Genomic DNA, 47321 nt, shown 5'->3' with positions numbered 1-47321 from the left:
CGGCCCGTTGGTGCGTGTCCCTCCGGACGCTGGCCCGCCGGACCCGAGGGGCCGGTGGGGGAGGGTGCCCTGCGTCGCCTGGGCGCGGAGCGTGTTGTCTGTCGCCGGGTGGGTCCGGTCTTGGACCGGTCCGGGCGGGTCCTGGTGGTCGGGGTGATCACGGCGCGGGTTTCGAGTGTGTCCACCACTGTGCGGATGGCCATGGTGCCGGTGGCGTGGTCGGTCACGGTCTTGGTCTGGTGGGTGAGGCCGCGTGCGGCGATGCGTTTCCAGGCGCCCTGGTCGCGGTCGCCCTGGTAGCCGCACGAGCGGCAGATGGCCCATTTCCAGCCGGGCGTGGTGGGCCGGTCGGGGGCTTTGCGGTGCCGCAGCGGGGCCAGGCACTGCGGGCAGTGCTTCGAGGTGTTCCGCGCTGGGACGGTGACCACGGCGATGCCTGCCTCGGCGGCGAGGTGCCGCATCCGGCCAAAGATCTGCCCGCGCACCTGCTCGGAGAGGCGGGTGTTCATGGTGCGGCCCATGCCCTTGGCCTCCAACGAGCGGAGGTCTTCGACATAGATCACCGTGGCTTCGGCGGCGACAGCCTGGTCCACGGCCCACCTGGCGGCGGCCCGGGCCAGGGCATCGTTGAGGTTCGACCGCTTGTCGCAGATGCGCCGGACTTCGTCGGTCAGCACCCCGTGCTTGGCCGCCAGCGGGTGTGCGGTGTCGCCGCCGGTGAGCCGCTGGTACTGGTCGGCCTTGGTGTGCAGGTGCTCGGACAGGCGGCGCAGGCGGTGTTGTTTCGCCAGGACGCCGGCGGCGCGGAACATGCCCCCGGCCCCGAGTGCGGTGATGCTGCCGTCGGCTTGCAGCCGGACAGCGCCCGCGCTGAGGAGGGTATTGAGGCCCCAGTCCACGCCGAGCGCGACCGTATGACCGCTGCGGGCAGTCTTGGGGACCCGGTGGGTGAAGGCAAGATCGACGCGTACCCGGCCCTGGTGGATGCGCAGGGTGGGCAGGTGCAACACCGCTTTCGCGGGGATCGTCGGCGGCAGGCTGATGGGGCAGGCCACCCACGTCCAGTCGGCGTAGGAGGCCGGGTCGGGGCGGGCAGGGAGCTGCAACCGCAGCAGCGCCCGGCCCGGATCGCTCTCGTTCCGTTCGATGGTGACCTGTTGCCCGTCGCAGGCGGACAGCAGCAACATCCGGGCAGTCCGGGGCGCGGACTCCAGCTCGAACACATCGGCCGGCAGCCGTCCACGCTTGCGCGCGAAAGCAGCGATCTGCCGGGTACGGGACCGGATCACGCCGGACGGCAGAAACTGCCCGCCCGGAACCGCATCACGCACCGCGTCCCACTCACCGGCGGTCCGATGCGCCGGATCAGCGGGCCAGGTCTTGACGACACCTGCGGTCAGGTCGGCACGCCACTTCGCCGACCGCAGCCCGCGCCCGGCCTGTTCCTGGGCCATGCGCACGATCCGGTCGTTGACCTTCACGCCCCTTGGTGGTGCGACGGTCCAGCCCAGACGCCGCAAAGCCATCCACGCAGCGGGGGAACCTCAACCCGAGGCAAGCAAGTCCACATCCGTGGCATTCCGGCGCTCGAGAGTCAGCGCGCCGACCATGCCGGACACCAGATGCACGCACCAATCGACACGCCTCGCCAGCACAGACGCGGACAGGATTTCGCCCGTCTCCTCGTCCACGCCTGCACGCAGCAGCGCACGGGCACACGCGGGGGGAACTTCACCCCCTCGGCGAGCGGCAGCTTCCGGCTCACGCAGCCCGCTCCCCGCCGGTGCATTGCCCGGTCTCGGCGAGCAGCCGCTTGCGGGCCTTGGCCGACCGCATCCCATACACGCGACCGGCGAAGGTGGTGACCAGAGAAACAAAGTCTTCGAGGAGTTCATCCCGGCCACCGGACTTCATCGGATGCAGCACCTCAAGCGTGACGCCGTACACAGCGAACAGGCGCTTGAGCCAGCCGACACCGAACCGGGCCAGCCGGTCCTCATGCGTCACCCGCACCACCGTCACCGACCCGTCGGACACCATCGTCAACACCCGGTTGAGCCCGGGCCGGTTCTCCCGCAGACCGGAACCACGGTCCTTGACGACCTTGACCACCGTGCCGGTCGCAGTACCCCGCAACTCCTCCTCCTGTGCCGCAAGCGAGGATTCCTGCCCGGGCGAGCCGGAGACTCGCACATACAGAACCTCCAGCCGGGGCCGGGATGTTGCCAAGTCGCTACCGCACTTCATGTTCTCCACATCGACCGAGGAGAACCGGCGCTCACGACCCACCCACGAGAACGGAATCTTGCCGTCAATAGCCCACTGGCGAAGTGTCATCGGGTGGATACCCAAACGCTTCGCCGCCTTGGACATCCGCAGCAACTCCATGAACACAGGCACAACACTAGGGATCGCTACGGGAGTTGGTGAGCCTGGCCGACGGCGGGGACCCCACGCCGACGACGGTGCCGCGATCGCAGCAGCGCCTGGCGCATCGGAAGGACGCCGAGTTCGAGCGTCGCACTCTGCGGAACCCCGGTCCCGCGTGCGAGGCGCCGGCGCATCGCCGGCCCTGACAGCGCCCTCCTTCGGTCGGTGCCGGAGAGAGTGAACGTCCGATGCCGCTGCCCGCGCCTTGGCGACTCCCGAACAATTGTCGAGCCCAGTCCACCCAGCGTTCTGGGGCAACTTCCGCGCAGCGCTTACGCTGACTGACACGTTGGGGTCTCAAACTCCGCCGGTCAGGCTCCGGAGCACGAGTGAGCCGGTGTTGGTGATCGGGTTGGCAAATGCGGCTCTCGCTGCCGCAATCCGGCGACTTCGTGGCTTCCTGATTTACTCGTCGACACGAATTGAGGAGATGCGCGCCGGCGAGTACGCCCTCCACGTTCAGGCGGAGGGTCTCGGCATCACGAACACCGGTGGAGTCGAAGGACACCGGCCATTCCTGGTTTCCCTCATGGGACCTCGTATCGGCGACGAGTCGGTCTTCGACGCCGAACACTCCGTCTCCGGCGACCATAAATCTCTGAGCGGCTACACCCCGACCCATGCGGTCGACGTCATTGCTTTCCGCAACAGACCGGTCGACCACGTGGTCACAACCTTGCTCACCGCCGCGATCATCGATGAGATCGGAGGCATCGCGAATGCCGAGCTGCGGGAGGACCAACTGCCCATCGTGGCGGGCCTCCCAGGACTGGTCATCACGACGACCGATCCATGGCCCGCCGCTCGTGGCTCGGCGACATTCCTCAGAGCACGGGCTGAGCAGCCTGGCTTCCGGATCCTCAAGTAACTGGCCTGCTCACTCCACCCGCAACCAGGTCTGCGCCTTTGCCCGCGACGCAACTCCGCGATCGACGGCCCAGTCAGTCCGGGAGGCCGTCGGCGACCCACTCGGCGACGGGAGGCGCGGCGGCGGATGCCGGCTCGTCGCCGGCTCCTGCCCACCAGCCCTGCACCTGCGGCAGACACAGACCTCACGGACGGGAACGATAGCCTCGGCCGTGTGAGGGATGAAGCAGCCCGGTGGCGTCGGTTCGGCGCGCTCCTGCCCCCCGGCGAAGCCCGGGAGTTCATGGACTGCTGGGAGATCGGTGAGCAGGAGGCCGGACTCGACCGGCTCATCGCCCGCCTCCTGGAGCACCAGGTGCCGATCAGCGAGACCATGCGGGCCGAGATCGCCGTGGCCGCCGAGGTGTGGGGCATGTGGACGGCGCTCGCTCCCGGGATCGGTCGGTGCCTCGGCAGCCACCGGGACCAGGGCGATACCGCGCTGAGGCTCGTCGAGCACGCCGGCACCATCCCCCTGCCCGGATCCTCCGTGGGCACCGACACCGCACTGGCTGATCTTCTCGTCGTGCCGTGGATCGCGTGCACGGGGTGTGACCAGGTGCTCGCACGCGCGCACCACCGGGAACCCTGGGGCGACCTCTCGTACCTCGCACGGCACTACGTGCTCTTCACCCCGGGTCACGGCACGCCGACGCGACTCTTCGAACCTGACGCGGCATGGGACGCCCTGACCGCACTACGTGCGACCTGCGACCGGCCCTGGCCCCGCACCCCCATGACCACACAGCCATGAGAAACGACGTCGTCGTCCCGCCGGTGACAGCCAGGAGGTCGTGATCCTCGCCAAGGCCGTCGTCCGGATCCGGCAGCCGGATGGATTCGTCATACCTCCACCGCCGCACCCCTCACCGCGCACGCCTCCGAGGCCGCACCGGACCAGTGCGCGAAAGACGAGTCAACCCACCATGGCACCGGGCGAGTACAGCCAAGTCCCAGCCGTCAGCCGCCCAAGAACTCAGGTGGGCGCGCCATGGGCGACGCGTTCGTCCCCGGGTGCTTGCCGAGTGGTGTCCAAGGCTGCGGGGTCAGGTGGCTCGGCAGGTAGAGGGGGTGTTGCGGCTGTCCGGCCCGGGTGAGCGCGAGTGCGGTCAGCTGCCGCATGCCGGGGAGCTCCAGTACCGCGGATACGCGGTCGGGCCGGGCACGGCGGCCCCAACCGCCGACGATCACCCCGCCGGTCTCGTGGGCGAGGTCCGCAGCAGCGACCAGGTACGCATCGTTCTGCGGACCTACAGGATCCCGGGCGTCCCGCAGTTCACCGGGGTCCGTGGCCCGCCAGGCGTACAGGTTGACGACGACGAGTGCGCTGCAGTCCCAGCGGCCGGCGAAATCGATGCAGCGCCTGCTCGTGGCGTCGTCCGTCCTCGCATCGGCAGTGCTGGGGTTGAGCAGTACGAACACTGCGGTCCTGCCGTCCCGCCGCCACGTGCGGGTCAGCAGGTAGCGGTACCGCTCGCAGCCGGAGAGGACCGCGGAGCGCAGAACGCGGGGCGCTTCCGCGGGCCGGCGAGCGTGGGCCATGAGGGCTGTTCCTCCGACCGGGAGGTGGGCGAGGCGGCTCGGCGGGACGGGCTGCTCGGTGGGTTCCGGTTCTCGTCTTCAGTGTGCTGTCGGCCCTGTCGGTGAGGCCAGGCCCGATCGATCTCGGCGGGCAGGCACCGTGTACCGGTCCGCGCGGCATGGCGGTGGGGGCGGTGCGCGGCGCATGGCGGGGCGGCAGATGCGCGGCGCCTGGTGCTGGACGCGGCCGCTCAGCCCGGGCGGCACGTTGGGTGTCGGCCGGCGCAGCGTGCCCGGGGGGTGGGGACTGTTCCCGCACCAGGAAGTGCCGCCCGCACGGCCGTGGGCCGATCAGAACCGTCTGTGGCGGCAATCACAGAATTGAGGCTTGCTCACGCCACATATCCCTCGGATGCTGGGGAAGCGGAAATTCCCCGTTTCCCCAGATGAACCGTGAATACACCGGATCATCATCCGCAGAAGCATGTGAAAGGGCGGCATCATGCGGCTTTCTCTTCTCCCCGGCAAAGCATCGTCAAAGGTCCTTCGGCACCTGACCGGCGCCGCCGCCGCGGCCGCCGTCCTGCTCGCGGCAAGCACCGCAATCGCCCCCACTCCGGCTGCAGCAACTCCCGCGAGCAGTGCACGCGTTGACGGCTGGATCAAGCACGCGTTGCAAGTGATGGAGGCAAAGGGAATTCCCGGAACTTACGACGGGATCCACCGCAACCTCATGCGCGAATCGAGCGGTGACCCCCTTGCCATCAATCTCTGGGACTCCAACGCAAAAGCAGGTATTCCGTCAAAGGGGCTCATGCAGGTCATTGACCCCACATTTCGGACATATCATGTCGATGGCACCGCATGGGACATTTACAACCCAATCTCAAATATCGTGGCCGCGTGCAACTACGCCGCCCACCGCTACGGCTCCATCGACAACGTGAACGGCCCGTACTGACACCCGGCCCAGATCACGTGCACGCCGGCGGCCGGCACCGCCCGGTCTCTCCGATCTGCTCGGTCTCGGCCCGCCCCGATCACGGGAAGGGCGCGGAGACCGTGACGGAGCGCGGCGTGACAGAGCGCAGCACCATCAGTGGCCCCTCCCACCTCGCCACCATGGCGAGCGGGAACCTGTCGGTCGCCGGGCAGAGTTCCGCATCGCTGTGATCCACTCCCCGCCCCACTCGTCGGTTCGCTCGTCGGTTCGCTCGTCGGCAGAGGTGGGTTACTGGACCGCGGCCCCTGCCCGAGGACGAGGCGTGGCCCCTCGCGCGCTGGAAGCCCTCAACGCGTGGGCCTTCGGCGCTTTCGCCGCCGAAGGTCTGGTGCGTCTCGAGCTGCTCCACCAAATGGACAATCCCGCCTCGTGCCGCGTCGCGGAGAAGGCCGGTTATCCCTTCCAGCAGGTCCTTCGCGCCCGTCCGCCCCTTCCCGAAGACGGTCACCTGCACGTACGACACGACGCTCACACCCCCTCCTGACTGCCGGGCCGGGGCGCGTCCGGACCCCACAGTCCGGTCAGCGACCGCCGGTGAGGGCTGCGCGGGCCGCCGAGTGGGCCGCCTCGCGCTCGTCGGGGACCAGGCCGATGCGGGTGCGGCGGTCGAGGAGATCGGATTCGTCGAGGGCTCCCTCGTGGCGTACGGACCACAGGAGTTCGGCTCCGGTGACGGGATGGCCGGGGACGATCGGGTGGGACAGGGCCGGGTCGGTCCGGGCGAGGGCGTGGACGGCCGGGGCCTCGGTGCCGTAGCGGGCGATCAGACGGCGCGGTGCGTCCAGGGTGGCGAGTGTGCCCGGGTGGGCGGCGCCGACGAGGGGAAGGGTGGCGGTGCGGCACGGTGCCGCGGTCAGGGCGCGGGCGGTGACGGCGGCGTCGACGGCGTCCTGGGCCATGCGGCGGTAGGTGGTGAGTTTTCCGCCGACGACGGTGACGACGCCGTCGCGCGAGGTCAGCACGGCGTGCTTGCGGGAGATGTCGGCGGTGCGGCCGGGCTCTGCCGTGGACGCGGTGTGCAGGAGGGGGCGCAGGCCGGCGAAGGCCCCGACCACGTCGTCGCGGGTGAGGTCGACGTCGAGGGCTGAGCCGAGTACGTCGAGGAGGAAGCCGATGTCGCTCTCGGGTACGTCCGGCACATCCGGGACATCACCGTCGACCGGTTCGTCGGTCAGTCCGACGTACACCCGCCCGTCGCTCTGGGGCAGGACGAGGACGAAGCGGTTGGACTCCCCCGGGATCGGGATGTGCAGTCCGGCCGAGAGGTTGCCGAGGTCTTCCGAGCGCAGTACGAGGTGCGTGCCGCGGGAGGGGCGGAGCCGGACGTCGTCGACGAGGCCGCCCGCCCAGACGCCGGTCGCGTTGATGACGCTGGTCGCCCGTATGTCGAACTCCTCGCCGGTGAGTTCGTCGCGCACACTGGCGCCGGAGCCGTTCAGGGCGAGTGCGCGGACGCGGGTGAGGATGCGCGCGTCGTGAGCGGCGGCGGTGCGGGCAATGGCAGTGACCAGGCGGGCGTCGTCGGTGAGCTGGCCGTCGAAGGACAGCAGCCCGCCGCGCAGCCCGGTCTGCCGCAGGGCGGGGGCGAGATGCCGGGTCTCCACGGTGGACAGGGTGCGGGGCGCGGGCAGGGTGGCGCGGGAGGTGCGGGCGGAGGCGCGCAGCAGGTCGCCGGCTCGGAAGCCCGCCCAGGCGAGTGCGGCCTGGGCGCGGGAGACCAGCGGGGTGAGGGGCAGGACGAACGGCTGGGCGTGCACCAGATGGGGGGCGGTGCGTTGCATGAGGATGCCGCGTTCGACGGCGCTTTCGTGGGCGACGTCGAGCTGGCCGGTGGCGAGGTAGCGCAGGCCGCCGTGGATGAGCTTGGAGCTCCAGCGGGAGGTGCCGAAGGCGAGGTCGTGAGCGTCGATCGCAGCGACGCTCAGGCCGCGGGAGGCGGCGTCGAGGGCGGCTCCGGCCCCGGTCGCGCCGAGGCCGACGACGAGGACGTCGACCTGGGTGCCGTCGGCGAGTTGGGCGATCTCGCGGGTGCGGCGTGCCGCGTTCAGTGACGACGCGGTGGGAGGGGGTGCGGGCGAGGGGCTGCTCGGGCGGCTCATGGCGTGAGGGTCCTCTCGAGAAGGGTCCGCAGCTCTTCCAGGAAGGCCGCGTCGGTGAGCTCGGGGGCGGCCTCGTCCGTCATCGTGCGCAGCGAGAGCGTGAACGACTGCACGACGAGCAGCAGGGAGCGGGCCTGGAGGTCGGGGTGGGCGATGCGGACGGATGCGTCGGCGTGACCCTCCGCCAGGGCGCCGGTGATGAGGCCTAGCAGGGCGTCCTGGCTGGCGCCGCGGCGGTCGAGCACGTACGGCAGGAGCAGTTCGGGGTCGACGTCGAGGATCTTGTGGAAGAGCGGGTGGGAGCGGAAGGCGGCAACTCCGGCGACCAGTCCGTCGACGAGGCGGGTCCGGGCCGGGGCGGCCGGCTCGGGGGCGGGCATGGCGCTCACGGCGAGCCCGACCCACTCCCGGGTCATGAGGTCGCCGACCAGGGTCCGTACGTCGGGCCAGCGGCGGTAGAGCGTCATCCGGGACACGCCGGCGCGCCGGGCCACGTCGGTGAGGGTGGTCCGGCGTACGCCGACGGCGAGGACGCAGTCGCGCGCCGCGTCGAGCACGGCGTCTGTGTCCGAGTGGTTGTGACGAATGGGCGTCATCTGTCACAGTGTAATGCCAGGGCAGGCCGCCCGGCCACGGCGCCCAGGAAAACCGACGGTGAAGGACAACCCACGTGGACATGTTGTGGAGCGGCTGGGGAGACCCGGCCAAGGCGGCCCCGCTGCCCGACACGGTGATCGGCCTGCTGCGCGACCTGCTCGGCGTCACACCGCTCGAGTCCGGTCCGGCCTCTCTCGACGGCATCGCCGTCCCCGAGTCCCCGCTCGCCGACGACACGTGGAAGGCCCTCGTGGACTGCGTCGGCGACCGCGTGCACGTGCGCATCGACGGCGAGACCCGCATCCGGCACACCCGCGGCAAGTCCACGCCCGACCTGCTGCGCATCCGCGCCGGGGAGGTCGACGACATCCCGGCGGCCGTCGTGCTCCCCGGCAGCCACGACGAGGTGCTCGCCGTCCTGCGGGCCTGCGCGGAGCACGGTCTGGCCGCCGTGCCCTTCGGCGGCGGAACTTCCGTCGTCGGCGGCCTCACCCCCGAGGCGCCCCGCCACGGCCACTTCATCGCCCTGGACCTGCGCCGCCTGGACGCCCTGATCGCGCTCGACGAGGTCTCGCGCACCGCCACCCTCCAGCCCGGACTGCGTGCGCCGCGGGCCGAGGCCCTGCTCAACGAGCGGGGCTTCACCCTGGGCCACTTCCCGCAGTCGTACGAGTGGGCCTCCATCGGCGGCTTCGCCGCGGCCCGCTCCAGCGGCCAGGCGTCGGCGGGCTACGGCCGCTTCGACGACATGGTCCTCGGTCTCGGCGTCGCGACGCCCGAGGGCACGCTGGAGATCGGCCGGGCGCCGCGTTCGGCGGCGGGTCCCGATCTGCGCCAGCTGATCCTCGGCTCCGAGGGTGCGCTCGGGGTGATCACGTCGGTGACCGTACGGGTGCGGCCGCTACCGAAGACCCGGATCTACGAGGGCTGGCGCTTCGCCTCCTTCGAGGCGGGAGCGGCGGCTCTGCGCAAGCTCGCCCAGGACGGCCCGCTGCCCACCGTGCTGCGACTGTCGGACGAGACGGAGACCTTCATCGGTCTGGCGCAGCCGGACAGGATCGGAAGCACCGACGCCGCCCCTCAGGCGGCCGGCTGCATGGCGATCGCCGGATACGAGGGCACCGCCGAGGACACCTCGGACCGGCGCGCCCGCGCCCGGGAAGTGCTGCTGGCTTGCGGCGGCGAGTTCGTCGGCGAGGAGCCGGGCGAGCGCTGGGCCCACGGCCGCTACAACGCGCCGTATCTGCGTGATGCGCTGCTGGATGCCGGTGCGTTCGCGGAGACGCTGGAGACCGCCGCCTTCTGGTCCGCGCTTCCCGGCCTGTACGACGCCGTGCGTCAGGCGCTCACGTCGACGCTGACCGAGGCGGGCACCCCGCCCCTGGTCATGTGCCACATCTCCCATGTGTACGAGAACGGCGCGTCGCTGTATTTCACGGTCGTCTCGGCCCAGGGCGAGGAACCGGTGGCCCATTGGGCGCCGGTCAAGCGAGCCGCCAATGACGCGATCCTGGCGGCCGGCGGGACCATCAGTCATCATCACGGCGTCGGGACCGATCACCGGGAATGGTTCACCCAGGAGATCGGCCCCGTCGGGGTCCGTGTCCTCCAGGCCGTCAAGGCCGAACTCGACCCGGCCGGGATCCTCAACCCCGGCGTCCTCATCCCCGTCCGCTGACCGGCCCCCTGCCTTCCGGAGGCGCATTCCATGCGACAGTTCACCGCGGTCGTCAACCCCGCCGCAGGCGGGTCCAGCGGTACGGCGGGCCTGCTTCCGCTGGCTCGGCTGCTGAGGGAGGCCGGGGCTCAGCTCGACACGCAGTACAGCCGCAGCCTGGAGCACGCCCGCCAGGTGGCGCGGCAGGCCGGCGAGCAGGGGCACGTCGTGCTCGCCGTCGGCGGGGACGGCATAGCCGGCTGTGTCGGCGGGGCCCTCAGCGGCACGGACACCGTCTTCGGCCTCGTCCCGGCGGGCCGGGGCAACGACTTCGCCCGGGCGCTGGGGCTTCCCGCCGACCCGTCGGCTCTGGCGGATCTGCTGCTGAACGGCACGCCGCGGCCGGTCGACACCATCCAGGTCGAATCCGCGGTGCACGCCGGAGTGTCCGTCCTGGGCAGCGTCTACGCGGGTGTCGACGCCGTGGCCAACCGGCACGCCAACACCTCGAAGCTGCTGCGCGGCGCCGCCTCCTACTACGCGGGCGGCCTGCGGGCCGTGGTGGGCTGGCGGCCCGCGGAATACCGCATCACGGTGGACGGGGTGGAGCACGAGCGACGCGGATACACGGTGGTGGCGGCCAACTCCGGCTTCTACGGCTTCGGCCGCAACATCGCCCCCGGTGCCCGCCTCGACGACGGACTGCTCGACGTCGTCGTCATCCAGCACGCGCCGAAGCGGCTGTTCTTCGCCATGATGAACGAGCTCAAGACGGGTGCGCACCTGCAGCGCCCCGAGGTGGAGATCCTGCACGGCAAGGAGATCCGCATCGAGGCCGACCGGGCCATCCCCTACGGCGCGGACGGCGAGGTCGACGCCGCGCTGCCCGTCACCGCGCGGGTGCAGCCCGGTGCTCTCCGCGTCCTCTGCTGACCGGACAGCCGTGCCCACCCGAGCACGCGAACACCCGAAGGGGGCTTCTTCATCCCCGTAAGGAATCGAACCCGTACCGCGCCGGACAGTTGACAGGACGAGCGCACAAGGAGACCCCGTGACTTCCATCGTCCGGCACATCACCTTCGACTGTGCAGAGCCGCACGAGCCGTACGAACTGGCCGAGTTCTGGAGCCGGGTCCTCGGTCATCCGGTTCATCCGCAGGACGAACCGGGCGACGACGAGGTGGCGTTGGACGTACCCGCCGGTCACCCGAGCCTGCTGTTCTTGCGCGTACCCGAGAAGAAGACGCTCAAGAACCGCGTACACCTCGATCTCCAGCCGGACCGGCCCCGGGACGAAGAGGTCGAACGAGTGGCAGCGCTCGGCGCGACCGTCGTCGACGACCGGCGCAAGCCCAACGGCAGGGGGTGGGTGGTCCTCGCGGATCCGGCCGGGAACGAATTCTGCATCGAGGTCAGCGCGGCGGAACGCGCGGCCGCCGAAGCAGCGGTGAACAGCTGATCGTCCGAGTGCGAGCCCGGACGGTCGCACGGCGACCGGCGGTGGATCCGCCAAGGGTGCCGAAACGGCGACGACCGGCTCCGGAACGTTCCTGAGTCGGTCGTCGCCGCTGCGGCCCACCGGCCTTCGGTTCACATCGCGGAGTCGAGCGTCGTCCGCTGCTCCGCGGTCAGTTCGAGGTCCACCGCGGCCAGGCTCTCCTCCAGCTGCGCGACCGAGGAGGCGCCGACGAGCGGGAGGACCGGGATGTCGCCGCCCATCAGCCACGACAGGACCACCTGGTTGACGGTCGCGCCGGTCTCCTCGGCCACCTCCCGGACGGCCTCCAGGCGGGCGGGCGTCCCCGCGTGCTCGAAACCCGGGCCCAGTGGCTTGTCGTCTCGCACGTAGGCACCGGAGAGCAGCGGGGAGTAGGCGACCTGGGCGAGTGACGGGTTGGCCCGTACGTAGCTCAGCAGATCGGCGCTCACCAGGCCCTGGTTGCCGTCGGGCGAGCGCAGGCTCGGGAGATCGGCGCGTTGGCGCAGGTAGCTGTGGTGGTGCTGCAGAACCTCGTAGCCGGGCAGGCCTGCCGCTGCGGCCAGGGCCCGGGCGCGCTCGATGCGCCACGCCCAGTGGTTGCTCGCGCCGAGCAGCCCGGCGATGCCGTCGTTGACGACTTCGCCGAAGGCCTCGACGGTCTCCTCCAGCGGTGTCCGCTCGTCCATGATGTGCGCGTACAGGAGGTGGATGCGCTCGACACCGAGCCGCTCGCGGCTGCGCTCGGCGGACTCGCGGATCGCCTTGGCCGAAAGGCCCTCGACATCGCGACTGAATCCGCTGGTGGGGGCGTTCGGGCGGGCGCCGAGTTTGGTGGCCACGGTGATGTCGTCGCCGATGTCGCGGCTGCGGATCCAGCGGCCGAGGAGCTCTTCGCTTTCGACAATGGCGCCCTGGAACCAACCAGTCGGGTCATCGTCGCCTTGGATTTCGACAACCGCTGAGCGGCTGGGGAGATCGTCGACCGGCTGGGGGACGAGCGCCGTTTCTGCAAAGTCGGCAGGGTCGAAGAGGATCTGCGAGTCACCCACGTCCACGATGGCCGCTCCGTCTCCGGTGAGACTCAGCCGGCACCGGAAAGCGAGCTGGTCGCCGACCTCCCACAGCCCAGCAGAACCACCGTAGCTGCACCCCAACGGACGGGCTCCGGCACATCATTTGTGCCGGAGCCCTGCATGACGACCGTCTGAATCGGGTCAGTAGGCGACGAGCCCTTTGCCGTTGCCGCTACCGAAGACCAGATAGAACTTGGTGCCGTCCTTGACGTCGGTGGCCGCCAGTGCCCAGGTGTTGGCATAGATCGGGCGTAAGCCGTTGCACGAGGTGCCGCCGCTCGAGGGCAGAAAGCAGGTTTGCACCATGTCCTGTTTGGTGGACTTGACGTTGATGTCGTTGCAGTTGGACGTGGCGTAGGCGTAGCCGGTCACGGGCCACCGGCCGTTGGGATCCGTGGCGCTGATGGTCCTGGCGCTGCCGTAGCACGATGTGGCTGCTGCGGTCGCCGTCGCGCTGGTTGCGGCGGTCAGGGCACCAGCCACCAATGTGGCCGCGGCCAGAACCCTGATGGTGCGGGACCGGATGCGCATGCTTCCCCCTTGCTCGTAGAAAATCCCTCATTGAACGAGCCGTGCGTGCGCGTAGACCGTACTTGGTGGAAGCAGGCTGCGTGGCCGAAACGACCGAAGCTCGCCCGACGGCCGGCTCCTTCGCTCGCACCCCCGCCGCCGGGCGTCGTCGACGCCACGGGTTCGTTCACTTTCAGCAGCAGCGTGTGTGTTCACCGGTTTGGGAGGCGATGGTGGGTCCGGGCCTGCGCAGATGTTCACGAGAAATGAAGGCACTCCTGGCCGCACCTGTCGGGCATTGGTCAGCTGATAATGCGTTGTCTGCCTCAGCTGGGCCGCGAGAGCATCCGGTGCATGGAAGAGCCTGCCGAGATTCTCAGTTCTGACCAGGTTGAACTGCGCCGGTGGCGCATGAGCGATCTCGACGCCTTGGATCGCGCGATCTACGAGTCTGTGGACCATCTGGTGCCGTGGATGCCCTGGGCAGCCGACCACGAGAGGCAGCAAACCTCCGATTTCCTCGCCCGGAACCAGGAAGAGTGGGCGACCAGGCAAGCCTTCGGCTATGCCATCACGTCAGATGCTGTGGTGATCGGCAGCTGTGGCCTCTATCGCCGCATCGGTGACGGCGGCCTCGACATCGGTTACTGGCTTCACCCGCATTGGACCGGCCGGGGCCTCGCCACGATGGCCGCGGCAGCTCTTGTCAGCCAAGGCTTCCAGTTGGCGGGCATCGACCGCGTGGAGATCCATCACGATGCCGCCAATCCCGCCAGCGGAGCTGTGGCCCTCCGTTTGGGCTTCACTGAGGTCGAACGCACGCGACCACCTGAGGGGCCCGTCGCTCCTGGCGAAGTCGGGATCGATGTCGTCTGGCGGATGACCGCGGGACAATGGCAGGCAAGAACGGCTGAGCAGGTTGACGAGCGAGCTGAGTAGGGGGTATGCGGGTGTCTCCTCTTGGTGCCCGTCCCCGTGAAGGCTCGTGAGGGCGGGGCTCACAAAGACGTGCGGACGGTCGTACGTCCTCGTCAGCTTCGCCCGCACCCGCTCGATCTCCGCTTTCGCGCCCATACGGGCCCGACAAGCCGCCCGAGTGAAGCCCGGCCGGTGGCTTCGCGTGCGCGTGCTCCCCGTCAGGCGTCGAAGCGGTGGCGGGAGGCCTCGATGTGACCGAGGTACCGATGGGTCCAGTCGCACAGTCCGTCGACCGTCTTTCGCAGGCCTTGTCCCGGCTCGGTGAGGGTGCACTCGCCCCGCGGCGGCACGACGGGGTGCACCGTCCGCTCGACCAGGCCGTTGCGCTCCAGCATGCGCAGGTTCTGGGTGAGCATCTTGTGGCTGACGCCCTCGATCTCGTTCCGCAACTCGCGGAAGCGCAGGGTGCGTTCACCGAGGGACTCGATGATCAGGAGCGCCCACTTGTTGGCGACGTCCGAGAAGATCTCCCGCGCCAAAGAATCCGCACGCGTCAGGTCCGCATCCTCGGGCGAGCCGCTGAACTGCTTGGTCACCATCAGGTTCCCCAGTCACCGAAAAGTGCGTTCTTCCATGTCAGCGGGCACTCTCCTACGGTTTCCGAGTAACCACAAGAGAGCGACTCTCCTAGCAATGGAGGCAGGCGGCATGGCCATCACTCTGGTGAACCCCAATGGATTGCCGGAGATCGACGCCTACCGGCAGGTGGCGATCGCGACCGGCTCGAAGCTGGTCTTCATCGCCGGGCAGGTCGCCTGGGATGCCGATGGGGTCACGGTCGGCGAAGGCGACCTCGCCGCTCAGGTCGAGCAGTGCTACCTCAACATCGGCACCGCCCTGGCCGAGGTCGGCGGTTCCTTCGACGACGTGGCGAAACTGACCGTCTACGTCGTCGACTGGACCCCCGACAAGATGCCCCTGTTCCTGGAGGGGGTCACCCGGGCGGCCGCGAAGCTGGGGGTCACCCCGGTACCGCCGGGCACGCTGCTGGGCGTGGCAGCACTGGACGTACCCGACCATCTGGTCGAGGTCGAAGCCACCGCGATCATCGACTGAACAGGTGTTCTTCGCCCTGAACTCGCTCTTGACCTCGGGCGTCGGACGGTGTCTCGAACCGGTTTGCCGACCTGGGCATGCGTCGGACGTCGAGGCAGCCTTCGTCTGGTCATGTGCGCCGACCAAGGTGCACGTGACCACGACGAAGGCCGTGAGGGTGAATCTGCTGCCCGAAGCTGTTCGGGGGAAGCGTTCGCGGAAGCGTCACGCTCCCGTACGTGGTTCCGACCCGCCTCGCCGGGGTCCGGCGCAACCTCCGGATGGTGCGTCGGCGGGTGTGTCCGGTGAGGCAGGCTGCCGTCAGCCGGATCATTGCGATCTTGATGAGGTCCTCCGCGTGCGCGGTGCTGCGTTCGTACTCCCGACTCGGCCGTCGGCAGCCCGTTCCCGGCCGGCCAGTGCGTCACCCACCGACGTGGCTCCGGATGCGCTGGTTCCCAGGCCCACCAGCACCGTCACAGCACCCGCCACGAACAGCTGTGCCCTCATCGACGCCCGCCCCTCCCCTCGCGTCGCCGTGCTCTCGAGCCGCAGTGGATCACGGCGCCCGGCCCGGGTCGAGCCTTCTTGAGACAACTCAGAGGTTGCCGCACGTGAAGGTCTCCGTCATGGGCCGCCGCGGTACGTGCCGCCGACCGGACCGGCCAATGAAAGCGGCACAAACCAGGCGTACGCTGATCAGAACGCCGTAATGCACCGCGAGTGGGTGATGGAGGCGGCGCATGACCAACCCGTACGGCTTCCTCAGGATCCCCCGCCGGCCCGTTCCGGCGCGTCCCGTCGAGGAACGGCTCGACGACTGGCACGAGGTGTACGCCGGGCAGGCGCTGCTTCCCCTCGTGTCGGAGCAGGCTGGGCGTTGTATGGACTGCGGCATCCCGTTCTGTCACAGCGGGTGTCCGCTGGGGAATCTGATCCCGGAGTGGAACGTGTACGCCGCGCACGACGACTGGCGGGCCGCCTCCGAGCGGCTGCACGCGACGAACAACTTCCCCGAGTTCACCGGCCGGCTGTGCCCGGCTCCGTGCGAGGACGCCTGTGTGCTGGCCATCAACGCCGATCCGGTGACGATCAAGAACGTCGAGCAGGCGATCGCCGACGAGGCGTGGGAGCGCGGGTACACGCCACCGCAGCCGCCGGGTCGGCTCAGTGGGAAGACCGTCGCCGTCATCGGCTCGGGGCCTGCGGGACTGGCGGCCGCGCAACAGCTGACGCGTGTCGGCCACACCGTCGCCGTCTACGAGCGTGCCGACCGCATCGGCGGGCTGCTGCGCTACGGGATCCCCGAGTTCAAGATGGAGAAGCAGTATCTGGACCGCCGCATCGAGCAGATGCGGGCGGAGGGCACGAAGTTCCGCACGGGTGCGGACGTCGGGGGCGAGCTCGACGCGGCCGAGGTCAGGAGGCGTTACGACGCGGTCGTCGTCGCCGTCGGGGCCATGGAGCGGCGGGAGCTGCCCGTTCCGGGGCGGGAGCTGTCCGGGATCCATCAGGCCATGGACTACCTGACCCTCGCGAACCGCGTCAGGGAGGGCGACTACGCCGCACCGCCGGTGACCGCCGAAGGCAAGCACGTGGTGATCATCGGAGGCGGGGACACCGCCTCGGACTGTCTGGGCACCGCACTGCGCCAGGGCGCGGCCTCCGTGGTGCAGCTGGACATCAACCCGGAGCCCGGTGACGACCGGCCGGACACCCAGCCCTGGCCCGTCACGCATCCGAAGGTCTACCGGATCTCCCACGCCCATGAGGAGGCCCGGGGACGGGAGGGGACGGATCCGAGGCTCTTCTCCTCCGCCACGCTCCGCTTCGAAGGGGACGAGGCCGGACGCGTGCGCGAGCTGCACCTGACGGAGGTGGAGCCCACGGCCAGGAAGCCCCGGCCTGGCACGGAGCAGATGATCCCGGCGGAGCTGGTCCTGGTCGCGCTCGGCTTCTCCGGTCCCGAACGGGGCAGCGGTCTGATGGAGCAGCTCGGGCTCACGCTGGACGGCCGGGGGAACTTCGCGCGGGACGGTGCCTTCGCGGCCGAAGCGGCGCAAGCGGACGCGCCGGAGGCCGCCTACGCGACGGAGGCGACGGAAGCGGCACCTCAGGCTCGGCGGACGGGGCGTCCCCGGACGGACGGTGTGTTCATCGCGGGCGACGCGGGACGCGGCCAGTCCCTCGTGGTGTGGGCCATAGCGGAGGGCCGCGCCGCCGCGGCGGCCACGGACCGCTATCTGACCGGCTCCACCGCCCTCCCCGCCCCCATCACCCCGACGGACCGGCCCCTCGTGGCGTGACGCATCCGTCACCCGCGACCGGTGTCGATCACACAGAAGCGGTTGCCGTCGGGATCGGCGAGCACGATGAAGTCGGCGTCGTCCGGACAGTGGTCCCAGTCGACGCGCCCGGCACCCAGGGACACCAGCCGCTCGACCTCGGCTGCCTGGTCGGCCGCGTCCCCCGCGTACAGGTTCAGATGGACCCGCGGACGCTCCTGGACCGGCGTCTCGCTCAGGCCGAGCGACAGCTGGGGCCCGCTCCCTTCAGCAGGCACCAGCACCACCCAGTCGTCCTCCGCGTCGTCGCGCGGCACGTACCCGAGGGCCTCCATCCAGAACGCGGCCGCTCGCGGCACGTCCGAGACACCCAGTACGACGGATCCGATGCGCAGCATGCCCCGATTCCGGCGGACTCGAGGGACGAACGAGAGCGGCCCACCCCCAACGGCAGCGCGATCCCTGCCCGATGCGGCACCGGCCGGCCCGCTCGTGTCCCCGTGGATCAAAGAGACATCCAGCAGTAGAGGCCGTGGCTCTGCGACCGCGCCGGTCGCGCGACGGCTGCGAGTCGTTCGAGGAAGTCGGCCGGCATCCCGGGGTCGGCCGAGCCGTCGAACTCCTCGGTCAGGGACCAGGGCACGGCGACCTCGGCGAGCCGCTCGGCCGAGGCTTCGGCCAGAGCGTCACGGAGCTGGTCCGTCAGGGTGACGACCCAGGTGCCGTCGGCCTCGGGATCGCTGAGGAGACTGTTGAAACGAGGCTGGGCGGCCACCTCCTCGAAGCTCCTGTCGACGAGCAGCGCTTCGGCAGCCCCCACCAGCAGGTAAGGGTCCATCCCGTTGACGTCGAGCGGCTGGAAGCCGGCACCCTTCGGCCCCGCCTCGAAGGCCGTCAGGGCCGAGGCGTCGTCCGGTGCGCTGAAGTACTGGTACAGGTTTCCCATCCCCGCATGGTCCCATCGGCTCGGGCCCGCACCGGCGCCTCCCTCAGACCGCGCTCCGGGCGTCGGCGAGCCTGATCACGCGGGCGGTCGCGGTGGCCGTGGCGACGCGGGTGCCGAGGTCGTGGTGAGGTCGGCGGCGAGGTGTGCCAGGTCGCCATCGCGATCGGCGACACGGCCGTGTCCGAGGAGACGGCCAGGGCGGACCGGCAGCAGGAAGGTCAGCTTGAACTCGGGCGTGAACCGGAACTGATCGGGCCCAGGGCCGGCTGTGCCGCCTCTGCCACGCCAACCGCGAGCGCCACGGCCCGCTCGTGGCGGAACCGCGTGAGGGACACCCGCGTCCGTCCCGTCGTAGGCAAGATCGTGAACGCCGACGGAGGACCGCGAAGATGACCGCAACAGCTCCCCGCTACCTCTACCTCGCGCGACACGGTGAGGCGTCACCGGACGAAAGCACACTGACGGAGAACGGGCGTCGGCAGGCCGTGCTCCTCGGTGAGCGGCTTCGTGACCACTGCGCGGCGGGCAGCCCCCTCGCGGCGATCCATCACGGTCCGCTCCCCAGGGCGGAACAGACCGCCCGGCTGATCTGCGAGCAACTCGACGGCGTTCCCCTGCTGTCGTCGGAGCAGGCCGGTGACTACGTCCCCTATCTGCCGCAGCGCGACGAACTGCCGGCGGAGTCAGCCGACGGGATGCTCGGTCGCCTGAGCCAGTTCCCGGCCGAAGAGCGCGAACGCGGCCCGCAGTTGGCGCACGAGGCCCTCGCCCGGTTCACGGGGCCGGTCGACGGTGATGAGCCGCGCCACGAACTGGTCGTCACCCACAACTTCCTCATCGGCTGGCTCGTACGGGCCGCCCTCGACGCCCCGAAGTGGCGCTGGATGGGTCTCAACCACGCAAACGCCGCCCTGACCGTCATCCGGTACGCACCGGGCCGGCCCGCAGCCGTGCTCTTCTGCAACGACATGGGCCACCTGCCCTCCGAGCTCCGCTGGACGGGCTTTCCGCCCGAGCTCCGCCTGTGAGGGCTGCGACCCACCGCTCGCCGGAACGTGCCGGAGCGGAGAGAGTGGGGGTCGTGCGCTTCACACTCCTGCCGGCAACCGCCGCCTGGCAGCACCGCGATGCCCGGTCGGGCTTCGAGGTCGCGTTCTTCCACGCCCCGGATGCCGACGGCCGACTCGTCGAGGGGTACACGACCGCGGTCGAGAGCGGGGAAGCCTTCGCCGTCGAGTACCGCATCCGGCTCGATGCCGCCGGGAGGACCCGGACCGCCCACGTCCGCGGCAGGTCGTCGGCCGGGGCCCGGACGACCCTGCTCGAAGCCGGCGGCGAAGGGCACTGGCTGGTCGACGGCGCGCGGGCGCCATGGCTCGACGGCTGCCTCGATGTGGATCTGGAGTCCTCGGCCATGACCAACGCGCTGCCCGTGCGCCGCATGGAGCTGCCCGTCGGCGCGCGGGCGGAGGCGCCGGCGTCGTACGTGCGTGCGCTCGGGCTCGGCGTGGAGCGGCTGGACCAGACCTATGTGCGCCGGAGCGACGACGGCTCGCGCGAGTGCTACGACTACTCGGCCCCTGCCTTCACCTTCGGGTGCCGGCTGGGCCACGACGAGCCCGGGCTGCCGGTCGACTACCCGGGGATCGCTGTCCGTGTCGGGTGAGCTCCGACGCCGGCGGCGTCGCGGTCGGTGACCGGACCGCCACTGCGAGGTCCCGGGACCCTCGGTCACGCCGGGCCCGAGGGCCCGGCGTGACCGGCGCCGATCGAGGTCGTGGCACCGGCGTCCTACCGGCTGGTCCGGGCGGCCGGTGAGTGGGACGCTGGAGGCTGAGGGTGCCGCCGAGGAGGCTGCGGGAGGGCCGATGGGTCGAGATGTCCCTGCGCTGGTGTTCACCCGAGAAGACCGCCGCCGCTACCGGGCCAAGGTGCAGCGGTGCCTCGACGCGTTCGCGCAGATGCTGCGGGGGGAAGGCTTCGAGTCCGATCGGCCGCAGGTCGGGCTCGAGATCGAGCTGAACCTCGTGGACGGGGCCGCGGAGCCGACGATGCGGAGCACCGAGGTGCTCGAGGCGATCGCGGATCCGGCCTGGGCCAGTGAGCTGGGACGGTTCAACCTCGAGATCAACGTACCTCCGCGGCAGCTGACGGCCGGCGGGCCCGACTCCTGGGAGAAGGAGATCAGGGACGCGCTCAACCACGCCGATGAGCGGGCTGCCGCGGTCGGGGCACACCTGGTGATGATCGGGATACTGCCGACGCTGCGGCAGCAGGACGTGGGCGAGGCGGCGCTGTCGGAGAACCCGCGGTACCACCTCCTGAACGAGCAGGTGTTCGCCGCCAGGGGTGAGGACCTGAGGATCGCGGTGGACGGGGTCGACCGGCTGAGGACGTACTCGGACACCATCACGCCCGAGGCCGCGTGCACCAGCACGCAGTTCCATCTCCAGGTGGCACCCGAGGAGTTCGCGGACTACTGGAACGCGGCCCAGGCGATCGCGGGCGTGCAGGTGGCGCTGGCGGCAAATTCTCCGTTCCTGTTCGGCAAGGAGCTGTGGCGTGAGACGCGGATCCCCCTGTTCGAGCAGGCCACCGACACCCGGCCCGAGGAGATCAAGGTGCAGGGCGTGCGTCCACGGGTGTGGTTCGGGGAACGGTGGATCACCAGCGTCTTCGACCTCTTCGAGGAGAACGTGCGCTACTTCCCGGCGCTGCTGCCGCTGTGCGACGAGGAGGACCCGCTGGACACGCTGGACGGTGGCGACATCCCCCAGCTCGCCGAACTCACGCTGCACAACGGCACGGTCTACCGCTGGAACCGCCCGGTGTACGCGGTCGCCCACGGCAGGCCGCACCTGCGCATCGAGAACCGGGTCCTGCCCGCCGGCCCGACGGTGTCCGACGTGCTGGCGAACGGCGCCCTCTACTACGGGCTGACACGGGCCCTGGTCGAGGAGGACCGGCCGGTGTGGTCGCGGATGTCGTTCTCGGTGGCGGAGGACAACCTCCACGCTGCGGCACGGCACGGCATCGACGCGCGCCTGTACTGGCCCGGGATGGGCGAGGTGCCGGTGGCCGAGCTCGTCCTGCGGCGGCTGCTGCCGCTGGCGCACCGGGGTCTTGAGCTGTCCGGCATGGACGCGGCCTGGCGGGAGCCGCTGCTGGGCGTCATCGAGCAGCGGTGCGTGACCGGCCGCAACGGTGCGCTGTGGCAGGCGGAGATGTTCCATCACATCGCCGACACGGCCCATGTCGACAACCATGAGGCGCTGCGGCGGATGACGCGGCAGTACATCGACTACATGCATCTCAACGCCCCGGCACACACATGGCCCGTCGACTGACCGCCGACAGCGGCCCGGCGGGCGGCCCGCCGGGCAGCGGCTGACACGACGAGGCCGCGGATCCGTCGATGTGCTCGCGGAGCAGGTCGGCATGGCCGTTGTGCCGGGCACTCCTCGATCGTGTGCGTGACGACGCAGCGCACGGAGTAGGTCTTGTCGCGAAGAGGCACCGTGCGCGCCGCCGTTTCGCCTCGGCGAGCCCTCGTCCCGGCTCGGTGCGTCGAGATCGCCGTCCAGTTCCGAGCGGCCACGGTGGGCAGACCGGGGGCTCGCGGCGGATGACCTGCTCCGTACATGCCGCGCCGGCGCCGGTCACTCGTACGGCGATAGCGGAGCCGGCTCAGCCGGGGAACAGGGACGTGCCCATCCAGATCACTGCGAGCCAGCCGCCGACGACGACCATGGCCATGACGAGTCCGGCCACGATGGCCCCCGTCGACAGGGTTTCGGGAGCCGCGGGGGCCTCGGGTTCGACCGGGCAGCATTTCGAGCAATGCGGGTCACTCATGGGCAGAGGATGCAGAGCCTTTGCGGGTGCCGGGAACGCCCTTACCGGACAACCTGCGAAGAGCCGCGACGTCGCCCGTCCGGTGGCATACGATCATGGCCCAGCGGTCCGTCCGCGTGCCGCCGCCCAGCGCCGATGGAGGTCAACCATGTTCAGGACATCCGGCGGCCGGCGTGGCCGACGCATCCGTACCTTCACCACGGCCGGCGCCGCGGTGGCCGGGCTGCTGCTCGCGGTGGGCTGCTCCTCCGGTGACGACGGGCCCGGGGAGGCGGCGGGCGGGGTACCCGTCGTGGAGAAGGGCAAGCTCACCACCTGCACACATCTGCCCTATCCGCCGTTCCAGTTCGAGCAGGACGGCAAGGTCGTCGGGTTCGACGTGGCGCTGATCGATCTGGTGGCCAAGAATCTCAAGGTCGAGCAGAAGATCCTCGACACGCCGTTCGAGAACTTCAAGACCGGTGCCTTCCTGAACTCCGGCGAGTGCGACCTCGGCGCCGCAGGCATGACGATCACCGACGAGCGCAAGAAGAACGTCGACTTCTCTGTCCCGTACTTCGATGCCACGCAGGCGCTGCTCGCGACCAAGAAGAGCGGTGTGACCTCGCTCGCCGACGTCAAGGCGAAGAACGCGAAGCTCGGCGCGCAGGCGGAGACGACCGGCGAGAGCTACGCGAAGTCCCAGGGCTTCGACCCGGTGGCGTTCGAGAGCTCGGATGCCGTGCTGAACGGACTGCGGACCGGTCAGGTCGATGCCGTCGTGATCGACTACCCCGTGGTGCAGGGCTGGCTGAAGGACAAGGCCAACGCCGACCCGTTCGCCCTCGTCGAGAACATCGAGACGGGTGAGCAGTACGGCTTCACCGTGAAGAAGGGGAACGCGAAGCTGCTGGCGGCGATCGACAAGGCGATCACGGACGCCAAGGCGGACGGCACCTACAACAAGCTGTACGAGCAGTGGATCGGTCCGCTGCCCCAGGGCCGGTCGTGACCTCTCGGCTGACCAGGCGGCAGCGCCGCCGCGTCTCGCAGGGCATCCAGTACGCGGTCTTCGTCGCCGTGGTGGTCACGGTCGCCGTGCTGGCCGACTGGGACCGGCTGCAGAACCAGTTCGCGCAGAAGGATCTCGCGATCCAGATGTTCCCGGAGATCATCACGATCGCCCTGCGCAACACGGTGATCTACACGGTCTCCGGGTTCCTCTTCGGCCTGGTGCTCGGGCTGGTCGTCGCTCTGATGCGACTGTCGTCGGTGGCGCCCTACCGCTGGGTCGCGAGTGTCTACATCGAGCTCTTCCGCGGTCTGCCCGCCCTGCTGATCCTCATCTTCGTGGGTGTGGCGGTGCCGCTGGCGTTCCCGGGGACGGAGATTCCCGGCGGGGTGTACGGGAAGGTGGCGCTCGGTCTGGGCCTGGTGGCCGCCGCGTACATGGCGGAGACCATCAGGGCCGGGATCCAGGCCGTGCCGAAGGGGCAGATGGAGGCGGCGCGCTCGCTGGGCTTCTCGCATGCGCGCGCCATGGTGTCGCTGATCATTCCGCAGGCGTTCCGGATCGTCATTCCGCCGCTGACCAACGAACTGGTGCTGCTTTTCAAGGACTCGTCGCTGGTGCTGTTCCTCGGTGTCACGCTGAACGAGCGGGAACTGACCAAGTTCGGCCGGGACCTGGCCAGTCAGACCGCGAACTCCACGCCGATCCTGGTCGCCGGGCTGTGCTACCTACTGGTGACGATTCCGCTGAGTTTCGTCGTACGCCGGCTGGAAGCCCGCACGGAGAAGGCGAGGTGAGGGCGTGATGGCGCGGAGCACGGAGGCGGTGGGAGACGTGGGTGACGACGGCGGTCCGGAGATCCGGATCCGGGGCCTGCACAAGTCGTTCGGCGACAACGAGGTGCTGCGCGGCATCGACCTGGACATCGCCCGGGGCGAGGTGGTGTGTGTCATCGGACCGTCCGGTTCGGGCAAGTCGACGCTGCTGCGGTGCGTGAATCTGCTGGAGGAGCCCTCCAAGGGCCAGGTGTTCGTGGGCGGTACGGAGGTCACCGATCTCGACGTCGACATCGATGCCGTGCGCCGCCGGATCGGCATGGTCTTCCAGCAGTTCAACCTCTTCCCGCATGTGACGGTGACCGAGAACCTCACGCTGCCGCAGCGGCGCGTCCTGAAGCGGGACAAGGCGCGGGCGGCGGCGGTGGCCCGGGAGAACCTGGAACGGGTCGGGCTGGCCGACAAGGCCGACGCGTATCCGGCGCAGTTGTCGGGCGGGCAGCAGCAGCGCGTCGCCATCGCACGGGCGCTGGTGATGGATCCCGAGGTGATGCTGTTCGACGAGCCGACCTCGGCGCTCGACCCGGAGCTGGTCGGCGACGTGCTGGCCGTGATGCGGGTGCTGGCCGCGGAGGGCATGACGATGATGGTCGTCACCCATGAGATGAGTTTCGCCCGGGAGGTCGCCGACCGGGTGGTGTTCATGGACGGCGGGGTGATCGTCGAAGAGGGGCCCGCAGAGCAGGTGGTGGGCGATCCGCAGCACGAGCGGACGCGGAACTTCCTCATGCGGATCCTCGACCCGGCGGCCGCGGAGGAACCGGGCGCGGGATCCGGTCAGGGCGAGGGCCTGGGGAAGTAGGGGCGGGGGCCTGGGGAAGTAGGGGCGGGGGCCTGGGCAGTCCTGAGCAGGGCTCAGGCCTCGCCCCGGGCCCGTGACTCGGGGTGCAGCGGCCCCTCTCGCCCGCTGTCCCGGCTGCCCCGGCGTCCCCGGATCCAGGCGAGGAGCACGACGGACGCCACCGCGGCGAATGCGCACCAGGTGGAGATGAACTCCAGCTGCCACAGCATCGCGCACAGGGCGGCGCCGCCCGCGACGACGGCGCCGAGCACCCGCAGGACGCGGTCGGATGCCAGGAGGAGCGAGCCGACCGTGGCCAGGAGGTAGCCCGCCACGAGGACGGGCGGGGACGGCAGGCCGATGACGTAGCCCAGGGTGTGGCCGCGGACTTCGGCCGTGACGGGGCTGGTCGCCAGGCAGTACGCGAGGACGCCGGCCGTGGCGAGTCCCGCGGCGAGCGGCGCCGCCTGCCGGAGCCTGGCGCCGGCCGGCGCGGCGAGGAGTACGCCGGCAGGCACCCAGAGCGGCAGCAGCGGCAGGGCGATGACGGTCCAGGCGAGGGTGGCCGGTCCGGTACCGCCGCCGGAGTTCCAGACCGCGGACTCGATGATCTGATGGGCGCCCAGGAGCAAGGGCAGGGCCGCGAGCGGCAGATCGTGCAGGCGGCGCACGTGCGCCACGCCGACCGCGGTGATGGCGGTGCCCGCCACGAGGTCGGCCGTCGCGCTCCAGCACATGGCGCCATCCAGGGTCAGGGAGGGAGAACGAGCGGTATTTTGCTGGTTTTCGGCAACCGTTCGGCAACCATAGGGTTTCTTCCGGTGTCTACCTGAGTGACACCACTGTCCCCATATCGGAAGGAATGGGGGGACGCCATGCTCAACCGTCCACGGCTCGCGGCTCTTGCCGCGGGTGTTCTTCTCACCGCCGGGATCGGCGCGACGGTTCCGGCTTCAGCGGCTCCGCCGCAGTCCGCTCCGCCGCAGTCCGCTGCCCCCGCCATCCCTCTCGTCACGAACGCCCGCTGGGGCGGACATGGCTCCTTCGACCGGATCGTCATCGATGTCCGCGGCACGCTGCCGCCGGTCACCGTGACGCCGGTGAAGGTACTCCGGTACGACGGCTCGGGGCAGAAGGTCCCGCTCGCCGGGAAGTACTTCCTGGAGATCAAGCTCTCTCCCGCCGCCGCCCACGACGACGCCGGCAAGTCCGTCTACAACGGGCCACGTCTGACCAAGGTCTGGCTGCCCACGCTCAAAGGGCTGGCCCTGACGGGCGACTACGAGGCCGCGGTCACGTTCGGAGCGGCCTTCGACACCAAGCCGGCCTACAAGATCCTGAGGCTGCACGCGCCGGAGCGGATCGTGGTCGACGTCCGGCCCAGCGCGGTGGGGTGCGGCGTCTGACGGCCGACGCCTGAGGCCCGGACCAGTGGGCCGTGTCCGTGCCCGGCACCGAGGAGGCCGTCCGCGGGGTCGCAGCCGCTCGTCGAGAGCTGCGACCCCGCACGGCTGTCACTGGGCGAACACCGCGTCCAGCCGCGTGCGCCAGGCGGCCTCGGTCGTGTCGGCGTCGGCGCCGGGGGCGAAGTCGTGGACGCTGACACCGACCGGGGCGCCGAAGTGGTTGCGGCCGAAGAGCCGGTACATCGCGTCGTCGGTGCGCAGGCCGACGAAGTACCGGTTGCGGTAGTCGACAACCGCGTCGACCGGGCCGGCGCCGGGCAGGTCGACCCGTACCGTCGCCCCTTCCGCCGCGTCGTCCGGCACACCGAGGGCGCGGCTCACGGCGTCGAGCGCGTCGGGGGCGACGGACGCGGCAGGGGCGTCGGCGGACGCGAACACGGCGGGGCGGCCGGTGAAGTGCGTGAGGTACTGGCGCAGGGTGTGCAGATAGAAGTCTGTGTGCTTGGTGGCGCCGTCGTACTGGTTGTCCCAGTCCTCGACGAGGATCCCGCTGTGCACGTAGCGCACCCGGCAGCCGCCGCCCTCGCGGGGCTCGATGACGTGGTCGAGCTGGTTGAAGGTCTGCTGGGAGATGCCTTCGACGTTCTCCGTACGGCCGGTCAGGCGGTGCGGCGGGTCCCAGGCGGTGACGGTGCCGCCATAAGGGGCTGCGCCGCCTTCCTTCGGCTCGTACTCGAGGGGCCAGAGCCAGCCGCCGGTGCCGGTCGTGATGGCTTCCCAGACCTCCTCGGGGCTTGCGTCGACGTCGAACTCGCGAACGATCTCGAATTCCTTGGACATGGTGGTGACTCCTTGGGCGCGCCCGGGCGCGCAGGCGGGGTTACGGGACTTGAGGGACTCACGGCGTCTCGGGGGTCTCCGGGGCCTGCGGGATCGCCGGGGTCTCGGAGGCTTGCGGGACGGGCTTGACGGTGGGGTGGAGCGCGACGACGACGCGGTGCTCACGGCCGCCTTCCGCATCCTCGTCGTGGTACTTGGCGATGAGCGCGCTGACTCCGCGCGTCAGCTCCTCCACGAACGCGGCGCGGGCGGCGGCGGACGCGAAGCGCACCTCGCCGTCGAGTGCGTACGTCGCGAGGCCCTTGCGGGCCTTCGCGGCGCCGGTGATGAGCGTGCCGACGTCGCGCACGAGGCGCGCGGCGACGGCGAGCAGCCAGCGTGCCGAGAGCTGGTCGCGGAAGCGGCCGGGGTCGGGCTGCACGGCGGCCAGGGCCAGTGGTGAGATCACGTACGAGGAGGCGGTGGCCCGTATGAGCCGCTCGGTGACATTGCCCTTGCGACGCTCGCCGGCCAGCTCGACCAGGCCGTGCCGCTCCAGGGCCTTCAGGTGGTAGTTCACCTTCTGCCGGGGCAGCCCGACGCGGGCGGCCAGCATGGCCGCCGACGCGGGTCCTGAGGCCAGCTCGGCGAGCAGCCGGGCCCGCATCGGGTCCAGTGACACCGCTGCCGCCGACGGGTCCTCGATCACGGTCACGTCCAACATGGCTCCACCCTCTCACCGACAAATATTTTTGTCCAGACCCATTTGATTGTCGGTGCGGCGGGTGCCCCCGGGGTGCGCCGCCCGGCAGGCGGGATGAGGAGAGCGGGCACCGTTCGGGCGACGGGTCACACCAATCGGGCAGCGCATTGCCTGCCGCACCGTGCGGACAGCGGAGTCACCTGGGAATACGCCTGCTGCGAAACGGATACGAACGGGCGCAGCACGTGCAGCGAAGAGCCTGGTCAGACCGGTGAGCTGCTTGTACAAACGACGCATGAGCCCGAACGGGCGCAGAGCAGCATCGTCAGTGAGCAGCAAGGAAGTGTGCCGTGGACACCGAGCAGCGTCGCCGGGGCATTCTCGAGACCGCCCGCGAGGAAGGGGCGGTCGAGGTCAACGGGCTGGCAGGTCGCTTCCGGGTGGCCAAGGAGACCATCCGCCGGGATCTGCACGCGCTCGAGGAGCACGGTCTGGTCCGGCGCACGCACGGTGGGGCGTACCCGGTGGAGAGCGCCGGGTTCGAGACCACGCTGGCCTTCCGGACGACGCGGCACGTGCCGCAGAAGGCGCGGATCGCTGCCGCGGCCGCCGAGTCGGTGGGTGACGCGGAGACGGTCTTCGTCGACGAGGGCTTCACACCGCAGCTGGTGGCCGAGGCGCTGCCGCGCGACCGACCGCTGACGGTGGTGACCGCCTCCCTCGCGGTGGCGTCGGGGCTGGCCGGCACTGAGCAGACGTCGGTCCTGCTGCTCGGCGGCCGGGTGCGCGGCGGCACGATGGCGACCGTCGACCACTGGGCCACGCGCATGCTGGCGGGCTTCGTCATCGATCTCGCCTTCGTGGGCGCGAACGGCATCTCCCGGGAGCACGGCCTGACGACGCCCGACCCCGCGGTCGGTGAGGTGAAGGCGCAGGCGATGCGCAGCGCCCGGAGACGGGTGTTCCTCGGGATCCACACCAAGTTCGGGGCGGTCAGCTTCTGCAGGTTCGCCGACGTCGGCGACTTCGAGGCGATCATCACCGACACCGGGCTGCCCGCGGCAGAGGCGCAGCGCTACTCGCTGCTCGGCCCGCAGGTCATCCGCGTCTGAGCCACTCGTTCCCACGGTCCGCTCCCCCGGCGGACCCGACCGACGGCCGTACGGGCCACACGGCCGTTCCGACGCACGACCGGCATGCCTGCGGCATGCCCGAATCCTGTCCGGAACCTGTCCGAATCAAGGAGAGACTCATGCCTTCGAAACGACGACCATCAGGGATACCCGCGCGGCTCGGCGCGGTCGCGACCGCCGCGGCGCTCCTCGCGGGGTGCGCCGGCGCCGGAGGCGGCGGCAGCGCGTCGGACGGCGGTGACACCCTCAACGTACTGATGGTGAACAACCCGCCGATGGTGCAGTTGCAGAAGCTGACGGCGGATCACTTCACGAAGGAGACCGGTATCAAGGTCAACTTCACCGTCCTGCCCGAGAACGACGTCCGCGACAAGATCAGCCAGGACTTCTCCAACCAGGCAGGGCAGTACGACATCGCGACCATCAGCAACTACGAGGTGCCGATCTACTCCAGGAACGGCTGGCTGCACGCCCTGGACTCGTACGTCGCCGAGGACAAGGCCTTCGACCAGGCCGACATCCTGGGGCCCCTCTCGGATTCGCTCAAGGGCGCCGACGGCAAGCTCTACGCCGAACCGTTCTACGGCGAGTCGTCGTTCCTCATGTACCGCAAGGACGTGTTCGCCGCGAAGGGCCTGACGATGCCCGCGAAACCGACCTGGCAGCAGGTCGCGGATCTCGCGGCGAAGGCCGACGGCGCCGAGCAGGGCATGAAGGGCATCTGCCTGCGCGGGCTGCCGGGCTGGGGCGAGGTCATGGCCCCGCTGACGACTGTCGTCAACACCATGGGCGGCACCTGGTTCACCAAGGACTGGAAGGCCCGGTTGAACTCTCCCGAGTTCACCAGGGCCACCGAGTTCTACGTCAAGCTCGTGCGCGAGCACGGCGAGGCGGGCGCGGCGCAGGCCGGGTACGCCGAGTGCCTGAACAACATGACGCAGGGCAAGACGGCCATGTGGTATGACGCCACGGCCGGCGCCGGATCGCTGGAGGCCAAGGGCTCCCCGGTCAAGGGGAAGATCGGGTACGTACCTGCACCGGTGGACAGGACCGAGAGCTCGGGCTGGCTCTACACCTGGGCCTTCGGCATGCAGAAGGCGTCCAAGAAGGCCGACAGCGCCTGGAGGTTCATCTCCTGGGCGTCCGGCAAGGAGTACGAGGAGCTGGTCGGCGAGCAGGTCGGCTGGGCGGACGTGCCGGCCGGGAAGCGGGCCTCGACGTACGCCAACCCGGAGTACAGGAAGGAGGCCGCGGCCTTCGCCGAGGTCACCCGGGAGGCGATAGGCGCCGCCGATCCCGTGAACCCCGGCGTGCAGCCGCGCCCGGCCCCCGGCATCCAGTTCGTCGGCATCCCCGAGTTCACCGATCTCGGGACCAAGGTGTCGCAGCAGATCAGCGCGGCGATCGCCGGCCGCACGTCGGTGCCCGACGCGCTGGCCGCCTCGCAGAAGCTCGCCGAGAAGGTCGCCGAGGAGTACCGGTGACCACGTCCGTCGGGACAGCGCCCCTGACGCCGTCCGCCCGCTCAGCGGTCCCCGTACGTCCGCGAGGTGGCCCGCGCGCCTGGGCCACCCGCGCCCCGCTGCTGCCCGCGCTGGTCTTCCTCGTCACGGTCACACAGCTGCCGTTCGTGGCGACTCTGGTGATCTCACTGTTCGACTGGAACTCGCTCGATCCGGACGCGCGCCGCTTCACCGGGCTCTCCAACTACACGTCCGTGGCCACCGATGCCGCGCTGCGGGAATCCGTGCTGACGACCGTGCTGCTCACCGCGACCGTCGTGATCGCGAGTGTGCTGCTCGGGCTGGCGCTGGCGCTGCTGCTCGACCGCGCGTTCTTCGGCCGCGGATTCGTCCGTACGCTGCTGATCACACCGTTTCTGCTGGTGCCGGTCTCGGCCGCGCTGCTGTGGAAGCACGTGCTGTACAACCCGGAGTACGGGCTGCTCAACGGCGGATGGGCGTGGTTCGCGGGGCTCTTCGGCGACACGGAGCCCGCACAGCCCGACTGGATCTCGGACATGCCGCTCGTCGCGGTCGAGGCGGCGCTGGTGTGGCAGTGGACGCCGTTCATGATGCTCATCCTGCTCGCCGGGCTGCAGAGCCGGCCCGGCGAAGTGATCGAGGCGGCGCGGCTGGACGGCGCGAGCGCCTGGCAGATCTTCCGCCATCTGACGCTGCCGCATCTGCGGCGGTATCTCGAACTCGGTGTGCTGCTCGGCTCGATCTACATCGTGCAGCACTTCGATGCGGTGTTCACGATCACCTCCGGGGGTCTCGGCACCGCCAACCTCCCGTACACGATCTACCAGACCTTCTATCAGGCTCACGAGTACGGACTGGCGTCCGCGGCGGGCGTGGTCGTCGTGATCGGCACGATGGTGCTCGCGACGTTCGCACTGCGGGTGGTCTCGTCCCTCTTCCGTGAGGAGGTGAACCGCGCATGACCACCACTGTTGTTGCGAGGGCACGGACTTCCGACCCGATCGCGCGGCGCGCACGGCGGCGGTCCGCCGCGCTCGGGGCGCTGGCCTGGGCGGCGGGCATCGGGTTCTGTCTGCCGGCCGGGTGGATGCTGCTCACGTCGTTCCACTCCGAGGAGGACGCGGCGACCAGTCCGCCCTCCCTCGGCGCCGCGCTGACCCTGGACGGTTACCGGGAGTTCTTCGGCGCGGGCGGGGCGGCCGGACCGTGGCCGCCGCTCATCAACTCGGCCACGGCGTCGGTGGTCTCCACGCTGCTGGTCCTGGTGCTGGCGCTGCCGGCCGCGTACGCGCTGTCGATCCGGCGGGTGCCCAAGTGGACGAACGTGATGTTCTTCTTCCTGTCCACGAAGATGCTGCCGGTCGTCGCCGGACTGCTGCCCCTCTATCTCTTCGCGAAGAACGCGGGGCTGCTGGACAACATCTGGCTGCTCATCCTGCTCTACACGTCCATGAACCTGCCGATCGCGGTGTGGATGATGCAGTCGTTCCTCGCGGACGTCCCGGTGTCGATCATCGAGGCGGCGCAGGTGGACGGGGCGCGGCTGCCGACCGTGCTGGCCCGGGTGGTGGCCCCGGTGGCCGGTCCGGGCATCGCCGCGACCGCACTGATCTGCTTCATCTTCAGCTGGAACGAGCTGCTGTTCGCACGGGTGCTCACCGGCGTCGTCGCACAGACCGCGCCCGTGTTCCTGACCGGATTCGTCACCAGTCAGGGGCTGTTCCTGGCGCAGCTGTGCGCCGCCTCCGTCGTTGTGTCCCTGCCGGTGCTGGCCGCCGGTTACGCCGCCCAGGACAAGCTCGTCCAGGGCCTCTCGCTCGGAGCTGTCAAATGAGGGCCGCGATCGTCGAAGCCCCCGGCAAGGTGTCCGTCACGTCCGTACCCGATCCGGCGCCCGGGCCGCGGGAGGTGGTGGTGAAGGTGGCGGCGTGCGGGCTGTGCGGCACCGATCTGCACATCCTGCAGGGCGAGTTCGCGCCGACGCTGCCGCTCGTACCGGGCCATGAGTTCGCCGGGACGGTCGTGGCGGCCGGCAAGGCGGTGACGGAGCTGGCGGTGGGCGACCGGGTGGCCGTCGACCCGTCCCTGCCCTGCCACGAGTGCCGCTACTGCCGTGCCGGGCGCGGAAACCTGTGCGACCGGTGGGCGGCGATCGGGGTCACGGTGCCCGGCGGCGCCGCCGAGTTCGCGCTCGCGCCGGTGGCGAACTGCGTACGGCTGCCCGAGCACATCGACGTACGGGACGCGGCGCTCATCGAGCCGCTGTCGTGCGCGGTCCGCGGGTACGACGTGCTCAACGGCACGCTCGGCGCGCGTGTGCTGATCTACGGGTCCGGGACGATGGGCCTGATGATGCTGGAGCTCGCCAAGCGCACCGGGGCCGCCGGGGTCGACGTCCTGGACATCAACGCGGAGCGGCTCGCCACGGCGAAGCTGCTGGGCTGCTCGGGGGCGGCCGCGTCGGCCGATGCCCTGGAGCGGGCGGGCGACGGCTGGGACGTGGTGATCGACGCGACGGGGAACGCCGGTGCCATCCAGGACGGACTCGGGCGCGTCGCGAAGGGCGGTACGTTCCTCCAGTTCGGGGTGAGCGACTACGCCACGACGGCGGTGATCGAGCCGTACCGCATCTACAACCAGGAGATCACCATCACCGGTTCGATGGCGGTGCTGCACAGCTACGAGCGGGCCGCCGCGCTCTTCGCCTCGGGAGTGCTCGATCCGCAGGTGTTCATCAGCGACCGGCTGCCGCTGGAGCAGTATCCGCAGGCGATCGAACGGTTCCGGGCCGGCCGGGGGCGCAAGATCGTGGTGGAGCCGTGAGCGGGGACCGCGCCGCGGGGCAGGACGCGGTCCTGGTGCTGGGCGAGGCGCTGATCGATCTCGTACCGGTGACGCGGTCCGCCCAGCGCGCGCCGGCGGGTGAGCCGGAGCTGTGGCGCGCGCAGCCCGGAGGCGCTCCGGCGAACGTCGCCGTGGATCTGGCGCGCCTGGGCACGCCCGCGGCGTTCGCGGGCGGTCTGGGCGGGGACGGTTTCGCGCGGACGGTGGACGACTGGCTGCGTTCCGCGGGAGTCGACACCGGGCTGTGCGCCCGCTCGTCGCTGCCCACGGCGCTGGCCGTCGCCGATCCGGGGCCGGAGGGCAACAGCTACCACTTCCACCTGCGGGACACCGCCACCTTCTCGCTGCCGGCTGTGACGAAGGCCGAAATGTCGCGCTTCGGGGCCGTCTACGCGGGCGGTCTGGCCGCTGTCGTACAGCCGGCGGCGGGTACGGTCGCGCAGGCGGCCCGCGCAGCCGCAGAGCACGGACTGCTGGTCGTGGACCCGAATGTGCGCGCGGAGGACGACGGCGCCCGCAGGCTCCTCGCGGAACTGTGCGCGTCGGCGCATGTGGTGAAGGCCAGCGACGAGGACCTGGCGCGGCTGTGGCCCGGAACCGGTCCGGAGGTGTCGGCGCGCCGGCTGGCGGACGAAGGACGGCTCGTCGTCATGACGCTCGGCGCGCGGGGCAGTACGGCCTTCGTGCCGTCGGGCGAGGTGGCGTCCGTGCCGGCCGTGCCCGTCGACGTGGTGAACACGATCGGTGCCGGGGACGCCTTCATGGCCGGGATGCTCGCTTGGCTGGGCGCCGCCGGCCTGCTGCGGCGCGGTGCCCCGGCCGGGATCGGCGTGGACCGGGCCGGGCAGATGCTGGCGGCCGCGGCCGAGGTGGCCGCGACGGTGTGCGCGCTGAGCGACGGATGCGTGCCCCCGTACACGCACCCGCCGCTCGGTCTGCCGTCCCGTGTCCCCCGGGACGATGGGTACGCGCCTAGTACCAGGGGGTGTTGACGAGCTCGTGCCCGTCGCAGACCAGTACCGCGCGGGAGACCTAGCCGCTCAGGTTGTTGGCGATCCTGGTGTATGCGTAGTTGATGCCGGGGTCGACGGTTTCGGAGACCCAGCCGTCGACACGCGCCACGCTGCCGCTGGAACGCTGGGCGACGGCCGCGCAGTTGGTGCGCGCGTTCTCGATCCGGGCGAAGGAGCCGCACGTGCCCGAGTAGAAGTACTTGAGGGTGATGCCCTCGAAGGACGTCTGGAACTTCAGCGAGAACGTTCCGGCGCAGGCGCTGATGGTCGGGTACGAGCCCTCATGGGCTCCTTCCGTGAATGAACGGCTTCGAGCGTCGCCAGCGGGAAGGACCGCTCGCCAACATTTCGAAGGTGGTCGAAAGCTCGCGTCGCCCATGGTGCAGAGTGGTCGTGCACATGCCGTGTGACGCGGTTGAATGCCGACGGGCGTACGGCAGTTGACACTTCGGGAGGCACGGGGATGACCACAGGAGCCACGGTTCCCGGACGGGACGCGACCGAGCCGGGGCCGCCCACCGTCGTGCCCGGGCCGCGGCGGCTGCCGGGCCTGGGGAATCTGCCGGCGTTCGCCCGCGATCCGCTCGGGTTCTTCGAGCGGCTCCGCGGCTGCGGCGATGTCGTGGAGTGGCGGCTCGGCCCCCAGCGCGCGCTGTTCGTCTCGCGGCCCGAGCACATCGGCGAACTGCTGACCGGCGTCGAGACCGTCTTCCGCCATCCTGAGCTCGGATGGGCGTTCAAGCTGGTGCTCGGGGACGGCGTGGTGACGTCGGAAGGCCCGGCGTGGCGGCGCAAGCGGGCTCTCGTCCAGCCCGCCGTGCGGCCGCGGCAGGTGCGGTCGTACGCGCGGACAATGGCGGAGTGCGCCGATGCGCTGGCGCGGACGTGGCAGCCGGGACAGGACATCGACGTACGGCGGGAGATGCTGGCGCTCACCCAGCGGATAGCCGTGCGGACGCTGTTCGGGGCCGACACCGCGGGGCGCGAGGAGGTGATCGGGTCGGCCATGGACGTGGCGCAGCGGGCCATCGGCGACGAGTTCCGGGGCGTCACGCTGTTCCTTCCGTCGTGGGTGCCCACACCCGGCCGCCGGAGGCTGCGCAGGGCCGTCGAGGTGATCGACGCCGAGGTGGGACGGGTGACCGGGGAGCGGCGGCGCAGCGGCGAGGAGCGGGACGATCTGCTGAGCCGGCTGCTGGCGGCGCGGGACGAGGAGGGGCTGCCGCTGTCCGACAAGGAGGTCCGCGACGAGGCGGTGACCCTGTACATCGGCGGGCACGAGACGACGGGCACGACCCTCACATGGGCCTGGTACCTGCTGTCGGGGAACCCGCAGGCCCGTGCGCGGCTGGGCGAGGAGCTGGAGTCGGTCCTCGGGGGCCGTACACCGGACTTCGACGACCTGCGGCTGCTTCCCTACACCGAGCAGGTGGTGAAGGAGACCCTCCGGCTGTTCCCTCCGGTGTGGCTGATGACGGGAATCGCGAAGGAGGGATCGACCCTGGGCGGTCTGCCGGTTCCCGAGGGGACGGTGGTGTGGTCCAGCCAGTGGAGCGCCCACCGCGATCCGCGCTGGTTCCCCGACCCCGAGGCGTTCCGGCCGGAGCGGTGGGATGCGGGCGCGCAGCCGGCGGCGCCGGAACACGCCTGGTTCCCGTTCGGCGGCGGCGCGCGGGCCTGCCTGGGCGCGCGGTTCGCGATGGTGGAGGCGGTGCTGGTGCTGGCAACGCTGGCGCAGCGCTTCCATGTGGACACGGGATCCGGCGAGGTGCCGCCGAGGACGGGGCTGACCCTGCAGCCCGGTACTCCGGTGCGCGCCACTCTCCGGGCCGCGGGGCCCCGCGAAGCCACGGTGGCGCCATGACGGAACGCGACGCAGGGCAGGCTGCCGGGCAGGGTCCGGACGCGGTGGAGATCAGCCCCTCGGGCTGGGTGGCCAAGCAGGCCCGGCTGTACGAGGAGTCGGGCGGTACGAAGGGGACGACGATACAGGGCGCCCCCTGCCTGCTGCTCGACTACAGGGGGCGGCGGTCGGGCACCTGGCGCCGTACCGTCCTCATCTACGGCCGCGACGGCGACGACTACCTGATCGTGGGCTCGAACGGGGGCTCCGACCGTCACCCGTTGTGGTATTTGAACCTGCGCGACGAGCCGGATGTGTGGCTCCGCGTCGGTGCCGAACGGTTCGCGGCGCGCGCGCAGACGCTGTCCCCGGAGGAGAAGGCACGGGTCTGGCCGCACCTGGTGGAGCTCTTCGCCCCGTACGCCGGCTACCGGCAGGGCACGCAGCGGGACATCCCGGTGGTGCGGCTGCGGCGTACCGGGAAGTAGCCCGTTTCCCCGCTACTGTCGCTGTTCCTCCGGGCAATCGGCCCGCACGGATGCGTGACGCGCGGGCACACCGACTCGTTGGAGTGCCGCTGGACCGGTTCGCCGGGAGCCGTTGACATATGTCAGAAGCACCACCGTATCGAGTGTTGCCAAATCCCTTACGCGCCCTGGCTCCCTGTGCAACAGTCGTAACCGGTCCTTATCTCAGACCCTGGCCGTGACGCGCCTGTATCGGAGTACGACATGCCGTCCCATCTGTTCGCGGACCGCCCCGCCCCGCAGCCACCCCCGCGCGGCACGGTGGACGAGCTGATCTCGCAGACCCGCAGGCTCCGCGGGGACGTGGACGCGGTGCGGCGTGACGCGGTGGTGGACGAGGACGACCCGCAGCGGCGCTGGCAGCGGGCGCTGTGCGACCTGGCGGTCCATCATCTCGACGATCTCGGCACGCACCTGGGCCAGCTCAAGGAGGGTCTGTCGGCTCGGTCGCCCGCCCCCGACGCCGAGGACCAGGAGCTTCAGGACGAACAGCCCGGCCCGCACGAGGAGGCCGGCCCGTACGAGGAGCCGGCCGCGCACTCCGGCTCGCTGCTCAGCCGGGTCGGCAGCGCCGAGTGGAATCTGCTGTCGGACGAGGTCAGTTGGTCGGACGAGCTGTACCAGATCTTCGGGCGGCCGCTGGAGGGCGGCCCGATGTCGCTCGACGAGCTGCCGTCGACGGTGTTCGCCGAGGACCAGGCCCTCCTCACCGCGATGGTGACGGACTGTCTCATCGACGGGAAGCCGATCGACGGCGAGTTCCGTATCGTCAGAACCGACGGACGCGTCCGGACGCTCCACATGATGGGCGAGCCGGTCCTCGACCCCGAGGGCTGCACGGCTTCGATGTGGGCGGTGCTGCGGGACGTCAGCGAGCTGCGCCGCAGCCAGCGCGCCGTCCGAGAATCGCGGGACACGCTCGCACGCCAGCGGCACATCGACTGCACGGAGCGCCGGATCGCGGTCGAGATCCAGGAGTCGGTCCTGCCGTCGTGGCGCGGCTCCCTCTCATTCCCCCAGAACGGGCCCCCGGCCCTGGATCTGGCGGGCCACTACCTTCCCTCGGCGAGCAGCGCGCTGATCGGCGGAGACTGGTTCGACGCGCTCGAACTGCCCGGCGGTGGCACGTTGTTGAGCGTCGGCGACCTCACCGGCCACGGGGTGACCGCGACGTCGACGATGGCGATGCTGCTCGGTGCCCTGCGCGGACTGGCCGTTGCCGGTATCCAGCCGGGCCCGCTCATGGAGCACCTCAACCAGCTGCTGGAATCCTCCGCACAGCCCGCGCTGGGCAGCGCACTGTGCTGCCACTACGATGCGGCGACCCGGACGCTCTCCTGGGCGCAGGCGGGGCACCCCGCCCCGCTGCTGTTCCGCGACGGGACGGGGCGCGTGCTGACGCCGCCGGAGGGAGTGCTGCTCGGAGCGACACCCGGAGCGGTCTACGAGCAGGCCGAGGTGCACCTGCTCCCCGGCGATCTGCTGGTGCTGCAAACGGACGGCCTGACCCGGAGCGCCGACGTGCGCGACGGGTCCGGAGTGGACCGTGTCCTCGCTCTCGCCTCCCGCTTCGCGGTCTCCCGCAGCGCGCAGGAGTGCGTGCGGGCGATCGTCGAGGAGTTCGGCGAGAGCGAGCGTGAGGACGACGCCTGCGTGATGGTCGCCAGGATCAGCTAGCGCGGTGCACACGGCGGGCCACCACGGTGGTCTCAGAGGTCGTAGGTCGGTTGTGGTCGGTTGTTGCCGTGCGCCGACGTGCAGAACTCCGCGCGAGGCGGTACACGCCTGGGCCGGGCAGCACGCCGACAGGAAGTCCTGCGAGGTGTCCCGCACGGGGTCGGATGCGGTCAGATCTCCGCGCTTCTCCGGCGGCCGGCAGGGCTGTTGGGCAGGGCGAGCTTGATCTCCTCGCGGAGGTCCTGGATCTTCGCGTACCCGGAGTACTGTCCGGTGAGCCGGTACATCTCGCGCAGCCGGTCCCAGGTGCGATGCGACGACGTCTCCCCCATCGACACCAGTGCCAGCCGGGCGTACCGGTCGGCCTGTTCCGGGTCGTCGGCGATGAAGCAGGCCGAGGCCAGGGAGAGATAGTCGAAGATCTTGGATCGCTGCCGGCCGCCTTCGCGCAGGTCCAGCGCCTGCTTGGCATGGCGCTGGGCGGTGGTCGCGGCGGCCGGCTCGTGCTCGGCGAGGGTGCGATAGGCGAGGGCCTGCATACCGTGCAGGTCCGCCTCGTCGAACAGCTGCATCCAGCTGGGCGGTGGCACATCGCCCTTGTCGGACACGAAGAGCTCCTCGGCCTCGCCGAGGGTGCGCCGCATGGCCTGGCCCCGGCCCATGGATGCCTGTGCCCAGGCCTCGATGGTGCGCAGCATGGCGTGCGTGCGCGGGAGGGTCTCCTCGCCCGAGCCGGACTTGGCGAGCTTCATGAGGTCGAGGGCGTCGTCCGGGCGGCCCAGATGCACCATCTGGCGCGCGGCCCGGGAGAGGGCTTCGCCGGCGCGCGGGCGGTCGCCGCCCTCGCGGGCCGCGTGGGCGGCGATGACGAAGTACTTCTGGGCGGTGGGTTCGAGGCCGACGTCGTGGGACATCCAGCCGGCGAGTACGGCGAGGTTGGCGGCGACGCCCCACAGGCGCCGCTGGAGGTGGTCGGGGTGGTGGTAGGCGAGCATCCCGCCCACTTCATTGAGCTGGCCCACGACGGCCTTGCGCTGGAGCCCGCCACCTCGCGCCGCGTCCCAGGCACGGAACACTTCTACGGAGCGCTCGAGTGCCTCGATCTCCTGCGACCCGATGGGGGCGGCCTCATAGCGGTCGAACCCAGCGGGGTCGGCGTGCAGGGGATTGTCGACACGAGGAGCGCCCGTGGCGGTTGCGGGGTCGGTGTGCAGCCAGTCGTGCATGGCGCTGCTGAGTGCGGAGCCTGCGGCGAGCGCGGCGCCCGCGCCCACCAAGCCGCGTCGGTTGAGCATGAGGTCCATTCCCGTGAATTCGGTGAGGACCGCCGCCGTACGTTCGGGTGCCCATGGCAGGCCGTCAGGGTTCTGCGTGGTGCTGACGTCCCGCCTCTTTCCCGTGCGTTTCTGCCGTACGAAACCGAGGTCCTCGATGGTCACGACACGGCCGAGCCGCTCGGTGAACAGAGCTGCCAGCACCTTGGGCACGGGATCGCGCGGGGTCTCCCCCATGTCGATCCAACGCCGCACCCGCGAGGTGTCGGTCGCCAGCTGCGGGTGGCCCATGGCCGCCGCCTGCCGGTTCACGAGCCGTGCGAGTTCGCCCTTGGACCAGCCGGTGAGGCCGAACAGGTCGGAAAGGCGGGTGTTGGGTTCTCCGGTCACTTCAAGCCCCCAGGTTCTCGGCTGAGTTGACAGTAACCCCCTGTCATAGGGCTGGCGACTATTCGCCAGGGTTCGCCAGGGTCCGCCAGATGGTGTGCCACCCGCGAGCGGGTGTCAGGTAGGAACGCGCCACCCCGCCCCGGCGGCCCGAGCCGCACTCCCCAGGGTGCCGAAGGCCTCCGGGGCAGGGGCCGCGCAAGCGACTTGTCGGCACACGAAGGGATCTGTCTCGCCCATGTACACAGCATCGTCCTCCGTGTCCGCCCCGCTCCGGCCGCAGCGCTCCGTGCAGGCCGGCGGCAGGCCGTTTCTCGACCCCTCCCCGGCCGCGAGGGCCCGGCGGTGGCCGGCGACCTCCGGCCAACCGCTCAGCGGGAGAATCGACTTGTCCGGCCCCCAAGGCGCGCAGCTGCGCATCGCGATCGCGTCGGTGCACCGGATCTGCCCGGAGTTCAATCCGGTGCAGGTCCTGCGGAGGAGCGGACGCTCGGTCCTGCTCGTCGGCAGCACCGGACGCGCGACGGCCGTCGCCAAGTGTTTGCTGGATCAGTCGCCGGTGTGGGCGGAGCGGTTCCGGCATGAAATAGCTGCATATCGTGCGTTCGTCCGGCACCGCCCGCCGGTGCGGGTGCCGCGGCTCATCGCCGCGGATCCGGACAACTGCACGCTGGTCATCGAGCGGATGCCCGGCCGCCCGGCCGCCCTCGCCCGGCATCCTGCGGAGGCTCCGCCACGTGCGGACGTACGGGCGGCCCTCGGGGCGATCACCCGGCTCAACTCGTGGCGGCCGCCCGCCGGGATGTTCGACGCGCCGTTGGACTATGCGTCGCGGATCGCCCGCTATCACGAGCTCGGACTGTTCACCGACCGCGATCTGGGCGATCTGCAGAAGCTGTTGCACGGCCTCGCGCACGCGAGCGGGCGGCAGGGCGTCGGACAGTTCTGCCACGGTGACGCACTGCTGTCGAACATCCTGCTCGCGCCGACGGGTCCCGTGCTGGTCGACTGGGAGCACGCCGGCTGGTATCTGCCGGGGTACGACCTGGCGACGCTCTGGGCCGTCATGGGCGATGCCCCGATGGCCCGGCGGCAGATCAGCCAACTGGCCCAGAAGTCGGGTCCCGCCGCTCGGGACGCGTTCCTGGTGAACCTGATGCTGGTGCTGACCCGGGAGATCCGCACGTACGAGACGGCTGTGCAGCGCACGATGCGGGAGGCCGCTCCGGCCGGGACCGTACCGACACAGCCCGGCGCCGTCTCGTCCGGTGAGGAGCAGCGGCTGCTGTTGCGGCGGCTGCACGACGACTGCGCGCTGGCACGGCGGGCTGTGCGCGCTGCGGTCGGCACTCGCTGACCGTCAGGGACGGCGAAGTGACCCAAGGGGCATGGTGGAGCGTCCCGACGGGGTGCCCCCGCCCAGGACGGGGGGACGATCCGAGCCGTGAGGGGGGAGCGCTGCGCGCCCAGTGCCGACACACTGGACGCGCAGCGCTCTGTTGTCTCCAAGGTTCCGGGGCGCCTTGTCAGGGGTCTCCGGGGTGGTTCCAAGGAGGCGTACATCGACGCCCGTACGGGTGACAGCGCGACCTGGGCAGGGCGCCGCCGCAGGGGTTCTCGTATATCAAGTCGCTCTCACCCGGGCGCCATTGGTCCACTCCGATGACGCGTCACAGGCCACCGCGCCACCACCATGGGTTCGTTGACGCCTCGTCGCGCAACCGCTACCCCTGTAGGCGAGTCCAGCCCCGCGCGTACCTTCGCGCGTCACCCGTCTCAGGAGGCTGCATTGCGAGGACGAGGACCCGCCCCCGTACGACCGAGAAGTCCCCGCACGCGCGCAGTTCTGGCCTCGGCGGCCCTGCTGCTGTCGCTGGTCTCGGCCGCTCCGTCCGCGACCGCGGAGCAGTCCGCGTCCGGGGCACTGCAGCGGAGTTTCGCCGCCGCTGCCACCGAGTACGGGGTGCCGGAGCGTGTGCTCCTCGGCGTCTCGTACCTCCAGTCCCGCTGGGACGGACACGGCGGCGCGCCGAGTGTCACCGGCGGGTACGGGCCCATGCATCTGACCGACGCCAAGGCCGCGCTGGCCGATGCGCCGCACCACTCGCACGGCGCGGAAGACGCGCGCGGCGACGACGCCCGGGCGTCGCGCAGCGCCCTCGAGGCGGAGATCCAGGATCTGGCCGCGCTGCCGGCCCGGCTGCGGACGCTGGAGCGTGCAGCGGAGCTCACCGGGATCCCCGAGGAGGAGCTGCGCACCAGCCCCGCCGCGAACGTCCGGGGCGGCGCGGCCCTGCTCGCCGACGCACAGCGCCGGCTCGGCGAGGAGCCCAGCGCGGATCCGGCCGACTGGTACGGGGCAGTCGCACGCTTCTCCGGCGCCGACGACACGGCGACCGCGACGACGTACGCCGACGATGTCTACGACGTCATGCGGTCCGGTCAGCACCGCATCACCGACACCGGCCAGCAGGTCGCCCTGCCCGCTGACACGTCCCTGCGGCCGGACACCGCGACGGCCGGCGGTCTCGGACTGCGCACCGTGGACGAGGATCTGACGGAGTGTCCGCGGACGGTCGCGTGCGAGTGGATCCCCGCACCGTACGAGGAGTTCGGCGAGGGCGACTACGGCAACCACGACAAGGCGAACCGGCCGTCGTCGCAGTCGATCGACTACATCGTGATCCACGACACCGAGGCGAGCTGGGACACCACGCTCCAGCTGGTCCAGGACCCGGAGTACGTGTCCTGGCAGTACTCGCTGCGCTCGTCCGACGGGCACATCGCCCAGCATCTGCGGCTGAAGGACGTCGGCTGGCACGCCGGGAACTGGTTCGTCAACGCCAAGTCGATCGGTCTGGAGCACGAGGGCTTCCTCGTGAACCCGGACGCCTGGTACACGGAGGCGATGTACCGCACGTCGGCGCGCCTGGTGCGGTATCTGGCCCAGCGGTACGATATCCCGCTCGACCGGCAGCACATCATCGGCCACGACAATGTGCCGGGCACCGTGCCCTCGACCATCCCGGGGATGCACACCGATCCGGGCCCCTACTGGGACTGGGCGCACTACTTCACCCTCCTCGGGCGGCCCTTCGTACCGTCCGCCGGTCCGCGCGCCGCCGCGGTGACGATCCGCCCGGACTACGCGCAGCACCAGCCGCCCTACACGAGCTGCGCCGAGCCCGGTGACACCTGTGCGCCGCACGGTTCGGGCGCGGTGCGGCTGCACACCGCGCCGGACGCTTCCGCGCCCCTGGTGAAGGACATCGGTCTGCGGCCGGGCGGCGGGGACTCCACGGACGGGGTGAACGACACGGGGGCCAGGGCGTCGACGGGTCAGCAGTACGCGGTCGCCGAGCGGCGCGGCGAGTGGACGGCGATCTGGTACCTCGGGCAGAAGGCGTGGTTCCACAATCCCCGTACGCAACGGACGGCAGTGAATGTGCGTGCCAGGGTCCTCACACCGCGCGACGGGCTCGCCGAGGTGCCGGTCTACGGCCGGGCCTACCCGGAGGCGTCGGCGTATCCGGCGGGTGTGCCGGTGCAGGCGGTGACGCCGCTGCCGTACAAGCTGCTCGCGGGCCAGAGGTACGTGGTCGGCGAGCGGACGGCGGGCGAGTACTACTTCGCCACGACGTTCGACTCGACAGATCACACGGTGGTGCGGGGCGAGGAGCTCTACTACCAGATCCAGTTCGGGCACCGGGTCGCGTTCGTGAAGGCCGCGGATGTGCGGGTGCTGAACACGTAGGAAGAGGGGCGTACCTGCGGGTTCATCCGGACGGGTGATCACCGCGGCCGCGTGGGCCGGATGGGCGACGGGTAGGGCTGGCCCGTACGCGACCGGTCCGCGCGGCTCATGCGCGGACGCTCACCGAAAGGCCGGGCACGCATGGCACAGCCCTTCCAACTGCCGGATTTCTACGTACCGTATCCGGCGCGGCTCAACCCCCATGTCGATGTGGCGCGAGCGCACACCCGTGAGTGGGCCCGGCGCATGGGCATGCTGGAGGGGTCGGGGATCTGGGAGCAGGAGGATCTCGACGCGCACGACTACGCCCTGCTGTGCGCATACACCCACCCGGACTGTTCCGCCGAGGCGCTCTCGCTGGTGACGGACTGGTACGTGTGGGTGTTCTTCTTCGACGACCACTTTCTGGAGGTCTTCAAGCGCAGCGGGGACCGGGCGGGCGGCAAGGCGTATCTGGACCGGCTGCCGGCGTTCATGCCGGCGGACTCGGCACAGGGCACGCCGGAGGCGACGAACCAGGTCGAGGCGGGACTGGCGGATCTGTGGGCGCGGACGGTGCCGAGCATGTCACCCGCCTGGCGGGCCCGGTTCGCGCGGGCGACCGAGCATCTCCTCAACGAGTCGCTGTGGGAACTCGACAACATCAACGAGGGGCGGGTCTCCAATCCCGTCGAGTACATCGAGATGCGCCGCAAGGTCGGCGGGGCACCCTGGTCGGCGGGTCTCGTCGAGTACGCGGCGGGCGCCGAGGTTCCCGCGCAGGCGGCCGGCTCCCGGCCGCTGCGGGTGCTGACCGAGGCGTTCGCGGACGCCGTGCATCTGCGCAACGATCTCTTCTCCTACCAGCGCGAGGTGGAGAACGAGGGCGAGCTCAGCAACGGCGTGCTGGTCCTCGAGACGTTCCTGGGCTGTACGACGCAGGAGGCGGCCGAAGCCGTCAACGATCTGCTGACGTCGCGGCTGCAGCAGTTCGAGAACACCGCACTGACCGAAGTCCCGGCGCTGTGCGTGGAGAAGGGCCTCGATCCGGTGGAGTGCGCGGCGATCGCGGCGTACACCAAGGGGCTTCAGGACTGGCAGTCCGGCGGCCATGAATGGCACATGCGCTCCAGTCGCTACATGAACAAGGGTGTGGAGAAGGGTCCTTCGCTGTACGGCGGAGTGCTGGGCACGTCGGCCCTGGACATCAGGACGCTGTTCGGCCGTCCGGCCGGTGCGCGGCTGCGCAGGCTCACCCATGTGCCGCACCGGCAGACCGGCCCGTCGCTGCTGCCGGACTTCGACATCCCGTTCCCGCTGACGCTCAGCCCGCATCTGGACGACGCGCGGCGGAAGTCCCTCGCCTGGGCGGGCCGGATGGGTCTGCTGGACGACATCTGGGACGACCAGATGCTCGCCGGCTTCGACTTCGCGCTCTGTTCGGCGGGCCTCGACCCGGACGCGACGCCCGAGGAGCTGGAGCTCAACGCCGAGTGGCTGACCTGGGGGACATACGGGGACGACTACTACCCGGTGGTGTTCGGGCGTCCGCGCGACCTCGTCGGGGCGAAGGTCACGACCGAGCGGCTCAAGGCCTGCATGCCCGTCGGTGATCCGGCCGCGGGAGCCGCGACGGCGGCCGGTCCGATGGAGCGGGCGCTGGCGGACCTGTGGGCGCGGACCGCCGGGCCGATGGGCCCCGAGGCGAGGCAGGCACTGCGAGGGGCGCTCGACACCATGCTCGAGGGCTGGCTGTGGGAGCTGCACAACCAGGCGCAGCACCGGGTGCCCGACCCCGTCGACTACATCGAGATGCGGCGCCACACGTTCGGCTCCGAGCTGACGATGATGCTGTGCCGGCTGCGGCACGAGGGTGAGCTTCCGCCGGAGATCTATCGCAGTGGGACGGTGCGGAGCCTGGAGAGCTCCCTGGCGGACTATGCGACCTTCCTCAACGACCTGTTCTCGTACCAGAAGGAGATCGAGGTCGAGGGCGAGGTGCACAACATCGTCCTGGTGGTGCAGAACTTCTTCGGCTGCGGCTATCCGGACGCTGTCGCGATCACGGACGATCTGATGCGTTCGCGGCTGCGCCAGTACGAGCATGTGAAGCGCAATGAACTACCCGTGCTGTACGACGACTTCGGCCTGGACACGGAGGGCAGGGCCGCGCTCGACGCCTATGTGCGGGAGCTGGAGGACTGGGTCGCCGGGATCCTGAACTGGCACCGGGGCGTGCGACGCTACGGGGCGGAGGACGTACGGCGCGGGGCGGGTTCGCCGCTGCGGACCGACGGGCCCACGGCGATCGGCATGTCCGCGGCCAGGGCCGGCGCACTGCTGCGCGCGGACCGGCCGACTGCGGCCGCGGAGGGCGTCCGGGTGTAGTCGCGGGGGTGTGGACCCACGGGGGTGGCCCGCTCTGACGTGGTCACGGCGGGCCGCACGCGGCCCTACAGGGGTCCGCGGGGTCAGCCCGTCTGGAAGAGCTCCGCGGGCAGCGGCTTGAGCAGCGCGTACAGGTCGTCGGTGATCGGCCGGTCCCAGCTGGCGATCGTGACGAGCACATTGTCGCTGCGGTCGAACTGGACGCAGGAAATGCGGCTCTCGGAGAGCTTGATCCGGCGCACGATCAGCAGGTTGTCGCCCTGCATGACCGGGACGTCCTCGGTGCCGGTGACCGTGACCTCCTCGTCGTTCTCCAGCGCCGCGAGGAGCTGGGCGACCTCGAAGGGCACCTGGCCCTCGGCGAGCTCGCGGGCGGGCGAGCCCTCGGGCAGATTACCGATGATCATCGCGGGACCGCGGCCGCCGAACAGATCGTAGCGGAGGAAAACGCCCTGGCAGCTGCCGTCGGGCGCGGGCAGCAGACCCGCGCCCAGGTTTCCGGGCCAGTCCCCCGGGTCCATGGCCAGGACGTCGAAGTCCGGGCCGGCGGGAGTGGCGGCGCTGCGGCGGCGGAGGAAGGACATGCGGCCATGGTACGTGTACGGGGGCCGCGCACGCCGACCTGGGTACGGCCGGCCGGACGGGTGCGCGCGGGTGTGCAGGGGGCTCTGTCCGCGATCGCGTCGGGCTCCGCGTCGACGAGCCGGGCGGGTCGATGCAGCGGGACGCCCCGACGAAGGTGCACGCGGTGTGCACGGCGGTGAGCCGCTCGCCGTGCGCTCGCGCCGCTTCCCTCCACGGACGCACGTCGGTGGGCCGTGACGCACGTCCGCATGAACCGGAACGCACCTGGTGACGGTCGTGCCCCGGGGCGTCATGGTGGCAGAAGGGCTCAGCCGGTGCGGTGGCGCTCGTGGTGCCGGGCGACGCGGGCGCGGTTGCCGCAGGAGGGCTTGCACCACTCCTGGCGCGGGTGTTCCTTGAGGAAGTACCGCACACAGCGCGGCGCGTGGCAGGCCCGCAGCCGTGCCCGGTCGGGGCCGGTGAGCAGCGCGATCGCCGCGCGTGCGAGGGCGGCGGCGAGGGCCCTGACGGACGGGACCCATC

The 47321-nt window shown here is 70.6% G+C and carries 47 protein-coding genes and 1 pseudogene; 29 read left to right on the top strand and 19 right to left on the bottom strand.

The annotated features are described in order from the left end of the window. The 3 genes from ABT078_RS34975 to ABT078_RS34965 form a co-directional block, all read right to left on the bottom strand. The coding region (locus ABT078_RS34975; RefSeq protein ID WP_351235072.1) for a zinc ribbon domain-containing protein at positions 1 to 1526 on the bottom strand (1526 nt) is incomplete at its 3' end. 18 nt (positions 1527 to 1544) lie between these two features. Continuing rightward, complete coding sequence (locus tag ABT078_RS34970) at positions 1545 to 1691, bottom strand: hypothetical protein (RefSeq protein ID WP_351235070.1); 147 nt, start codon at positions 1689 to 1691, stop codon at positions 1545 to 1547. A 70-nt stretch (positions 1692 to 1761) separates the two neighbouring features. Continuing rightward, the gene (locus ABT078_RS34965) at positions 1762 to 2388 is read right to left on the bottom strand and encodes an IS607 family transposase (RefSeq protein WP_351235079.1); all 627 of its coding nucleotides are present in this window, start codon (positions 2386 to 2388) and stop codon (positions 1762 to 1764) included. A gap of 379 nt (positions 2389 to 2767) precedes the next feature. Here ABT078_RS34965 and ABT078_RS34960 point away from each other — a divergent pair, with 379 nt between their 5' ends. Together ABT078_RS34960 and ABT078_RS34955 are read left to right on the top strand one after the other, a co-directional pair. Beyond that, positions 2768 to 3298 (top strand): DUF6368 family protein, encoded by a 531-nt coding sequence (locus ABT078_RS34960; protein ID WP_351235068.1) that lies wholly within the window; start codon positions 2768 to 2770, stop codon positions 3296 to 3298. A 213-nt stretch (positions 3299 to 3511) separates the two neighbouring features. Next, on the top strand, positions 3512 to 4090 hold the full coding sequence (locus ABT078_RS34955) for a hypothetical protein (protein ID WP_351235064.1): 579 nt from the start codon (positions 3512 to 3514) through the stop codon (positions 4088 to 4090). Between the two features lie 206 nt (positions 4091 to 4296). Here the strand turns inward: ABT078_RS34955 and ABT078_RS34950 are convergent, their stop codons facing one another. Beyond that, entirely contained in the window at positions 4297 to 4878 is a 582-nt protein-coding gene (locus ABT078_RS34950) for a DUF1643 domain-containing protein (RefSeq protein ID WP_351235062.1), read from the bottom strand. Between the two features lie 481 nt (positions 4879 to 5359). Here ABT078_RS34950 and ABT078_RS34945 point away from each other — a divergent pair, with 481 nt between their 5' ends. Further along, positions 5360 to 5818: a transglycosylase SLT domain-containing protein gene (locus ABT078_RS34945; protein ID WP_351235060.1), complete on the top strand. Its 459-nt coding sequence runs from the start codon at positions 5360 to 5362 to the stop codon at positions 5816 to 5818. A 256-nt stretch (positions 5819 to 6074) separates the two neighbouring features. Then, a pseudogene (locus tag ABT078_RS34940) lies at positions 6075 to 6344 on the top strand (GNAT family N-acetyltransferase); the annotation flags it as partial. A 37-nt stretch (positions 6345 to 6381) separates the two neighbouring features. Here the strand turns inward: ABT078_RS34940 and ABT078_RS34935 are convergent. Beyond that, positions 6382 to 7959, bottom strand: coding sequence for a glycerol-3-phosphate dehydrogenase/oxidase (locus tag ABT078_RS34935; protein WP_351235058.1), 1578 nt, complete (start codon positions 7957 to 7959; stop codon positions 6382 to 6384). After that, a complete protein-coding gene (locus ABT078_RS34930; protein ID WP_351235055.1) occupies positions 7956 to 8555 on the bottom strand; it encodes a TetR/AcrR family transcriptional regulator in 600 nt (199 codons plus the stop codon). The genes ABT078_RS34935 and ABT078_RS34930 overlap by 4 nt, the downstream gene beginning before the upstream one ends. 74 nt (positions 8556 to 8629) lie before the next feature. Here ABT078_RS34930 and ABT078_RS34925 point away from each other — a divergent pair, with 74 nt between their 5' ends. From ABT078_RS34925 to ABT078_RS34915, 3 genes are all read left to right on the top strand, one after another. Continuing rightward, a complete protein-coding gene (locus ABT078_RS34925) occupies positions 8630 to 10234 on the top strand; it encodes an FAD-binding oxidoreductase (RefSeq protein WP_351235052.1) in 1605 nt (534 codons plus the stop codon). 30 nt (positions 10235 to 10264) lie between these two features. After that, positions 10265 to 11146 carry a diacylglycerol/lipid kinase family protein gene (locus ABT078_RS34920; protein WP_351235050.1) on the top strand — a complete coding sequence of 294 codons (882 nt, stop codon included), beginning with the start codon at positions 10265 to 10267 and terminating at the stop codon, positions 11144 to 11146. Positions 11147 to 11264: 118 nt separating this feature from the next. Beyond that, positions 11265 to 11672, top strand: coding sequence for a VOC family protein (locus ABT078_RS34915; RefSeq protein WP_351235048.1), 408 nt, complete (start codon positions 11265 to 11267; stop codon positions 11670 to 11672). 131 nt (positions 11673 to 11803) lie between these two features. Here ABT078_RS34915 and ABT078_RS34910 read toward each other — a convergent pair whose 3' ends face one another. Both ABT078_RS34910 and ABT078_RS34905 read right to left on the bottom strand, forming a co-directional pair. Beyond that, a complete protein-coding gene (locus ABT078_RS34910) occupies positions 11804 to 12748 on the bottom strand; it encodes an aldo/keto reductase (RefSeq protein WP_351235046.1) in 945 nt (314 codons plus the stop codon). A gap of 159 nt (positions 12749 to 12907) precedes the next feature. Beyond that, complete coding sequence (locus ABT078_RS34905) at positions 12908 to 13297, bottom strand: hypothetical protein (RefSeq protein WP_351235044.1); 390 nt, start codon at positions 13295 to 13297, stop codon at positions 12908 to 12910. Positions 13298 to 13630: 333 nt separating this feature from the next. Between ABT078_RS34905 and ABT078_RS34900 the strand changes: the two genes are divergently transcribed. Further along, positions 13631 to 14215: a GNAT family N-acetyltransferase gene (locus tag ABT078_RS34900; protein ID WP_351235042.1), complete on the top strand. Its 585-nt coding sequence runs from the start codon at positions 13631 to 13633 to the stop codon at positions 14213 to 14215. A 197-nt stretch (positions 14216 to 14412) separates the two neighbouring features. Here ABT078_RS34900 and ABT078_RS34895 read toward each other — a convergent pair whose 3' ends face one another. Further along, positions 14413 to 14793, bottom strand: coding sequence for a winged helix-turn-helix transcriptional regulator (locus ABT078_RS34895; protein ID WP_351235040.1), 381 nt, complete (start codon positions 14791 to 14793; stop codon positions 14413 to 14415). A 109-nt stretch (positions 14794 to 14902) separates the two neighbouring features. Between ABT078_RS34895 and ABT078_RS34890 the strand changes: the two genes are divergently transcribed. Then, positions 14903 to 15310 (top strand): RidA family protein, encoded by a 408-nt coding sequence (locus ABT078_RS34890; RefSeq protein ID WP_351235038.1) that lies wholly within the window; start codon positions 14903 to 14905, stop codon positions 15308 to 15310. 722 nt (positions 15311 to 16032) lie between these two features. After that, the gene (locus tag ABT078_RS34880; RefSeq protein ID WP_351235036.1) at positions 16033 to 17595 is read left to right on the top strand and encodes a glutamate synthase subunit beta; all 1563 of its coding nucleotides are present in this window, start codon (positions 16033 to 16035) and stop codon (positions 17593 to 17595) included. A gap of 8 nt (positions 17596 to 17603) precedes the next feature. Here ABT078_RS34880 and ABT078_RS34875 read toward each other — a convergent pair whose 3' ends face one another. Both ABT078_RS34875 and ABT078_RS34870 read right to left on the bottom strand, forming a co-directional pair. Then, positions 17604 to 17972: a VOC family protein gene (locus tag ABT078_RS34875; RefSeq protein ID WP_351235033.1), complete on the bottom strand. Its 369-nt coding sequence runs from the start codon at positions 17970 to 17972 to the stop codon at positions 17604 to 17606. Positions 17973 to 18079: 107 nt separating this feature from the next. After that, entirely contained in the window at positions 18080 to 18520 is a 441-nt protein-coding gene (locus ABT078_RS34870; protein WP_351235031.1) for a hypothetical protein, read from the bottom strand. 389 nt (positions 18521 to 18909) lie between these two features. Between ABT078_RS34870 and ABT078_RS34865 the strand changes: the two genes are divergently transcribed. The 3 genes from ABT078_RS34865 to ABT078_RS34855 all read left to right on the top strand — a co-directional run bounded on the left by ABT078_RS34865 (position 18910) and on the right by ABT078_RS34855 (position 21867). Beyond that, entirely contained in the window at positions 18910 to 19548 is a 639-nt protein-coding gene (locus ABT078_RS34865) for a histidine phosphatase family protein (RefSeq protein WP_351235028.1), read from the top strand. Positions 19549 to 19601: 53 nt separating this feature from the next. Further along, positions 19602 to 20186, top strand: coding sequence for a putative glycolipid-binding domain-containing protein (locus ABT078_RS34860; protein WP_351235026.1), 585 nt, complete (start codon positions 19602 to 19604; stop codon positions 20184 to 20186). 202 nt (positions 20187 to 20388) lie between these two features. After that, positions 20389 to 21867, top strand: coding sequence for a glutamate-cysteine ligase family protein (locus ABT078_RS34855; protein ID WP_351235024.1), 1479 nt, complete (start codon positions 20389 to 20391; stop codon positions 21865 to 21867). A 340-nt stretch (positions 21868 to 22207) separates the two neighbouring features. On the opposite strand, the gene ABT078_RS34850 is transcribed toward ABT078_RS34855, so the two are convergent. Further along, entirely contained in the window at positions 22208 to 22375 is a 168-nt protein-coding gene (locus tag ABT078_RS34850; RefSeq protein WP_351235022.1) for a hypothetical protein, read from the bottom strand. 148 nt (positions 22376 to 22523) lie between these two features. On the opposite strand from ABT078_RS34850, the gene ABT078_RS34845 reads away from it, so the two are divergent. Genes ABT078_RS34845 through ABT078_RS34835 form a run of 3 tightly spaced genes read left to right on the top strand, consistent with a single transcriptional unit; the run spans position 22524 to position 25004 of the window. Beyond that, positions 22524 to 23366 carry a transporter substrate-binding domain-containing protein gene (locus ABT078_RS34845; protein ID WP_351235020.1) on the top strand — a complete coding sequence of 281 codons (843 nt, stop codon included), beginning with the start codon at positions 22524 to 22526 and terminating at the stop codon, positions 23364 to 23366. Continuing rightward, positions 23363 to 24163 (top strand): amino acid ABC transporter permease, encoded by an 801-nt coding sequence (locus ABT078_RS34840; protein WP_351235018.1) that lies wholly within the window; start codon positions 23363 to 23365, stop codon positions 24161 to 24163. Before ABT078_RS34845 ends, ABT078_RS34840 begins: the two co-directional genes overlap by 4 nt. A gap of 7 nt (positions 24164 to 24170) precedes the next feature. Then, positions 24171 to 25004, top strand: a complete 834-nt coding sequence (locus ABT078_RS34835) for an amino acid ABC transporter ATP-binding protein (protein WP_351235016.1) — start codon at positions 24171 to 24173, stop codon at positions 25002 to 25004. Positions 25005 to 25057: 53 nt separating this feature from the next. Here ABT078_RS34835 and ABT078_RS34830 read toward each other — a convergent pair whose 3' ends face one another. Next, positions 25058 to 25720 (bottom strand): DUF6629 family protein, encoded by a 663-nt coding sequence (locus ABT078_RS34830; RefSeq protein WP_351235014.1) that lies wholly within the window; start codon positions 25718 to 25720, stop codon positions 25058 to 25060. Between the two features lie 138 nt (positions 25721 to 25858). Here ABT078_RS34830 and ABT078_RS34825 point away from each other — a divergent pair, with 138 nt between their 5' ends. Next, positions 25859 to 26389 carry an AMIN-like domain-containing (lipo)protein gene (locus ABT078_RS34825; RefSeq protein ID WP_351235012.1) on the top strand — a complete coding sequence of 177 codons (531 nt, stop codon included), beginning with the start codon at positions 25859 to 25861 and terminating at the stop codon, positions 26387 to 26389. Between the two features lie 108 nt (positions 26390 to 26497). On the opposite strand, the gene ABT078_RS34820 is transcribed toward ABT078_RS34825, so the two are convergent. Both ABT078_RS34820 and ABT078_RS34815 read right to left on the bottom strand, forming a co-directional pair. After that, on the bottom strand, positions 26498 to 27229 hold the full coding sequence (locus ABT078_RS34820; RefSeq protein WP_351235010.1) for an SRPBCC family protein: 732 nt from the start codon (positions 27227 to 27229) through the stop codon (positions 26498 to 26500). Positions 27230 to 27287: 58 nt separating this feature from the next. Then, positions 27288 to 27932, bottom strand: coding sequence for an ArsR/SmtB family transcription factor (locus tag ABT078_RS34815; RefSeq protein ID WP_351235008.1), 645 nt, complete (start codon positions 27930 to 27932; stop codon positions 27288 to 27290). Between the two features lie 329 nt (positions 27933 to 28261). On the opposite strand from ABT078_RS34815, the gene ABT078_RS34810 reads away from it, so the two are divergent. From ABT078_RS34810 to ABT078_RS34785, 6 genes are all read left to right on the top strand, one after another. Further along, entirely contained in the window at positions 28262 to 29023 is a 762-nt protein-coding gene (locus ABT078_RS34810) for a DeoR/GlpR family DNA-binding transcription regulator (protein WP_351235006.1), read from the top strand. 140 nt (positions 29024 to 29163) lie between these two features. Beyond that, the gene (locus ABT078_RS34805; RefSeq protein ID WP_351235003.1) at positions 29164 to 30528 is read left to right on the top strand and encodes an ABC transporter substrate-binding protein; all 1365 of its coding nucleotides are present in this window, start codon (positions 29164 to 29166) and stop codon (positions 30526 to 30528) included. Between the two features lie 23 nt (positions 30529 to 30551). Continuing rightward, positions 30552 to 31490, top strand: coding sequence for a carbohydrate ABC transporter permease (locus tag ABT078_RS34800; RefSeq protein WP_351235077.1), 939 nt, complete (start codon positions 30552 to 30554; stop codon positions 31488 to 31490). Next, a complete protein-coding gene (locus ABT078_RS34795) occupies positions 31487 to 32362 on the top strand; it encodes a carbohydrate ABC transporter permease (RefSeq protein WP_351235001.1) in 876 nt (291 codons plus the stop codon). The genes ABT078_RS34800 and ABT078_RS34795 overlap by 4 nt, the downstream gene beginning before the upstream one ends. After that, positions 32359 to 33351 (top strand): zinc-dependent alcohol dehydrogenase family protein, encoded by a 993-nt coding sequence (locus ABT078_RS34790; RefSeq protein WP_351234999.1) that lies wholly within the window; start codon positions 32359 to 32361, stop codon positions 33349 to 33351. Before ABT078_RS34795 ends, ABT078_RS34790 begins: the two co-directional genes overlap by 4 nt. Further along, positions 33348 to 34364 carry a PfkB family carbohydrate kinase gene (locus ABT078_RS34785; RefSeq protein ID WP_351234997.1) on the top strand — a complete coding sequence of 339 codons (1017 nt, stop codon included), beginning with the start codon at positions 33348 to 33350 and terminating at the stop codon, positions 34362 to 34364. The genes ABT078_RS34790 and ABT078_RS34785 overlap by 4 nt, the downstream gene beginning before the upstream one ends. A gap of 40 nt (positions 34365 to 34404) precedes the next feature. Here ABT078_RS34785 and ABT078_RS34780 read toward each other — a convergent pair whose 3' ends face one another. Further along, positions 34405 to 34764: a hypothetical protein gene (locus tag ABT078_RS34780; RefSeq protein ID WP_351234995.1), complete on the bottom strand. Its 360-nt coding sequence runs from the start codon at positions 34762 to 34764 to the stop codon at positions 34405 to 34407. Between the two features lie 84 nt (positions 34765 to 34848). On the opposite strand from ABT078_RS34780, the gene ABT078_RS34775 reads away from it, so the two are divergent. The 3 genes from ABT078_RS34775 (at position 34849) to ABT078_RS34765 (ending at position 38432) form a co-directional block, all read left to right on the top strand. Next, the gene (locus ABT078_RS34775) at positions 34849 to 36249 is read left to right on the top strand and encodes a cytochrome P450 (protein WP_351234993.1); all 1401 of its coding nucleotides are present in this window, start codon (positions 34849 to 34851) and stop codon (positions 36247 to 36249) included. After that, entirely contained in the window at positions 36246 to 36716 is a 471-nt protein-coding gene (locus ABT078_RS34770) for a nitroreductase family deazaflavin-dependent oxidoreductase (protein WP_351234991.1), read from the top strand. The genes ABT078_RS34775 and ABT078_RS34770 overlap by 4 nt, the downstream gene beginning before the upstream one ends. A gap of 243 nt (positions 36717 to 36959) precedes the next feature. Further along, a complete protein-coding gene (locus ABT078_RS34765) occupies positions 36960 to 38432 on the top strand; it encodes a PP2C family protein-serine/threonine phosphatase (RefSeq protein ID WP_351234989.1) in 1473 nt (490 codons plus the stop codon). Positions 38433 to 38602: 170 nt separating this feature from the next. Here ABT078_RS34765 and ABT078_RS34760 read toward each other — a convergent pair whose 3' ends face one another. Then, positions 38603 to 40096, bottom strand: coding sequence for a DNA-binding protein NsdB (locus ABT078_RS34760; protein WP_351234987.1), 1494 nt, complete (start codon positions 40094 to 40096; stop codon positions 38603 to 38605). A gap of 235 nt (positions 40097 to 40331) precedes the next feature. On the opposite strand from ABT078_RS34760, the gene ABT078_RS34755 reads away from it, so the two are divergent. The 3 genes from ABT078_RS34755 to ABT078_RS34745 all read left to right on the top strand — a co-directional run bounded on the left by ABT078_RS34755 (position 40332) and on the right by ABT078_RS34745 (position 46214). Then, positions 40332 to 41450, top strand: coding sequence for an aminoglycoside phosphotransferase family protein (locus ABT078_RS34755; RefSeq protein ID WP_351234985.1), 1119 nt, complete (start codon positions 40332 to 40334; stop codon positions 41448 to 41450). A gap of 336 nt (positions 41451 to 41786) precedes the next feature. Further along, positions 41787 to 43847: an N-acetylmuramoyl-L-alanine amidase gene (locus ABT078_RS34750; protein ID WP_502981461.1), complete on the top strand. Its 2061-nt coding sequence runs from the start codon at positions 41787 to 41789 to the stop codon at positions 43845 to 43847. A 141-nt stretch (positions 43848 to 43988) separates the two neighbouring features. Next, positions 43989 to 46214: a terpene synthase family protein gene (locus ABT078_RS34745; protein WP_351234983.1), complete on the top strand. Its 2226-nt coding sequence runs from the start codon at positions 43989 to 43991 to the stop codon at positions 46212 to 46214. Between the two features lie 83 nt (positions 46215 to 46297). On the opposite strand, the gene ABT078_RS34740 is transcribed toward ABT078_RS34745, so the two are convergent. Next, entirely contained in the window at positions 46298 to 46798 is a 501-nt protein-coding gene (locus ABT078_RS34740) for a hypothetical protein (RefSeq protein ID WP_351234981.1), read from the bottom strand. Between the two features lie 308 nt (positions 46799 to 47106). Continuing rightward, on the bottom strand, positions 47107 to 47321 hold a 215-nt coding region (locus tag ABT078_RS34735), incomplete at its 5' end, for a CGNR zinc finger domain-containing protein (RefSeq protein ID WP_351234979.1).

The organism is Streptomyces sp. NPDC002133 (assembly GCF_040296405.1).
GTDB lineage: Bacteria > Actinomycetota > Actinomycetes > Streptomycetales > Streptomycetaceae > Streptomyces.
Note: the sequence above shows the minus strand (reverse complement) of the source record. Positions and strands in the feature narration are given on the sequence as shown.

Coding starts and splice junctions, on each gene's coding strand:
- ABT078_RS34965 (WP_351235079.1), bottom strand. CDS start 2,388: ATGGAGTTGCTGCGGATGTCCAAGGCGGCGAAGCGTTTGGGTATCCAC.
- ABT078_RS34950 (WP_351235062.1), bottom strand. CDS start 4,878: ATGGCCCACGCTCGCCGGCCCGCGGAAGCGCCCCGCGTTCTGCGCTCC.
- ABT078_RS34945 (WP_351235060.1), top strand. CDS start 5,360: ATGCGGCTTTCTCTTCTCCCCGGCAAAGCATCGTCAAAGGTCCTTCGG.
- ABT078_RS34935 (WP_351235058.1), bottom strand. CDS start 7,959: ATGAGCCGCCCGAGCAGCCCCTCGCCCGCACCCCCTCCCACCGCGTCG.
- ABT078_RS34930 (WP_351235055.1), bottom strand. CDS start 8,555: ATGACGCCCATTCGTCACAACCACTCGGACACAGACGCCGTGCTCGAC.
- ABT078_RS34920 (WP_351235050.1), top strand. CDS start 10,265: ATGCGACAGTTCACCGCGGTCGTCAACCCCGCCGCAGGCGGGTCCAGC.
- ABT078_RS34905 (WP_351235044.1), bottom strand. CDS start 13,297: ATGCGCATCCGGTCCCGCACCATCAGGGTTCTGGCCGCGGCCACATTG.
- ABT078_RS34900 (WP_351235042.1), top strand. CDS start 13,631: ATGGAAGAGCCTGCCGAGATTCTCAGTTCTGACCAGGTTGAACTGCGC.
- ABT078_RS34895 (WP_351235040.1), bottom strand. CDS start 14,793: ATGGTGACCAAGCAGTTCAGCGGCTCGCCCGAGGATGCGGACCTGACG.
- ABT078_RS34890 (WP_351235038.1), top strand. CDS start 14,903: ATGGCCATCACTCTGGTGAACCCCAATGGATTGCCGGAGATCGACGCC.
- ABT078_RS34880 (WP_351235036.1), top strand. CDS start 16,033: ATGACCAACCCGTACGGCTTCCTCAGGATCCCCCGCCGGCCCGTTCCG.
- ABT078_RS34875 (WP_351235033.1), bottom strand. CDS start 17,972: ATGCTGCGCATCGGATCCGTCGTACTGGGTGTCTCGGACGTGCCGCGA.
- ABT078_RS34870 (WP_351235031.1), bottom strand. CDS start 18,520: ATGGGAAACCTGTACCAGTACTTCAGCGCACCGGACGACGCCTCGGCC.
- ABT078_RS34865 (WP_351235028.1), top strand. CDS start 18,910: ATGACCGCAACAGCTCCCCGCTACCTCTACCTCGCGCGACACGGTGAG.
- ABT078_RS34855 (WP_351235024.1), top strand. CDS start 20,389: ATGGGTCGAGATGTCCCTGCGCTGGTGTTCACCCGAGAAGACCGCCGC.
- ABT078_RS34850 (WP_351235022.1), bottom strand. CDS start 22,375: ATGAGTGACCCGCATTGCTCGAAATGCTGCCCGGTCGAACCCGAGGCC.
- ABT078_RS34845 (WP_351235020.1), top strand. CDS start 22,524: ATGTTCAGGACATCCGGCGGCCGGCGTGGCCGACGCATCCGTACCTTC.
- ABT078_RS34835 (WP_351235016.1), top strand. CDS start 24,171: ATGGCGCGGAGCACGGAGGCGGTGGGAGACGTGGGTGACGACGGCGGT.
- ABT078_RS34830 (WP_351235014.1), bottom strand. CDS start 25,720: ATGTGCTGGAGCGCGACGGCCGACCTCGTGGCGGGCACCGCCATCACC.
- ABT078_RS34825 (WP_351235012.1), top strand. CDS start 25,859: ATGCTCAACCGTCCACGGCTCGCGGCTCTTGCCGCGGGTGTTCTTCTC.
- ABT078_RS34820 (WP_351235010.1), bottom strand. CDS start 27,229: ATGTCCAAGGAATTCGAGATCGTTCGCGAGTTCGACGTCGACGCAAGC.
- ABT078_RS34815 (WP_351235008.1), bottom strand. CDS start 27,932: ATGTTGGACGTGACCGTGATCGAGGACCCGTCGGCGGCAGCGGTGTCA.
- ABT078_RS34805 (WP_351235003.1), top strand. CDS start 29,164: ATGCCTTCGAAACGACGACCATCAGGGATACCCGCGCGGCTCGGCGCG.
- ABT078_RS34795 (WP_351235001.1), top strand. CDS start 31,487: ATGACCACCACTGTTGTTGCGAGGGCACGGACTTCCGACCCGATCGCG.
- ABT078_RS34790 (WP_351234999.1), top strand. CDS start 32,359: ATGAGGGCCGCGATCGTCGAAGCCCCCGGCAAGGTGTCCGTCACGTCC.
- ABT078_RS34780 (WP_351234995.1), bottom strand. CDS start 34,764: ATGGGCGACGCGAGCTTTCGACCACCTTCGAAATGTTGGCGAGCGGTC.
- ABT078_RS34775 (WP_351234993.1), top strand. CDS start 34,849: ATGACCACAGGAGCCACGGTTCCCGGACGGGACGCGACCGAGCCGGGG.
- ABT078_RS34770 (WP_351234991.1), top strand. CDS start 36,246: ATGACGGAACGCGACGCAGGGCAGGCTGCCGGGCAGGGTCCGGACGCG.
- ABT078_RS34765 (WP_351234989.1), top strand. CDS start 36,960: ATGCCGTCCCATCTGTTCGCGGACCGCCCCGCCCCGCAGCCACCCCCG.
- ABT078_RS34755 (WP_351234985.1), top strand. CDS start 40,332: ATGTACACAGCATCGTCCTCCGTGTCCGCCCCGCTCCGGCCGCAGCGC.
- ABT078_RS34750 (WP_502981461.1), top strand. CDS start 41,787: ATGGGTTCGTTGACGCCTCGTCGCGCAACCGCTACCCCTGTAGGCGAG.
- ABT078_RS34745 (WP_351234983.1), top strand. CDS start 43,989: ATGGCACAGCCCTTCCAACTGCCGGATTTCTACGTACCGTATCCGGCG.
- ABT078_RS34740 (WP_351234981.1), bottom strand. CDS start 46,798: ATGTCCTTCCTCCGCCGCCGCAGCGCCGCCACTCCCGCCGGCCCGGAC.